The organism is Croceibacterium selenioxidans (genome assembly GCF_018599195.1).
GTDB classification, from domain to species: domain Bacteria; phylum Pseudomonadota; class Alphaproteobacteria; order Sphingomonadales; family Sphingomonadaceae; genus Croceibacterium_A; species Croceibacterium_A selenioxidans.
In genome coordinates this window covers 1,009,657-1,066,402 of record NZ_JAHFVK010000001.1, presented here as the reverse complement: position 1 = coordinate 1,066,402, position 56,746 = coordinate 1,009,657, and the positions used below count along the sequence as shown (strand labels likewise).

General features: G+C 63.5%; 53 protein-coding genes and 1 pseudogene (2 of these 54 running past the window's edge). 28 read left to right on the top strand and 26 right to left on the bottom strand.

The window, feature by feature from the left end; all coding sequences use genetic code 11:
* Together dnaJ and dnaK are read right to left on the bottom strand one after the other, a co-directional pair.
* On the bottom strand, positions 1-990 hold the 5' portion of the coding sequence (dnaJ, locus tag KK137_RS05185) for a molecular chaperone DnaJ (protein WP_214535066.1). The gene continues 120 nt to the left of window position 1, outside the view; only the first 990 of its 1,110 coding nucleotides appear in the window; its start codon is at positions 988-990; its stop codon lies off the left edge, out of view.
* An 82-nt stretch (positions 991-1,072) separates the two neighbouring features.
* The gene (gene dnaK / locus KK137_RS05180) at positions 1,073-2,998 is read right to left on the bottom strand and encodes a molecular chaperone DnaK (RefSeq protein WP_214535065.1); all 1,926 of its coding nucleotides are present in this window, start codon (positions 2,996-2,998) and stop codon (positions 1,073-1,075) included.
* 170 nt (positions 2,999-3,168) lie between these two features.
* Between dnaK and KK137_RS05175 the strand changes: the two genes are divergently transcribed.
* The 4 genes from KK137_RS05175 (at position 3,169) to KK137_RS05160 (ending at position 6,375) form a co-directional block, all read left to right on the top strand.
* On the top strand, positions 3,169-3,636 hold the full coding sequence (locus KK137_RS05175) for a copper chaperone PCu(A)C (RefSeq protein WP_214535063.1): 468 nt from the start codon (positions 3,169-3,171) through the stop codon (positions 3,634-3,636).
* 86 nt (positions 3,637-3,722) lie between these two features.
* Entirely contained in the window at positions 3,723-4,166 is a 444-nt protein-coding gene (locus tag KK137_RS05170; protein ID WP_250893589.1) for a vgr related protein, read from the top strand.
* 118 nt (positions 4,167-4,284) lie between these two features.
* Entirely contained in the window at positions 4,285-5,796 is a 1,512-nt protein-coding gene (gene nhaC, locus KK137_RS05165) for a Na+/H+ antiporter NhaC (protein WP_214535062.1), read from the top strand.
* Positions 5,797-5,862: 66 nt separating this feature from the next.
* Positions 5,863-6,375, top strand: coding sequence for a PH domain-containing protein (locus KK137_RS05160; RefSeq protein WP_250893588.1), 513 nt, complete (start codon positions 5,863-5,865; stop codon positions 6,373-6,375).
* A gap of 12 nt (positions 6,376-6,387) precedes the next feature.
* Here the strand turns inward: KK137_RS05160 and KK137_RS05155 are convergent, their stop codons facing one another.
* Both KK137_RS05155 and hrcA read right to left on the bottom strand, forming a co-directional pair.
* Complete coding sequence (locus KK137_RS05155) at positions 6,388-6,972, bottom strand: nucleotide exchange factor GrpE (protein WP_214535059.1); 585 nt, start codon at positions 6,970-6,972, stop codon at positions 6,388-6,390.
* A gap of 12 nt (positions 6,973-6,984) precedes the next feature.
* Positions 6,985-8,028 (bottom strand): heat-inducible transcriptional repressor HrcA, encoded by a 1,044-nt coding sequence (gene hrcA / locus KK137_RS05150; RefSeq protein ID WP_214535057.1) that lies wholly within the window; start codon positions 8,026-8,028, stop codon positions 6,985-6,987.
* Positions 8,029-8,094: 66 nt separating this feature from the next.
* Between hrcA and rph the strand changes: the two genes are divergently transcribed.
* Genes rph through KK137_RS05130 form a run of 4 tightly spaced genes read left to right on the top strand, consistent with a single transcriptional unit; the run spans position 8,095 to position 11,491 of the window.
* Positions 8,095-8,811, top strand: a complete 717-nt coding sequence (gene rph / locus KK137_RS05145) for a ribonuclease PH (protein ID WP_214535055.1) — start codon at positions 8,095-8,097, stop codon at positions 8,809-8,811.
* Positions 8,808-9,437, top strand: a complete 630-nt coding sequence (gene rdgB / locus KK137_RS05140; RefSeq protein WP_214535054.1) for an RdgB/HAM1 family non-canonical purine NTP pyrophosphatase — start codon at positions 8,808-8,810, stop codon at positions 9,435-9,437. The genes rph and rdgB overlap by 4 nt, the downstream gene beginning before the upstream one ends.
* Before the next feature lie 9 nt (positions 9,438-9,446).
* On the top strand, positions 9,447-10,598 hold the full coding sequence (gene hemW / locus KK137_RS05135; RefSeq protein WP_214535053.1) for a radical SAM family heme chaperone HemW: 1,152 nt from the start codon (positions 9,447-9,449) through the stop codon (positions 10,596-10,598).
* Positions 10,595-11,491, top strand: a complete 897-nt coding sequence (locus KK137_RS05130; RefSeq protein ID WP_214535052.1) for a tyrosine recombinase XerC — start codon at positions 10,595-10,597, stop codon at positions 11,489-11,491. The genes hemW and KK137_RS05130 overlap by 4 nt, the downstream gene beginning before the upstream one ends.
* Here KK137_RS05130 and KK137_RS05125 read toward each other — a convergent pair.
* From KK137_RS05125 to rsmI, 4 genes are read right to left on the bottom strand one after another with little or no spacing between them, the layout of a single operon-like run.
* Positions 11,488-12,093: a DedA family protein gene (locus tag KK137_RS05125; RefSeq protein WP_214535050.1), complete on the bottom strand. Its 606-nt coding sequence runs from the start codon at positions 12,091-12,093 to the stop codon at positions 11,488-11,490. The genes KK137_RS05130 and KK137_RS05125 overlap by 4 nt on opposite strands.
* Positions 12,094-12,152: 59 nt before the next feature.
* Positions 12,153-13,109, bottom strand: coding sequence for a glutathione synthase (gene gshB / locus KK137_RS05120; protein WP_214535049.1), 957 nt, complete (start codon positions 13,107-13,109; stop codon positions 12,153-12,155).
* 10 nt (positions 13,110-13,119) lie between these two features.
* Positions 13,120-13,470 (bottom strand): YraN family protein, encoded by a 351-nt coding sequence (locus tag KK137_RS05115; RefSeq protein WP_214535047.1) that lies wholly within the window; start codon positions 13,468-13,470, stop codon positions 13,120-13,122.
* On the bottom strand, positions 13,467-14,315 hold the full coding sequence (gene rsmI, locus KK137_RS05110) for a 16S rRNA (cytidine(1402)-2'-O)-methyltransferase (RefSeq protein ID WP_214535045.1): 849 nt from the start codon (positions 14,313-14,315) through the stop codon (positions 13,467-13,469). The genes KK137_RS05115 and rsmI overlap by 4 nt, the downstream gene beginning before the upstream one ends.
* Before the next feature lie 47 nt (positions 14,316-14,362).
* Here rsmI and KK137_RS05105 point away from each other — a divergent pair, with 47 nt between their 5' ends.
* Positions 14,363-15,502, top strand: coding sequence for a penicillin-binding protein activator (locus KK137_RS05105; RefSeq protein WP_214535044.1), 1,140 nt, complete (start codon positions 14,363-14,365; stop codon positions 15,500-15,502).
* Between the two features lie 78 nt (positions 15,503-15,580).
* On the top strand, positions 15,581-17,557 hold the full coding sequence (gene parE, locus KK137_RS05100) for a DNA topoisomerase IV subunit B (protein WP_214535043.1): 1,977 nt from the start codon (positions 15,581-15,583) through the stop codon (positions 17,555-17,557).
* Positions 17,558-17,565: 8 nt separating this feature from the next.
* On the opposite strand, the gene KK137_RS05095 is transcribed toward parE, so the two are convergent.
* The 4 genes from KK137_RS05095 to KK137_RS05080 all read right to left on the bottom strand — a co-directional run bounded on the left by KK137_RS05095 (position 17,566) and on the right by KK137_RS05080 (position 22,519).
* On the bottom strand, positions 17,566-18,972 hold the full coding sequence (locus KK137_RS05095; protein ID WP_214535042.1) for a methyl-accepting chemotaxis protein: 1,407 nt from the start codon (positions 18,970-18,972) through the stop codon (positions 17,566-17,568).
* Between the two features lie 83 nt (positions 18,973-19,055).
* A complete protein-coding gene (locus tag KK137_RS05090; protein WP_214535041.1) occupies positions 19,056-20,453 on the bottom strand; it encodes a methyl-accepting chemotaxis protein in 1,398 nt (465 codons plus the stop codon).
* Positions 20,454-20,520: 67 nt separating this feature from the next.
* Positions 20,521-21,720, bottom strand: a complete 1,200-nt coding sequence (locus KK137_RS05085) for a glycosyltransferase family 87 protein (RefSeq protein ID WP_214535040.1) — start codon at positions 21,718-21,720, stop codon at positions 20,521-20,523.
* Between the two features lie 52 nt (positions 21,721-21,772).
* Positions 21,773-22,519 (bottom strand): glutathione S-transferase family protein, encoded by a 747-nt coding sequence (locus tag KK137_RS05080; RefSeq protein WP_214535039.1) that lies wholly within the window; start codon positions 22,517-22,519, stop codon positions 21,773-21,775.
* A gap of 96 nt (positions 22,520-22,615) precedes the next feature.
* Between KK137_RS05080 and KK137_RS05075 the strand changes: the two genes are divergently transcribed.
* Positions 22,616-22,945 carry a hypothetical protein gene (locus tag KK137_RS05075; protein WP_214535038.1) on the top strand — a complete coding sequence of 110 codons (330 nt, stop codon included), beginning with the start codon at positions 22,616-22,618 and terminating at the stop codon, positions 22,943-22,945.
* A 12-nt stretch (positions 22,946-22,957) separates the two neighbouring features.
* Here KK137_RS05075 and KK137_RS05070 read toward each other — a convergent pair whose 3' ends face one another.
* Positions 22,958-24,157 (bottom strand): exo-beta-N-acetylmuramidase NamZ family protein, encoded by a 1,200-nt coding sequence (locus tag KK137_RS05070; protein WP_214535037.1) that lies wholly within the window; start codon positions 24,155-24,157, stop codon positions 22,958-22,960.
* Entirely contained in the window at positions 24,154-24,627 is a 474-nt protein-coding gene (locus KK137_RS05065; RefSeq protein WP_338027980.1) for a DOMON-like domain-containing protein, read from the bottom strand. The genes KK137_RS05070 and KK137_RS05065 overlap by 4 nt, the downstream gene beginning before the upstream one ends.
* 114 nt (positions 24,628-24,741) lie before the next feature.
* On the opposite strand from KK137_RS05065, the gene tyrS reads away from it, so the two are divergent.
* A complete protein-coding gene (tyrS, locus tag KK137_RS05060) occupies positions 24,742-25,974 on the top strand; it encodes a tyrosine--tRNA ligase (RefSeq protein ID WP_214535034.1) in 1,233 nt (410 codons plus the stop codon).
* A gap of 79 nt (positions 25,975-26,053) precedes the next feature.
* On the opposite strand, the gene KK137_RS16810 is transcribed toward tyrS, so the two are convergent.
* Positions 26,054-26,437, bottom strand: coding sequence for a hypothetical protein (locus tag KK137_RS16810; protein WP_214535032.1), 384 nt, complete (start codon positions 26,435-26,437; stop codon positions 26,054-26,056).
* 86 nt (positions 26,438-26,523) lie between these two features.
* On the opposite strand from KK137_RS16810, the gene KK137_RS05050 reads away from it, so the two are divergent.
* Both KK137_RS05050 and cysK read left to right on the top strand, forming a co-directional pair.
* A complete protein-coding gene (locus KK137_RS05050) occupies positions 26,524-27,816 on the top strand; it encodes an MFS transporter (protein WP_338027979.1) in 1,293 nt (430 codons plus the stop codon).
* Positions 27,813-28,733, top strand: a complete 921-nt coding sequence (gene cysK / locus KK137_RS05045; RefSeq protein ID WP_214535030.1) for a cysteine synthase A — start codon at positions 27,813-27,815, stop codon at positions 28,731-28,733. The genes KK137_RS05050 and cysK overlap by 4 nt, the downstream gene beginning before the upstream one ends.
* Positions 28,734-28,741: 8 nt before the next feature.
* Here cysK and KK137_RS05040 read toward each other — a convergent pair whose 3' ends face one another.
* A complete protein-coding gene (locus tag KK137_RS05040) occupies positions 28,742-28,909 on the bottom strand; it encodes a hypothetical protein (RefSeq protein WP_214535028.1) in 168 nt (55 codons plus the stop codon).
* Between the two features lie 312 nt (positions 28,910-29,221).
* Here KK137_RS05040 and KK137_RS05035 point away from each other — a divergent pair, with 312 nt between their 5' ends.
* Positions 29,222-29,920: a dienelactone hydrolase family protein gene (locus KK137_RS05035; RefSeq protein WP_338027978.1), complete on the top strand. Its 699-nt coding sequence runs from the start codon at positions 29,222-29,224 to the stop codon at positions 29,918-29,920.
* A gap of 14 nt (positions 29,921-29,934) precedes the next feature.
* Here the strand turns inward: KK137_RS05035 and KK137_RS05030 are convergent, their stop codons facing one another.
* The 3 genes from KK137_RS05030 to KK137_RS05020 form a co-directional block, all read right to left on the bottom strand.
* Entirely contained in the window at positions 29,935-31,689 is a 1,755-nt protein-coding gene (locus KK137_RS05030; protein WP_214535022.1) for an acyl-CoA dehydrogenase, read from the bottom strand.
* Positions 31,690-31,708: 19 nt separating this feature from the next.
* Positions 31,709-32,056, bottom strand: a complete 348-nt coding sequence (hisI, locus tag KK137_RS05025; RefSeq protein WP_250893585.1) for a phosphoribosyl-AMP cyclohydrolase — start codon at positions 32,054-32,056, stop codon at positions 31,709-31,711.
* A gap of 373 nt (positions 32,057-32,429) precedes the next feature.
* Positions 32,430-33,164, bottom strand: coding sequence for a ComF family protein (locus tag KK137_RS05020; protein ID WP_214535020.1), 735 nt, complete (start codon positions 33,162-33,164; stop codon positions 32,430-32,432).
* A gap of 32 nt (positions 33,165-33,196) precedes the next feature.
* On the opposite strand from KK137_RS05020, the gene KK137_RS05015 reads away from it, so the two are divergent.
* On the top strand, positions 33,197-33,985 hold the full coding sequence (locus tag KK137_RS05015) for a class I SAM-dependent methyltransferase (RefSeq protein WP_214535019.1): 789 nt from the start codon (positions 33,197-33,199) through the stop codon (positions 33,983-33,985).
* Here KK137_RS05015 and ppdK read toward each other — a convergent pair.
* From ppdK to KK137_RS05000, 3 genes are read right to left on the bottom strand one after another with little or no spacing between them, the layout of a single operon-like run.
* The gene (gene ppdK, locus KK137_RS05010; RefSeq protein ID WP_214535018.1) at positions 33,982-36,657 is read right to left on the bottom strand and encodes a pyruvate, phosphate dikinase; all 2,676 of its coding nucleotides are present in this window, start codon (positions 36,655-36,657) and stop codon (positions 33,982-33,984) included. The genes KK137_RS05015 and ppdK overlap by 4 nt on opposite strands.
* A gap of 59 nt (positions 36,658-36,716) precedes the next feature.
* Positions 36,717-38,900: a glycine--tRNA ligase subunit beta gene (glyS, locus tag KK137_RS05005; protein ID WP_214535989.1), complete on the bottom strand. Its 2,184-nt coding sequence runs from the start codon at positions 38,898-38,900 to the stop codon at positions 36,717-36,719.
* The gene (locus tag KK137_RS05000) at positions 38,897-39,796 is read right to left on the bottom strand and encodes a glycine--tRNA ligase subunit alpha (protein ID WP_214535015.1); all 900 of its coding nucleotides are present in this window, start codon (positions 39,794-39,796) and stop codon (positions 38,897-38,899) included. The genes glyS and KK137_RS05000 overlap by 4 nt, the downstream gene beginning before the upstream one ends.
* Before the next feature lie 47 nt (positions 39,797-39,843).
* Between KK137_RS05000 and KK137_RS04995 the strand changes: the two genes are divergently transcribed.
* The 6 genes from KK137_RS04995 (at position 39,844) to ychF (ending at position 45,460) form a co-directional block, all read left to right on the top strand.
* Entirely contained in the window at positions 39,844-40,812 is a 969-nt protein-coding gene (locus KK137_RS04995) for a TraB/GumN family protein (protein ID WP_214535013.1), read from the top strand.
* The gene (locus KK137_RS04990) at positions 40,812-41,681 is read left to right on the top strand and encodes a TraB/GumN family protein (protein WP_250893725.1); all 870 of its coding nucleotides are present in this window, start codon (positions 40,812-40,814) and stop codon (positions 41,679-41,681) included. The genes KK137_RS04995 and KK137_RS04990 overlap by 1 nt, the downstream gene beginning before the upstream one ends.
* A 120-nt stretch (positions 41,682-41,801) precedes the next feature.
* Positions 41,802-42,449, top strand: coding sequence for a 50S ribosomal protein L25/general stress protein Ctc (locus tag KK137_RS04985; protein WP_214535010.1), 648 nt, complete (start codon positions 41,802-41,804; stop codon positions 42,447-42,449).
* Positions 42,450-42,524: 75 nt separating this feature from the next.
* Complete coding sequence (pth, locus tag KK137_RS04980) at positions 42,525-43,094, top strand: aminoacyl-tRNA hydrolase (RefSeq protein WP_214535008.1); 570 nt, start codon at positions 42,525-42,527, stop codon at positions 43,092-43,094.
* Between the two features lie 117 nt (positions 43,095-43,211).
* Positions 43,212-44,279: a magnesium transporter gene (locus KK137_RS04975; protein ID WP_214535006.1), complete on the top strand. Its 1,068-nt coding sequence runs from the start codon at positions 43,212-43,214 to the stop codon at positions 44,277-44,279.
* Between the two features lie 80 nt (positions 44,280-44,359).
* Positions 44,360-45,460, top strand: coding sequence for a redox-regulated ATPase YchF (gene ychF / locus KK137_RS04970; RefSeq protein ID WP_214535004.1), 1,101 nt, complete (start codon positions 44,360-44,362; stop codon positions 45,458-45,460).
* Between the two features lie 62 nt (positions 45,461-45,522).
* On the opposite strand, the gene KK137_RS04965 is transcribed toward ychF, so the two are convergent.
* On the bottom strand, positions 45,523-46,782 hold the full coding sequence (locus tag KK137_RS04965) for a tetratricopeptide repeat protein (protein ID WP_214535003.1): 1,260 nt from the start codon (positions 46,780-46,782) through the stop codon (positions 45,523-45,525).
* A 312-nt stretch (positions 46,783-47,094) separates the two neighbouring features.
* Between KK137_RS04965 and gyrA the strand changes: the two genes are divergently transcribed.
* Together gyrA and KK137_RS04955 are read left to right on the top strand one after the other, a co-directional pair.
* Positions 47,095-49,881 carry a DNA gyrase subunit A gene (gene gyrA / locus KK137_RS04960; RefSeq protein ID WP_214535001.1) on the top strand — a complete coding sequence of 929 codons (2,787 nt, stop codon included), beginning with the start codon at positions 47,095-47,097 and terminating at the stop codon, positions 49,879-49,881.
* A gap of 124 nt (positions 49,882-50,005) precedes the next feature.
* Positions 50,006-50,218, top strand: a pseudogene (locus KK137_RS04955) (TipAS antibiotic-recognition domain-containing protein); the annotation flags it as partial.
* Here the strand turns inward: KK137_RS04955 and KK137_RS04950 are convergent.
* Complete coding sequence (locus tag KK137_RS04950) at positions 50,215-50,901, bottom strand: lysoplasmalogenase family protein (RefSeq protein ID WP_214534999.1); 687 nt, start codon at positions 50,899-50,901, stop codon at positions 50,215-50,217. The pseudogene KK137_RS04955 and the gene KK137_RS04950 sit on opposite strands and share 4 nt — an antisense overlap.
* 45 nt (positions 50,902-50,946) lie before the next feature.
* Here KK137_RS04950 and trmFO point away from each other — a divergent pair, with 45 nt between their 5' ends.
* Positions 50,947-52,278 carry a methylenetetrahydrofolate--tRNA-(uracil(54)-C(5))-methyltransferase (FADH(2)-oxidizing) TrmFO gene (gene trmFO, locus KK137_RS04945; protein ID WP_214534998.1) on the top strand — a complete coding sequence of 444 codons (1,332 nt, stop codon included), beginning with the start codon at positions 50,947-50,949 and terminating at the stop codon, positions 52,276-52,278.
* Between the two features lie 12 nt (positions 52,279-52,290).
* Here the strand turns inward: trmFO and KK137_RS04940 are convergent, their stop codons facing one another.
* On the bottom strand, positions 52,291-52,743 hold the full coding sequence (locus tag KK137_RS04940; RefSeq protein ID WP_214534997.1) for an EF-hand domain-containing protein: 453 nt from the start codon (positions 52,741-52,743) through the stop codon (positions 52,291-52,293).
* A gap of 28 nt (positions 52,744-52,771) precedes the next feature.
* Positions 52,772-53,422 (bottom strand): hypothetical protein, encoded by a 651-nt coding sequence (locus KK137_RS04935; RefSeq protein WP_214534996.1) that lies wholly within the window; start codon positions 53,420-53,422, stop codon positions 52,772-52,774.
* Between the two features lie 153 nt (positions 53,423-53,575).
* Between KK137_RS04935 and KK137_RS04930 the strand changes: the two genes are divergently transcribed.
* The 3 genes in view from KK137_RS04930 to KK137_RS04920 are tightly spaced (at most 11 nt apart) and all read left to right on the top strand, a layout consistent with a single transcriptional unit that may run on beyond the window.
* Complete coding sequence (locus tag KK137_RS04930; RefSeq protein WP_214534995.1) at positions 53,576-55,660, top strand: TadE/TadG family type IV pilus assembly protein; 2,085 nt, start codon at positions 53,576-53,578, stop codon at positions 55,658-55,660.
* 11 nt (positions 55,661-55,671) lie between these two features.
* On the top strand, positions 55,672-56,265 hold the full coding sequence (locus KK137_RS04925) for a TadE/TadG family type IV pilus assembly protein (RefSeq protein ID WP_250893584.1): 594 nt from the start codon (positions 55,672-55,674) through the stop codon (positions 56,263-56,265).
* Positions 56,266-56,276: 11 nt separating this feature from the next.
* A protein-coding gene (locus tag KK137_RS04920; protein WP_250893583.1) for a TadE/TadG family type IV pilus assembly protein crosses the window boundary here: on the top strand, positions 56,277-56,746 show its 5' portion. Its footprint extends 178 nt past the window's final position; only the first 470 of its 648 coding nucleotides appear in the window; its start codon is at positions 56,277-56,279; the stop codon falls past the right edge of the window.

The window sequence follows — 56,746 nt, the reverse complement described above, 5'->3', positions numbered from 1 at the left end:
CGGAGTCTCCACCTGGATTTCCACGACCAGATCACCCCTGCCGCGCCCCTGCAGAACCGGCATGCCCGCGCCGCGCTTGCGCAACTGGCGTGCTGATTGAATGCCGGCGGGAATTTCGATCGAGTGGATCTCTCCGTCGAGACCCGGAATGTCGATCGTGCCTCCCAAAGCCGCGGTCGAGAAACTGATCGGCGCCCGCGTGAACAGCGCGGTTCCTTCACGCTCGAACACGGGGTGCCCCTTGACGTGCACGAAGATGTAGAGATCGCCGGGAGGCGCGCCCATGGGGCCCGCCTCGCCTTTGCCGGAAAGGCGGATGCGGGTGCCGTTATCCACGCCCGGCGGAACGTCCACCGACAAGGCCTGGACCTTGTCCACCCGTCCTTCGCCACGGCATTCGCGGCAGGGGCTTTCGATAACTTCGCCACTGCCATGGCAGTTGGGGCATGGTCGCTCAATCACGAACAGGCCCTGATGCGCGCGAACCTTGCCGCGGCCGGCGCACAACTCGCAACCTCGCCGTGCCGTGCCCGGGGTGGCGCCTGAACCCTGGCAGGGCTCGCAAGTGACCGAGACTTCCATCTTGATCTCGGTGTTCTTGCCGTGAAACGCGTCCTCGAGCGTTACCTCGAGATCGTAGCGCAGATCCGCGCCGCGCCGAGGGCGACTGCGCCCCGCGGCGCCGCCAAAAGCGCTGCCAAAGATCGTTTCGAAAATGTCGCCGAGATCGCCGAAGTCCGCCTGCGGACCGCCGCCGCCCATTCCTTGCTGGAACGCGGCATGGCCGTACCTGTCATAGGCAGCCCGCTTCTGCGGGTCCTTGAGACAGTCGTAAGCGACGCTGATCGACTTGAATTTGGCTTCGTTGTCCTTGCACCCGTTGTTGCGATCCGGGTGAAATTCCATGGCCAGCCGCCGGTAGGCGGACTTGATCGTACGATCGTCCGCGTCACGGCTGACGCCAAGCACTTCGTAATAATCGGCTTCCATCGAAGGCACGTCCAAAACCCCCAGGCCCTAACCGCCACCGGCGCGGAGTGCACCGGTGGCGAATGAGGCGTCCATCAGGACATCAGCCCTTGTTGTCTTCGTCTACTTCCGAGAACTCGGCATCCACGACTTCTTCGCCGCCGGCATCGCCACCACTCGGAGCATCCGCCGAGGGAGAGGCCGCTGAAGCCTGTTCCTTCTCGTAGATCTGCTGTCCCATCTTCATCGCAAGATCCGTCAGCGCCTGCGCCTTGGCCTTGATCGCCTCGACGTCACCGCCGTCGATAGCTGTCTTGGTTTCGGCGAGCGCCGCCTCGATCTCCGACTTGAGGCCGCCGTCGATCTTGTCGCCGTGTTCCTCAAGCTGCTTCTCGGTCGCGTGAACAAGGCTGTCCGCATTGTTCCTGGCTTCCGCCGACTCGCGCCGCTTCTTGTCCTCTTCGGCGAACTTCTCGGCGTCCTGGACCATCTGGTCGATGTCGGCGTCGCTGAGACCGCCCGAGGCCTGAATGCGGATCTGCTGTTCCTTGCCAGTGCCCTTGTCCTTGGCGCTGACATTGACGATGCCGTTGGCGTCGATATCGAAGGTAACCTCAATCTGCGGCACGCCACGCGGAGCCGACGGAATGCCGACGAGGTCGAACTGGCCGAGCAGCTTGTTGTCGCCCGCCATCTCGCGTTCGCCCTGGAACACGCGGATCGTCACCGCCTGCTGGTTGTCCTCGGCGGTCGAATAGACCTGGCTCTTCTTGGTCGGGATCGTGGTGTTGCGGTCGATCATCTTGGTCATGATGCCGCCGAGCGTCTCGATGCCCAGCGAAAGCGGGGTCACGTCGAGCAGCAGCACGTCCTTGACGTCGCCCTGAAGCACACCGGCCTGAATCGCCGCGCCCATGGCCACGACTTCGTCCGGATTGACGCCGACATGCGGCTCCTTGCCGAAGAACTCCTTCACGGTCTCGCGAACCTTGGGCATGCGCGTCATGCCGCCGACGAGAACAACGTCGTCGATGTCGCTGGCCTTGAGGCCGGCGTCGGCGAGCGCCTTCTTCATCGGTTCCTTGGTCCGCTCGATAAGCGGCGCGACCATCTTTTCGAGGTCGGCACGCGTCACGGTCTCGACGAGGTGCAGCGGAGTGGTGCTGCCACCTTCCATGCGAGCGGTGATGAAGGGCAGGTTGATTTCAGTGGTAGCCGTGCTCGAAAGCTCGATCTTCGCCTTCTCGGCCGCTTCCTTCAGGCGCTGAAGAGCGAGCTTGTCGGTCTTCAGGTCCATGTTTTCCTTGGCTTTGAACCTGTCGGCCAGCCATTCGACCAGCTTGGAGTCGAAGTCCTCGCCACCCAGGAAGGTGTCGCCGTTGGTCGACTTCACCTCGAACACGCCGTCGCCGATCTCGAGGATCGAGACGTCGAAGGTGCCACCGCCAAGGTCGTAGACCGCGATGGTCTTGCCGTCGTTCTTCTCGAGGCCATAGGCCAGCGCCGCCGCAGTCGGCTCGTTGATGATGCGCAGCACTTCGAGGCCCGCGATCTGGCCGGCATCCTTGGTCGCCTGGCGCTGAGCGTCGTTGAAGTAAGCCGGGACCGTGATGACGGCCTGGGTGACGGTCTCCCCGAGATAACTCTCGGCGGTTTCCTTCATCTTCTGCAGGATGAACGCGCTGATCTGGCTGGGCGAATAGTCTTCGCCGCCGGCCCTGACCCAGGCGTCGCCGTTCTTACCCTTGACGATCGTGTATGGGACGAGCTCGGTGTCCTTCTTGGTCACCGGATCGTCGTAGCGGCGGCCGATCAGGCGCTTCACCGCGAAAATCGTGTTGTCGGGGTTGGTCACTGCCTGGCGCTTCGCCGGCTGACCGATCAGACGTTCCCCATCCTTGGTGAAGGCGACGATCGACGGAGTGGTCCGCGCGCCTTCCGAATTCTCAATAACCTTGGGCTTCCCCCCATCCATAACTGCAACGCAGCTGTTGGTCGTGCCAAGATCGATACCGATAACTTTTGCCATAGATGTTCCCCACATCCTCTTAAGACTTGGACGCCGCCCATCGGCCTCCCCTGTTCCGGGCGAGGTCACTCGGCAGCTCGATTACGCGGCGGATATAGGTGGGCTTTAGCTTGGCACAAGAGCGCCATCGGTATAGCGTTGCGAAAGGGGTTCATGAGGGGGAGAGTGAAATGAAAAGAACCGTTTGGGCCGCCCTGGCTCTGACCGTCGGAACGATAGGTCTGGCGGGGTGTGGCGAACAGCCTTCGGAAGCCGAAGCGAAACCGGTCGGACCGGCGGGAATCAGCGCCGCTAATGGCCGGATCATGCTATCCGCGGTGTCGGGCAATCCCGCAGCCGCGTACTTCGATGTGACCAACAGCGGAAATCACGACTGGATGATCCGCGCGGCCTCCGTGCAGGGGGCCCAGGGCGCCACGATGCATGTCACCCAGGACGGTGCGATGCAGGAAACGCTGCAGGTCATGGTCAAGGGTGGCGAGACCGTGAAGTTCGAGCCCGGCGGCCTCCACGTGATGGTGGACGGACTTCCTGACACGGCGAAAGCGGGCACCAAGGCCGACGTGACACTGACCTTCGTCGGTGGCGACAAGGTCACCTTTCCCGCCGAAATCCGCGCCGCCGGCGACGAGCGCTGACGGATACGCCGACAAACATAGGGGCGACCTGTCCGGCCGGCGGAGCAAGACGGCTCACCGACGGCGAGGTCGCCCTCGCCTCAAGCTTGTTCGGCAGCGCGATCGACTATGGCGCGGTTCGCGTTCACCGCCGCAAGTGGTGGCCCTTCCAGCCGAGACGGATCGTCATGGCGCCCGACGGACACATCTGGGTCCATCCCAAAAGCCCCAACTGGCGCGACGACTACTCGCAAGCCGACCTTGGCCTCCAGGGGCTGTTCATCCATGAAATGACCCACGTCTGGCAGGCCCAGCGCAAAGGCAAATGGTACTTGCCGCTGATGAGGCATCCCTTCTGTCGGTACAGCTACACTTTCGTCCAGGGCCGACCCTTCGACCGATATGGGATCGAACAACAGGCCGAGATCGTCCGTCACGCCTTTCTCCAACGGCGCAACGTGCAACCGCGAGGGGCGGTGGACCTCGCTCACCTGGAAAAAACTCTGCCCTTTGCACAGGGCGTTGCATCGGACCGCCCCACGCATGCTTGAGGGTTTATCCCAACTAGCGGGGTAACCGCCTTCGTCTAATCTCCGGTTGAAGGAGAGCGATGGCGCAAATGCCCTATAGACAGACCGAACGATCACCGCATTGCCGGACCTCAAGGGCATGAGTGTCGAGGACTTCGTCGCGACCGTCCCGCCGGACAAGCAACCAACCTATTTCGAAGCGCTGCTGCCGCTCCTTGTCCTGACCCTGCTGGTCGGGGGCTCGGTGGCGCTGTTCGGCCTCGATGCGATGAACGGGCCCCTGCAAGTCGGGATGCTGCTCTCGGCCATGACGGCCTCGATCATCGTCCTGCGTAAAGGCCATTCCTGGGAGGCCGTCTCCGAAGCGAGCCGCCGGGGCGTGGCCTCCGTCGTCAGTGCGATCTTCATCCTCCTGGCCGTGGGCGGGCTGATCGGCTCATGGAACATGTCGGGCACGATACCGACCCTGGTCTATTACGGATTGGCGGTCATCAATCCCAACTGGTTCTACGTCGCGAGCCTCATCGTGTGCGCCGCCATTTCGCTTGGCATCGGCAGTTCCTGGACGACCGTGGGTACAGTTGGCGTGGGCCTGATGGGTCTGGCCTGGCTGGCGGGCGTCTCACCCGCCATTACCGCGGGCGCGGTGGTGGCCGGGGCCTATACCGGCGACAAGCTTTCTCCGCTCTCGGAGACGACCATCCTCGCGGCGCAGTTGACCAATAACGATCTCTATACCCACCTCCGCTACCAGGCCCTGGTCAGTGCGCCCGCGTTTCTGATCGCGGCGATAGGCTTACTGGTGCTCGGGTTCGTCGGAGCGCCCCCCACGGCCGGGCAGGATCTGATCTACTCGGAGCTCGGGGCTCTCGACCAGTTGTTCTGGATCACCCCGATCAACCTGCTTCCGCTTCTCTTGCTGATAGTGCTGTCCGTTAGAAAGGTCCCCGCCTCGCTGGCACTCATGATCTCGTCGCTGTTTGCCGGCGTCCTGGCCTGCTTCACCCAACCTCATGCCGTGTTGGCGATGGCGAGCGAACCGGCGGGCAGCACCCTCGCCTCGTATATTGCGGGTGTGTGGCAGGTCATCGCAACCGGCTTCGAAGCCAACACCGGCATCGAGCCGGTGGACGACCTCGTTTCTCGTGGCGGCATGGCAAGCATGCTCCTCACCATCTGGCTTATCATCGCGGCGCTCGCCTTCGGTTCGATTCTCGACGAGTTCGGCTTCTTATCGAAGCTTGTCACCCCGCTGCTTACCCGCGCCAAACACACCGGTAGCCTCATCGCCACCTCGATCTGCACCGCGATCGGGCTCAACATCGTGACGGCGGATCAATATGTTGCCGTCGTCCTGCCTACCCGGCTCTTCAGGGTCGAGTTCCAAACGCGTGGGCTCTCAAGCCTCAATCTCTCGCGCGCCGTATCCAACGGAGGTATCGTCACGGCGCCACTGGTGCCGTGGAACTCGTGCGGCGCCTATATGGCCGCGGTGCTCGGCGTACCGACCCTTGCCTACTTGCCCTATGCGATCTTCAACTACGCGAGCCCGCTGCTCGACATGCTCTACGGGTTTACTGGGTTCCGGATCGCAAAGATCTCAGCCGAGGAGGCGGCGCAAGTCGCCGCTTCTTCCCCACCCGAAGCCTGAGTTGCAGCGAAACCCTGCTTCAAATCGCCTTTCGCCGTGCTAATTTGGCCCTCGGACTTTTGGGGGATGACCATGACCGAACCGTTGCTCGACAGCTACCGCTCTTCGCTGAGCGGGTGGTTAAGAGGCACGGCGTTCGGTCTCGGGACAATCCTGCTCGGCATTGCCGGCTTTGCCATCCTGATCGCCAAGGCTGGCAACTGGGGCGCCTGGCCTCTGCTGCTGACTCTCCTCGCCTTGGTGATCGTCTTCGCCAAATGGCTCCAGACGATGGCCGCGAAGTACGAGCTGACCAGCGAACGGCTGATCGTGCGCCGCGGAATCATCTTCAAGAGCATCGACGAGGTCGAGCTCTATCGCGTCAAGGACGTGCGGATCGACTTTACCTTGCTAAACCAGTGGGTCGGCATCGGTACCGTGACCATCACGTCGAGCGACGAAACCACGCGGATCAACGAGCTCAAGATGCGTCACATCGGCGAAGCTCAGGCGCGGCGCGAGAACCTGCGTCGCCTGGTCGATACGGCACGCCGTCAGCGCGGCGTGCGCGAAATCGACATGGTTCACGAAGACTTGTGAGGTGAGCCGGAGTTATTCCGGCTTCTTCGCCACCCCCACCATCGCGGGCCGCAACAGGCGGTCCTTGATCATGTAGCCGGCCTGCATTTCCTGCACGACGGTGCCCGGCTCGGCGTCGTTGGTCGGGATTTCGAGCATGGCCTGGTGCTGGTTCGGATCGAGCGGCAGACCCTTGGCCGCAATGCGGGTAATTCCGTGCAGCCCAAAGACCTTGTCCAGCTCCCGCTGGGTGGCCTCGATCCCGGCGAAGAAGTTCTTGAGCTTCTCATCCTCGCGCATTTCGGCCGGAAAGTGGTCGATGGCGCGGGACAGATTGTCGGCTACCGAAAGGATGTCCCGGGCGAAGCCCGTCGCCGCGTAAGTACGCGCGTCCTGGATATCCTTCTCCATCCGCCGCCGCACGTTCTGCACCTCTGCGCGGGCGTAGAGCATGTCCTGCTGGGCCTGTTCGAGGTCGCCTCTCAGAGACGCAAGCGCGTTCTCAAGCGAATGAGCGCCTTCGCCTCCTTCGGCACCTTTATCGAGCAGTTCGTCCGGAACCCCGGCCAATTCCTTCTCGACCGCCTCATCGCGCGGATTTTCGTTTTCGTTAGTCATCATTTCCGGTTTTCAGCCAATGCGTCTGCCCAGAGATCGAGCAGTGAAATCCACCATGGGCACGATACGCGCGTAATTCAACCGCGTGGGCCCGATCACTCCGAGCACACCGACGACGCGGCCCTCGCGATCCCGATAGGGTGCCGCGATTACCGACGAGCCCGATAGCGCAAACAGCCGATTCTCGCTGCCGATGAATATCCGAGTCGCTTCCGCCTCGCGCGCGCTGTCGAGCAGTTCGGCAACCGATTGCTTGTTCTCGAGATCGTCGATCAGCGAACGGACCCGATCGATATCGCCGAGTGCGGTGTCATCGAGAAGCTTCGCTTGCCCTCGCACGATCAACACCGGGCGCCGCGCCGCGTCTTCGCTCCAGATCGCCAGGCCGCGTTCGACGAGGTCGCGGCTCGCCGAGTCGAGCGCCGACCGGCCCGACGCGATCTCCGCCTTCATCCCAAGCGCTGCTTCAGCCAGGGTTCGCCCGGCGAGATGGGCAGAGATGTAGTTCGAGGCTTCCTGCAGCGAAGACGATCCCGTTCCGGCGGGCAAATGCAGGAGACGGTTTTCGACCGAACCATCCTGCCCCACCAGCACGGCAAGCGCGCGCCCCTGATCGAGGGCGACCAGGCTCATCTGCGCCAGCCTGGCATCGCGCCGGGGGACCATGACCATGCCGGCGGCGCCGGAAATCTCCGACAGGACCGCGCTGGTCGCCTCGATCGCCGCCTCGATCGGCCCCGGCTGCGCCAGGCGTCGTTCGATCGCCGCACGCTCTTCCGCGCTCGGCTGGGCAACCTGCATCATTCCGTCGACGAACAGCCGCAACCCCGACTCCGTCGGCATACGCCCGGCGCTCGTGTGGGGCGCGGCCAGGAGGCCCCTCGCTTCCAACTCACTCAGCACCGAACGGATCGACGCTGGAGAGAGATTGAGCACCCCTTCGCTTGCCAGAGTCCTCGACCCCACGGGAATCCCGCTCTCGAGGTAACCTTCCACCACAAGGCGGAAGATTTCCCGGGCGCGATCGCTCAATTCTGTAAGCGGGGGTGTGGGCATGACAGGCGGCTATCTAGTCGCTACGGCGGCTCCAGAAAAGCCGAACCCCCGGCAATGGAGTATCTCATGCGACCTTCCGGCCGCGCGCCCGACGAAATGCGCGTTATCGACATCCAGACTGGATTTACCAAGCACGCCGAAGGATCGGTGTTGGTGTCCTTCGGTGACACGCGCGTGCTCGTGACCGCGAGCGTCGAGGACAAGGTGCCACCGTTCCTGCGCAACAAGGGCCAGGGCTGGGTCACCGCCGAGTACTCGATGCTTCCGCGCGCCACGCACACTCGCGGCAGCCGAGAGGCGGCGAAGGGCAAGCAGAGCGGCCGAACCCAGGAAATCCAGCGCCTTATCGGGCGTTCCTTGCGAGCGGTGATAGATCTTAAGAAGCTTGGCGAGCGGCAGATTGTGCTCGACTGCGACGTGATCCAGGCCGATGGTGGCACACGCACCGCCGCGATTTCCGGCGCGTGGGTGGCTCTGCGCCTTGCGGTGGACAAGCTGCTGGCATCTGGGGCGATCTCTGAAGATCCGATCATCCACAAGGTAGCCGCAGTGAGCTGTGGCATCCACGAAGGCACTCCCGTCCTCGATCTCGACTATGTGGAAGACAGCTCGGCGGACGCTGATGCCAACTTCGTGCTGCTCGAAGGGGGCAAGATCGCCGAAGCCCAGGCTACCGCAGAGGGCGCCTGCTACGACGAGGAAAGCTTGTTGCGTCTCCTCCGCCTCGCCCGCATCGGCTGTGAGCAGATCTTCGCCGCGCAGGCGGCTGCGGTCGGCCGGTGAGCAGAAAGCTCGGCTCCGGCACGCTGGTCATTGCCACGCATAACGCGGGCAAGTTGAAGGAAATCGCTGCCTTGCTCGGGCCCTATGGGCTCGAATGCATCTCGGCGGGTTCGCTCGGCTTGCCGGAGCCGGACGAGACCGGACGGACATTCATCGAGAACGCGCTGATCAAGGCCCGCGGCGCGGCGGAAAGCTCGGGCCTTGTCGCATTGGCTGACGACAGCGGGCTCTCGGTCGCAGCGCTCGACGGGCGGCCCGGAGTCTACACCGCCGACTGGGCCGAACGGCAGTGGTTCGAGGGTGAGCCGGGCCGCGACTGGTACATGGCGATGGGAAAGGTCGAAGGCATGCTCCAGGCCAAGGGACCCGGCACGAGTCGCGAGGCCTGGTTCTCCTGCGTTCTCGCCCTCGCTTGGCCCGATGGCGACCATGCGGTCTACGAAGGCCGGGCCGATGGGACGCTTACCTGGCCGCCGCGCGGAACCCTGGGTTTCGGATATGACCCAGTCTTCGTGCCGAACCGTTACGACGTCACCTTCGCAGAGCTCGACCCGGCGGAGAAACACCGCATCAGCCACCGCGCCGACGCGTTTGCCAAGCTGGTCGCGGACCAGTTCGCCCAGTAGGATAGCGGCGTGGCTCGCGCGCTCTACATCCACTGGCCCTTCTGCCTGAAGAAGTGCCCGTATTGCGACTTCAACTCGCACGTCCGCGATCGCGTCGAAGACGACGCCTGGCGCGGGGCGTTGTTGGCCGACATGCGGCATGAGGCCGAACTAGCCGTCGGGAAGCCGCTCGAGTCGATCTTCTTCGGCGGCGGGACACCGTCGCTGATGCCGCCCGCCCTGGTGGAGGCGCTGCTAGAGGAGGCCGAACGGCTGTGGGGCTTCGAGTCGGAGATTGAGATCACGCTCGAGGCCAATCCCTCTTCGGTCGAAGCGGCGAACTTTGCGTCGCTGGCGGCAGCGGGCGTTAACCGGGTCTCGCTCGGCCTGCAGGCCCTCGATAACGAAACGCTGCAATTCCTCGGACGCCTGCATAACGTCGAGGAGAGCCTTGCCGCGCTCGAAGTGGCCCAGCGGCACTTCCGCCGGGTCAGCTTCGATTTGATCTACGCGCGCCCCGGCCAAACGCCCGAGCAATGGCATGCGGAACTGCAAAGAGCGCTCGGGTTCGGTACCGGGCATCTGTCGCTCTATCAGCTGACGATCGAAGCCAACACGCGCTTCGCCACCGACGTTCGGCGGGGCCTGTTCGAGCCGATGGAAGATGATCCAGCGGCGGACCTTTTCGCGCTCACCCGGGACCTCACCGAGACAGCGGGGCTTCCAGCCTACGAGGTCAGCAACCACGCCCGCCAAGGCGAGGAGAGCCGGCACAACCTCACCTACTGGCGTTACAACGACTATGTCGGGATCGGGCCCGGGGCTCATGGACGGCGATCGGGCATGGCGACGCGGCGGCACAAGAAGCCGGAGAACTTCCTCGACGCCGTGACCCGCAACGGTCACGGCCTGGTGGAGGAAAGGCAGCTCGGCGCCCATGAGCAGGCGGCGGAGGCGCTGCTGATGGGCCTGAGGCTGCGAGAAGGCGTGGGGATCGCGGATTTGGCGGAGCGCTTCGGTTTGACCGAGACGGAGTTGCTCGACCACCAAAAGCTGGCGTTTCTCGAGACGCTCGGCCTTGTGTGGAGCGCTGAGGGACGAGCCGGCGTGACCGGGCAAGGCATGCCTGTGCTCGACGCGCTGCTCGGTGAACTAGTGCCGGGCAGCCTGGCTGCGGCATGAGCGAGGGCGTGCTCCTCAACCAGTGGCGGGAGCACCTCGCGATGGGGCGCCGAAGGTCACCGCATACTGTCAGGGCTTACGTCGCGACGGCCGAGCGCTGGCTCGAACGGATCGACGCGGCAGACTGGGGCGCGCTCGCGCGGCTGGGTCCCGGGGACTTGCGCATGCAGCTTGCGCTACGGCGCGCCGACGGTTTGAGCAACGTCTCGGCCGCGCGTGAGCTGTCGGCGCTCAAGGCCTTCCTGGCCTATGCCCGAGAGCAGGCGGGTTTCGCGGATGCTGCCCCTCCCCGCGTTCGCGGACCCCGGATCAAGAAAGGCCTGCCGCGCCCGGTCACTCCTGACGAAGCAGCAAACCTTGTCGAGACGGTGAAGGAAACGTCGGCCCAGGACTGGATCGGTGCGCGCGATCGGGCGGTCCTGTTGCTGCTTTACGGCGCCGGCTTGCGTATTGCCGAAGCCCTGTCGCTCAAAGGTTCGGATGCGCCGCTGGGCGAAACGCTGGTGGTGACGGGCAAGGGCAACAAGCAACGCGTCGTGCCGGTCCTGCCGCTGGTTCGAGCCGCGGTGGCCGACTACGTGAGACGTTGCCCCTTTCCCCACGAGCCTGCGCAGCCCCTGTTCCGCGGAGCGAAAGGCGGCCCATTGAGCCAGGGCATGGTGCAAAAGGCGATGGCCCGGGCACGCATCGCCCTCGGCTTGCCCGCCACTGCAACCCCCCACGCTTTGCGCCATAGCTTTGCGACGCATCTGCTCGGGGCAGGGGCCGATTTGCGCAGCCTGCAGGAACTGCTCGGCCATGCGAGCCTGGGCTCGACGCAGATCTACACCCGAGTCGACGCGGCGACGATGCTGGAGGCCTACCGCTCGGCCCACCCGCGCGAAAAGGCCTAACGTTCGGCGCGCGGCTTCCAGGTAACAACGCGCCACAGGTACGCGACGATGGCAAGACCGAAGGCGCCAAGCACGATCCACGCCAACACATCCTGCGACTGCTCGAAATAGCGGCCCAGCCACTGGCCGCCGTAGATCAGCAGCACGTTCCAGATACCGGCACCGATGAAGGTGAACAGCAGGAACTTCCACGCCTTCATGTGCGAAAGCCCCGCCGGCAGCGAGATCATTGTGCGGAGGAACGGCGAGAATCGCAGCACCAACACCACCCACTGGCCATGTCGCTGAAAAAAGCGGGTGGCGTTCTCGATGTCCTCCCATTCGAGGGTTAGCCAACGCCCGTGCCGCTCGATCAGCGGCGCAAGGCGGCGATAACCCCACTTGTCGCCCATCCAGAACCAAACGTAGTTGCCGGCGGTGGACCCTACCGTTCCGGCGATGAGCAGCGGCCAGAACTCCATCTCCCCGCGCCCGACCAGCAAGCCGCCGATGCCCATGATCACTTCGGACGGAATGGGCGGAAATACGTTCTCGATCGCCATCAGAAAGGCGATCCCCCAGTATCCGCCCAGCGCGATGGCATCGATGATGAATTCGTGCATTTGGGGTCAAACGTGCCGGAGAGCCGAAGGGTTCTGAAAAATCCTCCGGATCTTCAGCGCTACATCGCCGCGTGTCGGCGCTCGATCGCATCCCAGATCAAGGCCGCCGTATCGGTACCGTTGAATTTGTCGATTGCGACGATTCCCGTCGGTGAGGTGACGTTGATTTCGGTCAGCCACCGGCCACCGATGACGTCGATCCCGACGAAGACCAACCCGCGACGTTTGAGCTCGGGACCCATGGCGGCGCAGATTTCCTCCTCGCGCGCGGTGAGTTCGGCAGCCTCGGCATAGCCACCTTGCGCAAGGTTTGAGCGAAATTCACCCTCGCCCGGCTTGCGGTTGATCGCTCCGGCGAACTCGCCGTCGACCAAGACGATGCGCTTGTCGCCCTCGGCCACTTCGGGAAGGAACGGCTGGACCATGAACGGCTCGGGCCAGACTTGCCCGAACAACTCGGTAATGGCCGAGAGGTTGGTACCGTCGGCCTCGACCTTGAAGATCGCCTTTCCGCCGTTGCCGTGGAGCGGCTTCATGACCACGGCGCCATGCTGCTGCTGAAACCCGCGCACGTCCTCAATCCGCCGCGCGACGAGGGTCGGGGGCATGAACCGCGCGTAGTCCAGCACGAACATCTTCTCGGGCGCGTTGATCACGCTCCGCGGGTCGTTGACCACCAACGTCTCACCCTTAAGCCTGTCGAGCAGCAGGGCCGCGCTGATGTAGCCGAGGTCGAACGGCGGATCCTGTCGCATCAGCACCACATCGATGTCGGAGACGAGGTCGATTCTGGCCTCGTCGCCCTCGAATCCGAAGTGCTGCCCTTCAACACGCTGCACCCGCACCGGACGCGCCCAGGCGGTGATCCGGCCGTTCTCCCAAGCGAGGGAGCGAACATCGTAATGCCACAGCCGATGCCCGCGCGCCTGCGCCGCGAGCATCAGCGCGAAGCTCGAATCTCCCGCGATATTGATGCTCTCAAGCGGATCCATCTGGACCGCGACACGCAAACTCATTCGATCCCCCTCAGGGCTGCCAGGCGTTGACGATGTGGCGCGGCCAGCGGCGCGGCGCAAGCAGGACCACGTCGATGCGAATATTCTCTCCCGGGGAAGAATATCTGTGCGCAACGGCTTCGGCGCCCGCCGCGACCCGTCTCAGGCGATAGCCGTCGATCGCCGTGGCGAGGGCAGCCTCTCCGGCGCGCCATTTGACCTCGACAAAGGCCACCGTGCCGAAACGGCGAGCGATGAGGTCTATCTCACCACGCGGCGTCTTCACGCGGCGGCCGACGATCCGCCAGCCCTTGAGGCGCAGCCACCACGCGGCAAACACTTCGCCGCGCCGGCCCTTTCGTTCGGCAATCTCGCGCTTCACTCGCCGCGCAACTCCATAGCCCGTGCGTAGAGCATCCTGCGGTCGAGTCCGGTGAGCCTGGCCACGTGAGCGGCCGCCTGTGAGGTTTTCAACGTCTCCAGGGCTTCGCGAAGGAGGGCATCGGCATCAGCCTCGTTCACCACATCAGTTGCCGGGGGGCCGACTAGCAGCACGATCTCCCCACGGGGCGGATGGGCCTCAAAATGGAGCGCGAGCTGCGTAGGGCTGCCCGTGCGGCATTCCTCGTAAAGCTTGGTGAGCTCACGCGCGACTGCCACTTCGCGGCCCGGCAGAACTTCTCCGATAGCTTCCAGGGCCTTCCCCAGGCGGGGTGCGGTCTCGAAGAACACCAGGGTCGACCGAACCGAGGCAAGCTCTTCGAGCACATCGCGCCGGGCCTTGTCCTTGTTCGGCAGGAAACCTGCGAACAGGAACCGGTCGCTCGGCAAGCCGGAAAGCGTCAGCGCCATGATCGGCGCGCTGGGCCCAGGCAGGCTCGTGACAGGAATGCCCGCCTCCCTCGCCTCGCTAACCAGGCGATAGCCGGGGTCGGAGATCAAAGGCGTCCCCGCGTCGCTCACCAGCGCGATGGCCTGCGTACGCATGGCGTCGAGCAGCCGTTGGCGATCCCGCTCTCCGGCATGATCGTCGTATCTCCACAAAGGTTTGGATATTCCGAGATGACGGAGGAGCTTGCCCGTAACGCGTGTATCCTCGCAGGCCACAGCATCGCAGCGCGCGAGAGTCTCCTTTGCCCTCAGTGTTATGTCACCGAGATTGCCAATAGGGGTGGCAACAATATAGAGGCCGTTGGAGAGAGGTTCGGGTCGGTCGGTGTCGTTCACGCGATGCTTGTGGCCCAGTTCAAGTTGGAGCCGCAAGCATGTTGGCAATGACCAGGCGAGTTCTCGCCGTTGGTTTGCTCACCGTTCTCCTCGCTGCCTGTAAGGTCGTGCCGGATAGCGGCCGCCCTGGACCGGCACCCGCGCCGACCACGGCACCGGGACCGAGCGAAGATGTTCTTCCCACCGATACCGCGCGCCATCGCGTCGCGTTGCTGGTCCCCCTGTCGGGAGAAAACGCGGCTGTCGGTCGGTCGATCGCCAACGCGACGACCATGGCCCTCCTCGACACCAGCGCCCAGAACTTGCGTATCACGACGTACGATACGGCCACCGGAGCCGGCTCGGCCGCCGCGAATGCCATTCGCGACGGCAACAAGCTCATCCTCGGGCCCTTGCTGCGCGAAGACGTTGAGCCGGTTCTGGCCCGCGCCCGCCCGGCCAACGTGCCGCTGGTCTCGTTTTCAAACGACACTTCCGTGGCACAACCCGACGTTTTCGTGATGGGCCATGTGCCCGAGCAGTCGATTACTCGAACGATCGCCTACGCTCGCTCGCAGGGCATCCGCAATTTTGCCGCCTTGCTGCCCAATGGTGACTACGGGCGCCGCTCGGGCGAAGCCTTGACCGCGGCCGTCCAGGCGGCAGGAGGCACCGTTGTCGCAACCGAGCGCTTCGACCGCGGAAATACCTCCATCGTCAGCGCTGCCGAACGCCTTAAGGCCCGCGGCGGATTTGACGCTGTGCTCATCGCCGAAGGCGCTCGGCTCTCGATAATGGCAGCCGATGCGCTGAAGGATGGGAATACGCTTCGCCTGCTGGGGACCGAATTGTGGAGCAGCGAAGCCAGCATCGCCAACGCCCCGGCCCTGCGCGGTGCGTGGTACTCCTCCGTGTCCGATACTCGATATCGCCAGTTCGCGACCAGCTATCAATCACGCTTCGGCGAACAGCCGTTTCGCGTGGCGACACTCGGTTATGACGCGGTGCTGCTGACTTTGCGGATCGCGCGCGACTGGCAACCGGGACGTCCCTTCCCGACCGGAAAAATGCTCGCCGACGACGGTTTCCTCGGCCTCGACGGGCCGTTTCGCTTCCGCAGCACCGGCGTCGGCGAACGGGCCATGGAAGTGCGACAGGTCGGAAACGGATCGGTTTCCGTCGTCGATCCCGCGCCGAGCCGGTTCTGATGGTTTGTGGCAGGCGGGAGCGGATAACTTCTCGCCTGTCGCTTGAACGCGTGCAGAGCCGCGCCCTATAGCCTGATCATGTCCGAAGACCTGTTCGACAAGTTGCCCGCCGGTGGCGGGGATTATGACTCCTCCGCGATCGAAGTCCTCGAAGGACTGGAACCCGTCCGTCGCCGCCCAGGCATGTACATTGGCGGCACCGACGAGCGCGCGCTGCACCATCTCGCCGCCGAAGTCCTCGACAACTCGATGGACGAGGCCGTCGCTGGCCATGCGAACCGGATCGAGGTCACGCTCGATGTGGGCAATCGGCTGACCATCAGCGATAACGGCCGGGGCATGCCGGTCGACGAGCATCCGAAGTTTCCCGGCAAGTCGACGCTCGAAGTCATTCTCACGACGCTGCACTCAGGCGGCAAATTCTCGGGTAAGGCCTACGCGACCAGCGGCGGTCTCCACGGCGTCGGCGTCAGCGTGGTCAACGCTCTCAGCGAAAACGTGCGGGTCGAAGTGGCGCGGAACAAAGAGGTCTACGCGCAGGAGTTTTCCCGTGGGCATCCCCTCGCGCCCCTTTCGAGAATCGGCGCGACGCCTAATCGCCGGGGCACGACAGTGTCGTTCACGCCCGATCCAGAGATATTCGGCGACCGGCAATTCAAGCCGATGCGGCTATTCAAGCTCGCCCGTTCGAAAGCCTATCTCTACGCCGGGGTCGAGATCCGGTGGAAATGTGCGCCGTCACTGGCGACGGACGGCGTGCCCGAGGAAGCGGTGTTCCAGTTCCCCGGCGGCCTCAGCGATCATTTGGCCGAGCAAGTCGGAACGCGCGAATGTGTCACCAGCGAGTTCTTCGCCGGCCGACAGGACTTCCCCGACGACCAGGGCCGCGTCGAATGGGCCGTCGCCTGGCCGCTGTGGTCCGACGGCTCGACGAGTTGGTACTGCAACACCGTCCCCACTCCCGACGGCGGCACCCACGAGCAAGGCCTGCGCTCTGCCCTGGCCAAGGGCATTCGCACGTTCGGCGAACTCGTCGGGCAGAAGAAGGCCAAGGACATCTCGGCGGACGATATCGTCACGGGCAGCGAAATCATGCTCTCGGTGTTCATCCGCGAGCCGCAGTTCCAGAGCCAGACCAAAGACCGCCTGACCAGCCCCGAGGCCGCGCGCCTGGTTGAAAACGCCGTGCGCGATCACTTCGACCATTTCCTCGCCGACAACATGGAGCGCGGGCGCGCCTTGCTCGGTTCGGTGATGGAGCGGATGGACGAACGGCTGCGCCGCAAGGCGGAGCGCGAGATCAAGCGCAAGACTGCGACCAACGCCCGCAAGCTGCGTCTGCCGGGCAAGCTCACCGATTGTTCGGGCGAAGGCGATGCGGAGACCGAGATCTTTATCGTCGAAGGCGATTCCGCCGGTGGCAGCGCCAAGCAGGCGCGCGATCGCAAGACTCAGGCGATCCTGCCGATCCGCGGCAAGATCCTCAACGTCGCCAGCGCCACGGCGGACAAGATTCGCGCCAATAGCGAGATCGCCGACCTGATCCTCGCCCTCGGCTGTGGGGTGCGCAAGGACTGCAATCCCGATCAGCTGCGCTATGACCGGGTCGTCATCATGACCGACGCCGACGTCGACGGCGCGCATATCGCCACCTTGCTGATGACGTTCTTCTTCCAGGAAATGGCCGAGATCGTGAAGAACGGTCACCTGTTCCTGGCCCAGCCCCCGCTCTACCGCCTCACGGCCGGCAAGGAGAGCCGCTATGCGCGCGACGACGCGCACCGCAAGGAGCTGGAAGAGACGGTATTCAAGGGCAAAAAGGTCGAAGTCAGCCGCTTCAAGGGTCTCGGCGAGATGAACCCGCAGCAGCTGCGCGAGACGACCATGAGCGTGGCATCACGCACGATGACACGCATCACCCTGCCGGCTGAGCACGAGCAGCGTTATGCGGTAAAGGAACTGGTCGACCAGCTGATGGGCCGCAATCCGGAGCATCGCTTCAACTTCATCCAGAACCGCGCCGGCGAACTCGACCGCGACCTGATCGACGCCTGAGTGGCGCGCTAGAGCAGGAACCCGACCTCGTAGAGGCCCCAGCGGCGGCCTGCGAAGGTGAGCGGGACGAACACGCTGCGTAGCGCGCGAAACCGTCCGTCGCCGAGGTCCTGGCGATAGGCGAAAAGGAAGAACTCCCCCTCCCCGTCGAGGGCCCGGCGGGTCTGATTGTCCATGAAAATCTGGCGGTTGCGGGCGAACTCCAGGTTACGCAGGCGCTGGCCGGGGATCTGGCCCTGGCTGCGCTCGGTAATGTGGGTCGGCAGGTAGCCGTTCATGTCGATCAGGCAGCATCCGACGACAGCGCGCTGGAGCCGGGTGTGATTGTCGAGCAGGGGCCGGACGTGCTTGTCGGCAAAGTCGGCGAAGGCGTTATCGTACTGCACCGGATCGGTGCCTGGCCGCGGGACGTAGTGTGTGTCGAACAGCGCGGCTTCACGCAGTTCGGCGGTCCCGAGGTGCCGCTCGATCAGTTCGGTGACTTCGCGCGCACCGGTGAGGGCAAAGTCGATCAGCGGCGTGTTGCGGGTCTCGATGCCGCCGTGGGCGACCTGGTTGAGCATGTCGTTGGCGCGGGTCTCTAGATCGTCGAGCTGTTCGCAGGCTTGCTTGGCCCTAAGCGCGCTTTCCGCGGCAACCTCTCCGAACTCGACGAGGCCCGCGTCGAGCGTCGCCACATCGATCTCGGCGCGCTTGTTGCTGGCGGCGATCGCCAGGGAGCGGTCGCGGAACTGGTGCACCAAAGCAGCCATTTCGGACAGGGATTCGCTGAGCGCCTCGATGTGACGGGTCGTCTCGCGGCCGCTGGCGATATTGGCCTTGAGCGAGCCGATCAGCGTTCCGGCCGATTGCTCCAGGCGGGTAATACTGCGCCCAACCTGGGTCGAGGAGTCCGAGGTAGTGTGCGCCAGCCGGCGTATCTCCGTCGCCAGCACCTCGAACGGCCGCGTCGCTTCGCCACCGCGCGCTGCCTCGATCCGCGCATTGAAACTGAGCAATTCGGTCTGTTCGGCCAGCTGGTTGAGCGTCCGGGTGACATTGCCGATCGTACCGAGTGTTTCGAGGAAACCCTGGAGCTGCCCGTCAATGCCCGTCACGTCGCTTACGAGTTTCGAAACCTCGTTGAGGGAGACTTGCGCGACCTTGTTACCGCGCTCGAGCACATCGAACGCCACCGTCGCGGTTTGTAGCAGCTCTTCGGTCGCCCCCCGGCTCTCCGCTTGGCTCCCATTGAGCGAAGCCATCGCTTCGACGAGATGGTCAAGCCGCACGGCTTCTGCCGAGATCTGGCGATTGAGCTTGCCCACGATACCGCCGGTATCGCTGCACTGGACCGAAATATCGCCGGCCTGCTCACCCAGTTGCGCGAGAAGGTCCTCGATCTCAGGTCGGATCGAAACTGCTAATTCCCCCATAGGATGTCGACGATGCCGCACTGCATCATGCAATGCAACACCAATGCTGCACCGCGGAAATCAAAGGTGCGGGTCAGTCCCCATCACAGAGCGTAGGAGATCTCGTAGTCGCCCCAGCGCCGACCGTTGATCACGATCGGAACGCTGGCGAGGCGAACGACGCGGTACTGCTTGCCGTCGCCTTCGTAACGGTAGACCGCCATCGAGAAGTTCGCCGCGCTCTTCTTGATGCGCCTGTCGATGGCGTTGAAGATGATGCGACCGTTGCGGCAATACTGCAGATCGTGCTGGTAATCGCCGGTCGGCTTGCGCGAACGATCCGAAAGGTGGGTCGGCAGGAAGCCATTGCGGTCATCGCAGACCGTCGCGACGATGCGCGTGTCCGAAGCCTTGATCCGGTCGAGCACTGGACGCCAGTTGGCGTCCGCCCAGTCGCAGAACTTGTTACGGAAGAGCTGCGGATTGGTCCCGGCCACTTCGACATAGTTGTCGTCGAACAGGGCGGCCTCGCTAAGCTTTCCGCTCGAAAGCGCTTCCTTTGCCAGCGTAACGACTTCATCGGCAGCCTCTTTTGCGCGCGCAACCATCTCGCTGTCCTGCGGAGCAAGGCCGGCATGGACGATCCGGTCGAACATCACGCTCGCCATTTCCTCTAGGTCGCCCATGCGATGTTGCGCGCTGCCGAGCTTCCCCTCGTTGTCCTTCGCCGCCTCGTTGAACGAGGCCAGCACTTGCTGAAGCAACTCGACATGGCCGCTGATCGCGCCTGTGGCGCGGGAAATCTGGTCGTTCTGCCGATCCACCTCGGTCACGACTTCGCTGACGCTGATGAGGGTGTCTTCGATCCTGGCCACCGAGTTGCGCGCATCGTCGCGGACTTTCACGCCCTTCTCTATCTCGACGATGACCTGTTCGGCCTCGACGCCGAGGGCGTCGATAGTGCGCATGATCTCGTCGGTAGCGACGCGGGTATCATTGGCCAGGCTTTTCACCTCGCCGGCCACAACGGCAAACGTGCGTCCCGCCGCGCCGGCCCGAGCCGCTTCGATCGTGGCGTTGAGCGCGAGGATGTTGGTGGTCTGGGCGAGCTTGTCGATGTCCTGCGAACACCGGCGCACCTGCTCCATCGCCGCCGCGAAACCGGTTACGTGATGCGTGAGCTTGTCGACCAGTTGGAGCAGATTGCCGATCTCGGCGAGCGAAGAGCGGATGTGGCCGGTGCCTTCGCCGAGCTGATCGATGGCCCGCTGGGACAACAGGCGGGATTCGTCACAGGCCTGCGCAACCTGATCCTGGTCGGAGTTGAGATTTTCGACAGTGCCGAGCAAGGCAGAATGCTCGGCCCGCAGCCGCTCTGACGAGGCGATGACCGACTGTATAAGGCCGGACACGTCGGAACAACCGACGGTGACTTCTCCGCACGCCTCGGAAATGCCTTCAATCGCACCGCTATCGGGCGCGCTGATGGACTCATGCAGCATTCTAACCCCCAACCCCATCTATCTTTGAGATAGCGGTACCATCGGTTTGGTTAGCGGAGCGTTAAGGCTATTCGCCCGGGGCAGATCCCGAGACTGCGATTGGAACAATGATCCGCCGCGCGAGGACCACGAAGAGCAGTCCGGCAATAAAGGGCATCACCGGTATCCCTCCGTAGACGCCCAGCGGCCTGGCCAGCGCTGCTCCAGCGAAGCCGAGCACCAACGCCAGCCTCTCCCAATTCCGGAAGCCCGTCGCCGCGAGGTAGATCAACGGGAAGGCCAACAGGACCATGTCATAATCGAGCACGAAAGGCGTAGCGAGGGGCGCCCCCGCCAGAACCAGCGCCGCAAGATCGATGCTCCAACGCCGTCCCCACGCGGCCCATGCCACGGCGGCGGCCACCGAGAGCGCGACTATGGCCTGCACCGCGAAAGCTGCACTGTCAGGCGCTCCCAACAACTTCAGCGCCGCCAAGGGGCTCATCATCTTGGCGTAGGCGACTTCGCCCGCAACCAGCGCTGATTGGGCCCGACCGCTCGCGAGGTACCAGTCCCCCCAGATGTCGACACCGAAGATCACAGCGCTCATCACGGCCAGACCTACTGCCGTCACCCCAGCGGCGATGATGACGCGCCATTCGCGCGTCAGGAGTAGCGCCAAAGGGAACAGGAGGCCGAACTGCGGCTTGATCGTCGCCAAGCCCAACAGCACTCCGGCCAGTACCGGCGCCCGAGGGACCAGGAGAGCGCCGAGTCCGAGCAGCGCCGCCACCAATAATGAGCTCTGTCCATGGGTTACGGTGAGCAAAACCGGAGGAAAGGCGGCGAGCAGCAGCCAGACGGGCCTATCGAGCGACAGCGCGCCAAGCCATTTGCGCACCGCAAAGGCGTAGAAGGCACCCGTTGCCAGCAGCCATATGGCGAGTGCCGGGAAGTAGCCGAGAAGACCCAGCGGCCAGCAGAATGGCAGGAACGACGGAGGATAGAAGAAGGCCATGTAGCCCTCTTCCGGGGCATAGAACGCCCGCTGCGCGGCGATGTGGGCCGCGGCGTCGTAGACCGGCGCCCCCTGGTGGAGCATCTGTCCCGTCGCCCAGAAGCTCAAGAAATCAGTCCCCAGCAGGGAGCCGTTGCGATCAACGCCGCCGTGCGACGTCAACACCAACGCCACAAGCGACGTGATATTGATGGCCGCCAGAATGCCCAGGTAGGCGGTCGCCCGCGACCTATCCAGCCACTCTGCCTTGCGTAAAAACTCCCACTTCATGGCCAGCCATTAACCAAGAAGCCCTTGCCAGTCCGTTACCGCAAAGAAGACCTCAGCCGTCTTTCGGCGGCCCCAGGCGCTCGCGCGGTATCGCTGCGAACATGGCCTGCACTTTCGGGCGGGCGTTGATCTGCTCGATCCAGCGGACGAGGTGCGGCGTGTCCTGCTTGTTCACCTGTTCGGCGAAGCCCAGTTCCATGCCGTTGGCGATCGCGAAATTGCAGATATCGGCGAGGGAAAACATGCCACCGGCGAGCCATTCGTTATGGGCCAGATGATCGTCGAGCTTGCGGACCGAGACGCCGATCTTGCGCATTTCCTCGTCGAGCAGGTCCTGCGGAAATCCCTCGCGGGCCCGGCGCCACTTCACCTGCTGTTCGGGGATCGGAATCTTCTTCAGGTGCTCTTCGAACTCAGCGTCGGACAATTGTTGAGCCATGAACTTGACGCCGCGATGCCAGCCGATAGTCGAGACGCACCAGCAGAAATATTCGTCGACCCATTTGGTCCAGACTCGCATTTGGGCGCGGTCGTAAGGGTCGTCGGGACGCAGCTTCACCGCTGTTGGGTGGGCGTCCTCCAGATATTCGCAGATCACCGTGCTCTCGGTGACGATGCGCCCGTCGTCGTCAAGCGCCGGCACTTGTCCGCGCGGGTTGAGGGCCTTGTACCAATCCGAATGATGCTCGAACTTCGCCGGGTTCAACAGGTGTTGCTCATACTCGAGGCCCTTCTCGAACAACGTGAGCATGGGCTTGAGCGAGTTTGCACCCGGTCCGAAGCTGTACAGTTTGAGCATCCGTCTCTCCTCATGTTTCGACAGGGCTTAGCAGCGGTTCCGGGATTTTGAAGACGGCGGAATCGTGATACAAGGACGTCAAAAGGAGAGGACCTGTTGCGTACTGCCATTGCCCTTCTCGCACTCGCACTCACCACCGGCGCCGTAGCGCCGAACGAAGTCCCGCTGGCGCCGGTGCCCGGCGCTAAGCACGCCCTGGCCAACACAAAGGCCGATAGTTGCATTGGCCGTATAGAACTGGTCCGTCAGGAACGGGGCCAACCAGCGCTCCAGCGGGACGCCGACAAAGCTGAGGAAGGAATGCTGATCGCGGCGGTCGACCACAAGATCGACGGCTGCTCGGTCCTGGTCATGCGCAACGACACCAGCGATGTCCGCCCGGTGCCGACGATCAACGAACCAGCGCAGGTGCGCCCGCTTCGGTAGAGCGCCCGCCGCTCAATAGAGCAGCAGCTCTTTCACGTCCTCGCGCCATTCGGCCTCGTCAGCGCTCGTCAAGGCGTCGAGGTCGCCGGGTCTTGCGGCGGCGTCATCAACCCATTCGCGCAGTGCGTGGCCGCCATTGATCACGTCGATCGCCAGGCGTTCGAACTCGTACTCATAGGGAAAGTCCCGCCAAAGCTCGTAATCGGGATAGAGGTTTCGGATGGCCTTGAAGGCTAGGGCCTGCAATCGCCAGGGGTGGAACGTCTCGTGCCGGTAAAACCCGCCTTCGGCATGGATCATCAAGGCGTTACACAGCTCTCCTGCGTATTTGTGGAAAGTCGGGGTAAACCAGCATTCACGGATCGCGCAGCCCCCCATCCACTCCGGCGCCACGCGATTCATTTCCGCCAGAACCGCCGAGGCGTCGACATCCGGCGCACCGAACAGCACTTCCAGCGGACGGGTCGTGCCGCGCCCCTCGCTCAGCGTCGTGCCCTCGAGCATGACCGTGCCTGCATAGGCCCGGGCCATGTTGAGACTGGCCGCGTTCGGGCTCGGGTTGATCCAGACGCGGCTTTCGGGCCAGCCGAAGCCGGGGCCGGCCTCGGGCAGCCAGTCGTGCATCTCGATCACGCGATATTCCACGTCGAGCCCGAAGCGATGAATGAACCAATGCCCCATCTCGCCCATGGTCAGCCCGTGCCGCATGGGCATGGGCCCGGCGCCCACGAAACTCTCCTGCCCCGGAATGAGCAGCGTGCCCTCGACCGGACGTCCCGCCGGGTTGGGACGATCCAATACCCAGACTTCCTTGCCGTACCGGGCCGCCTCTTCGAGCAGGTACAGCAGGGTCGTGCAGAAGGTGTAGATGCGGCAGCCGAGGTCCTGCAGGTCGAACAGAAATACGTCGGCAGAGCTCATCATCTGTCCGGTCGGCCGGCGGACTTCTCCGTAGAGGCTGAACAGCGGAATGCCGTAGCGCGCGTCCGTCTCGTCGACGGTCTCGACCATGTTGTCCTGCTTGTCGCCTTTGATCCCGTGCTGCGGGCCAAAGGCCGCGGTCACGTTTATCCCGGCAGCGACCAGGGCATCTAGTGAATGGGTCAAGTTGGCGGTCACAGAGGCGGGGTGCGCGACCAGCGCGACTCGCTTGCCTGCCAGAGGTGCCTTCAGCTCCTGCTCCGCGAGCAGGCGATCGATCCCGAACTTCATGCCGCTCCCGGTGCCGGAAGCGTCGCGGTGAAGCAAGCGGCTGAGTGGAAGTCGGGCGCGCCTTCAGGGTGGGCAAGCGCCCAGTAGCTCTTCACCCCGCCCTGCTCTTCGATGACCGCGCACATGCCCATGGAGCATTCGACCGTCGGCAGTCCGCCGATCGGGATCGCGGCGTCGAAGATGGCGAAACTGCTCCCTTGGCGCATGGTGCACTCGGGCTCGCGCGGGAACGGCCGCTCCTTCATGCCCCAGCGATAGGCGGCGAAATCATACGCATTCCAGCGCTCGGACGGCGAAAGGTTCAGTTCGACGTAGGAGCTCTGCCCCTCGGGCTTGAGGAACAGCTCGAAGCAGGTCGCGTTCCAGAGCCCGTCCGCCCTGCCCTTCCCCGCGAAAGACGGCACCACAAGCTCCTGCGCCCCCTCGATCCGCCAGCGGACCCGCAGCCAATTGGCATCGGATCCTATCACGCGAGCCTCTATGCGGTTCACGACTGAAGCAGGATGATAAGGATGCGGGGTCAGCAGATGCGTTTGCAAGCGTTCAACCCCGTGCTACGCGCCCGCCCCGATCAAGGAAGCGCTATGAGCCAGTACAAGTCCGACCTGCTCCGCCTGCTCGACGAGCGTGGCTACATCCACCAGATGACCGACGCGGAGGCACTCGATGCCCTCGCGTCGAAGCAAGTCGTCCCGGGGTATATCGGCTTCGACGCCACAGCGCCATCGCTCCATGTCGGCAGCCTGGTGCAGATCATGATGCTGCGCCGGTTGCAGCAGGCGGGGCACAAGCCCGTCGTCCTGATGGGCGGCGGCACCACTCGCATCGGCGACCCCACCGGCCGCGACGAAAGCCGCAAGATGCTCTCCGACGAGACGATCGAGGAGAACATCGCCTCGATCCGCACCGTCTTCGCCAAGTTGTTGAGATTTGGCGACGGTCCGACCGACGCAGTCATGGTCAACAATCACGATTGGCTAGGCCAGCTCGGCTACATCCAGCTGTTGCAGGAAGTCGGCACGCACTTCACCGTGAACCGGATGCTGAGCTTCGACTCGGTCCGCTTGCGGCTCGAACGCGAGCAGCCGATGACCTTTCTCGAATTCAACTACATGATACTGCAAGGTTACGACTTCCGCCACTTGTGCAAGGACCAGCGCGTCAGGCTGCAGATGGGCGGCTCGGATCAGTGGGGCAATATCGTAAACGGCGTGGAGCTCACCCGCCGGATGGACGGCGTCGAAGTCTTCGGTCTAACCACACCGTTGCTCACGACGGCAGACGGTGGGAAGATGGGCAAGACCGCAGCGGGCGCAGTCTGGCTTAACGAGGACCAGCTACCAAGCTACGACTTCTGGCAGTACTGGCGCAACGCTGACGACCGCGATGTCGGGAGGTTTCTGCGCCTGTTCACGGACCTGCCTCTAGATGAGATCGCCCGTCTCGAGGCCCTCGAAGGGGCAGAGATCAACCAGGCAAAGATCGTCCTAGCAAATGAAGTGACCAAGCTGGTCCGGGGCGAAGATGCCGCAGGCGCGGCCGAGGCTACCGCAGCCGCGACGTTCGCTGGTGGCGGTATGGGGCAGGACTTGCCGGTCCTCGAAGTCAGCGGAGAAGGGATTCGCCTCGGAGCAGCCTGCACCGCGCTGGGCTTCACCGCGTCCAATGGCGAGGCCAAGCGCAAGATCGCGGAGGGTGCTGTGCGAATAGACGATATCGCTCAATCGGATCCCGGATTGCTGATCGAGTTGCCCGTGGGAGAGGAGCGCAAACTCAGCCTAGGTCGCAAGCGCCACGCGATCTTGCGAGGCGCCTGAGCAACTTCCGCACCCCGCCTTTACCCTTTGTCCAGCATTTGCTGGCATTTGCTTCCCTGGGTCGCAACTGATTGAGGGGTTAGTGAGAGGTATGGCAGGCGGAGCCCAGCTTTCTGTGCCAGAAATGCGTCGCGCGGCGCGGCATTCGGTTGATTTCCCGACAATCGGGGAACATCGGACCGTCGGCGACATCAAGCTGCATATCAGCAACGTTTCGGCTCACGGATTCATGGTCGACGCTATCGAGGCGGACACGCCAACGCCTGCGCGGGGTGATCGGGTTATCGTCCGACTGCCCGTTATCGGTCGAATCGAAGCTTACTGCATCTGGCGGACCGGCGATCGAGCGGGCTTCCAGTTCGAACGCATTCTGCGGCTCGACGATTTTGTAGCTATGATCGAACAGATCCAACCCAATTCTCGCGTCCGCCGCCGCGGCTAAGCTCGCCCTCGCTTTTTTCATCCCAAGCTCATCGCGGCAACGACCGCTTGAGCGCTGATAAGCGCTAATATCTTGGCGCGCAGGCGCTCTCCTGCCATGGGGCGCGGGTGACTGCGTCTCCCGTCGAGCCCACTTCTCCGCTTCAGATCGCCGACTATCGGCGTTTCTGGATGGCCCGCTTCCTTGCCGTCTTCGCCACTTTGTCGATGGTGGTGCTGATCGGCTACCAGACTTACGACGTCGCTCGTGCTGATTATGGGATGAGTGTGCGCGACGCCGCGTTCATGCTGGGCCTGTTGGGTGCGGCCCAGTTCGTGCCCCTGTTTCTGCTGACCCCTGTGGCCGGCGTGGCCGCCGATCGATTTGACCGGCGGCGAGTGGTTCTTTTCGCCAACGTGATCGACTGCGGCATTGCCTTGACGCTAGCCTTCGCGACCGCTGCCGAGACCTTGAGTCTCCCGCTTCTATTCGGTCTTGCCGCTGCGCATGGTTCGGCCCGCGTATTCAACGGACCGGCGCTGAGCGCGATCGCTCCCAATATCGTACCACCGGCACTGCTGCCGAAGGCAATCGCCCTCAGCTCAATAGCTTGGCAAGTCGCGACCGTGGCCGGACCAGCGGTCGGTGGCTTCTTGTTCGCGCATACGCCAGCCTTGCCGTACTTCATCGCGGCCGGGCTGCTCCTGGTTTCGGGCCTGCTCATCTCGACCGTCCGCCCGGTTCGTGCGGTCCACCAGGGACCGCCGGCCCACCCGCTGCGGCAGATCCTCGACGGGTTTGCCTTCGTCCGTCGTGAGCGTTTTCTGCTCGGCTGCATCACGCTCGACCTTTTCGCGGTTCTTCTGGGCGGCGCGACCGCGATGCTGCCGGTATTCGCCCGCGACATTCTTCACGTCGGACCCGAAGGCCTTGGCCTGATGCGCGGGGCCCCCGCAGCAGGTGCTGCCCTCGTGGCCGCATGGCTATCGTGGCGTCCGTTGGCGAACAACGTCGGGGTCAAGATGCTCTGGGCCGTGGTCGTCTTCGGTGCCGCGACCACAGCCTTCGCCCTGTCGCGGAACTTCTTTCTCTCGATGGGCATCCTGGCCGTCCTTGGTGCGGCCGATATGATTTCCGTGTTCATTCGCAATTCGCTCGTCCAACTCAACACACCCGACACGATGCGCGGCCGCGTTTCCGCCATTTCCGGCCTGGCGGTATCGGCCAGCAACGAACTGGGTGAGTTGCAGTCGGGCCTGGCAGCTGCGATCCTTGGCGCCGCCGGAGCGGTTGCCTTTGGCGGCGTCGGTGCGATAGTAATCACCGCAATCTGGGCCTGGATCTTTCCTGAGCTGCGTAAAGCAAGGACGTTCGCCCCGACATTTCTGCACGAAGAGACCGGCAAGGAACCCGCCACATGAAAGCAGACAACGTCCTCGCAACCATCGGCAACACCCCGCACATCCGCTTGTCGCGGCTGTTCCCTGACCATGAAGTCTGGGTGAAGAGCGAACGGGCCAATCCCGGCGGTTCGATCAAGGACCGCATCGCCCTGTCCATGGTCGAAGCCGCCGAACAATCCGGTGCCTTGAAGCCGGACGGCACGATCGTCGAACCCACCAGCGGCAACACGGGCATCGGCTTGGCAATGGTGGCCGCGGTCAAGGGGTACAAGCTCATCCTGGTCATGCCGGAATCGATGTCGCTCGAGCGGCGCCGGTTGATGTTGGCCTATGGCGCGACCTTCGATCTCACACCCAAAGAAAAGGGCATGAAGGGCGCGCTCGAAAGGGCACAACAAATCGTCGACGAGACGCCCGGAGCCTGGATGCCGCAGCAGTTCGAGAACCCCGCCAACATCAAGGTCCATGCCGAAACGACTGCACAGGAGATTCTGCGTGACTTCGCCGATGCCCCTCCAGCCTTTATCATCACGGGTGTAGGCACGGGGGGCCACCTCACGGCTTGCGCCGAACAACTCAAGAAAGCGTGGCCCGAGCTTAAGGCCTATGCGGTCGAGCCGACGCTTTCTCCCGTGATATCGGGCGGCCAGCCCGGTCCCCACCCCATCCAGGGTATCGGCGCTGGATTCATCCCGGCCAACCTCCACACCCAGGCCATCGACGGTGCCATCCAGGTCGAGCCGGAAGACGCCAAGGAAATGGCTCGCCGATGTGCGCGGGAAGAAGGTCTGCTTGTAGGCATTAGTTCGGGCGCAACGCTTGCAGCGATCCAACAGAAGCTGGCCGACTTGCCCGCCGGCACGCGCGTGCTTGGTTTCAACTACGACACGGGCGAACGCTATCTCTCGGTTCCGGACTTCCTCCCCACCGAATAACTTGGCTCCTAGCCGACGCGCTGCATGATGATCAGTACCGACTCCGCATTGTCGAAAGATCGGGAATCGCCTTCGAGACCGCATTCTCCAGCGTCGTGAATGCGCTCGGGGGGGATTCCCGCCCTTGTCAGTACCTCGGTCACGTTGTCCCGACGGGCCTTGCCTAGTTCAGCCACGGACTTGGTCGAACATATAATCAGTGATGAGCCGGGAAAGGCGTCGAGACTGAGAGGGATCTTTGCGACGGATTGCGCCGTGTCCTCATTGAGTTCACTAAGTGGCGCCGAAAATCGAATCCACCATTGTCCGGTTCGATCCATCGTCGGTGAAGACGCGACAGAGCTGGCGGCGACAGCGGCCAGGGAGAGAAGTCCAATGGCTTGCATAGGGTCATTTTATCAAATTCGCCGCATCCCAACAATTGCTTCAGCAAAGCAGGGAAGACATCGGCTCTTTCTCCCGCATTACTCACTTGTTATTGGTTAATGATGAGCTTGGAACCCTTCACTTACTTCGATGGTGCCAGCCAGTTGAAAGGGTGGATCGCCCACCCTGCTGCCACACCTCGCGCGGCGATTCTCGTCTTTCCCACGATCATGAACGTGACGCCCGTGGTCGAAGCCAAGGCGCTGGCGCTGGCAGAGGCCGGATACCTCGCGCTGATCGCCGACTTCTACGGAAGCCAACCTCGCAATTTCGAGGAGGCGCGAGCTGCGGCCGCAGACATCCGTCCCGACCCTCAACTCTATCGTCGTCGGCTCAAGGCGGGCCTCAAGGCTCTTTGTTCTCAGCCCGAAGCTCGCGGACTTCCGATCGCCGCGATCGGCTTCTGCATGGGAGGGCAGGCAGCGCTCGAGTTGGCCCGCGATGGAGCTCCGTTAGAGGCGGTAGTTAGCTTTCACGGCTTGCTCGATACCGGTCTTCCGGCCGAGCCCGGCGGCATCAGCGCACGTATCCTGGTTTGCCACGGTGACGCCGATCCGATGGTTCCCCGCAGTCAGGTTATCGCTTTCTGGGAGGAGATGGACGAAGCCAGGGCCAATTGGCACTTCCACTCGTACAGTGGGGTGAAGCACGGGTTCACCAACCCCGCCCCCAACGACAACCCCGCCACAGACTACGACGCAAGCGCCGACCGGCAGAGCTGGGCGGCGATGCTCGAGCTATTCGACGAGGTTTTCGTTTAGCGAAACGGCGGGTTCTAGCCGCGCAGGAATTCTTCTGCCGGGATCGCCATGAGCACCGCGGCCCCGGCCTCTACCTTTCGTCGCAGCATCGGGACTTGAGGCAGGGTATGGAGCGCATAGTGTCGCGCGGTCGCTAACTTCGCCGCGAAGAAGGGTTCATCCCTATCGGGCAGCGCGGCCTTGGCCATTCGTAACCACATCCATCCGATGGCGGTCATGCCCATCATCTGCAGGAACGCGTAGGAGCCGGCACCGAGATTGTTGGGATCTGATTTTCCCATCGTCATCAGCGCGTGCGCCGCCGTGCGGACCTCCTGCACCGATTCCCGCAGGGGCTCGAAGAAGAAGGCGAGAGCGTCGTCCGCGCCGTCGCAGTCACTCTCAACCGCGCCCAAGAATCGATCGAGGGTTGCACCACCGTCTCGCGCAACCTTACGGCCCGCGAGATCGAGGGCTTGGACGCCATTCGCGCCCTCGTAAAGCATAGCGGCGCGGGCATCGCGCACGATCTGCTCAATGCCCCATTCAGCTATGTAGCCGTGGCCACCGAAAATCTGCTGCATCGCCACCGCTGTCTCGAACCCGCGGTCGGTGCCATAGGCTTTGATGACTGGCGTAAGCAGCCCGACGAGCGCATCGGCTTCGGCCCGCTCGGCCTCAGTGGCAGCGCCATGGGAAAGATCGATCTGCAGGGCCGTCCACAGTACCAGGGCACGAAACCCCTCAGTGAAGGCTCGCGCGTCCATAAGCATGCGGCGCACATCGGGGTGGACCATAAGCGGGTCGGCGACGGCGTGGCTCCCAGGCGCCCTGCCCTGCTTCCGCTCCAGGGCATAGCTCACCGCCTTCTGATAGGCGTGTTCTGCGTGGCCCAGGCCCTGGTTACCGCAGCTGAGCCGCGTGGCGTTCATCATGATGAACATGGCGGCCAGACCTTCGTTTTCCGCGCCGACAAGCCAGCCTTTGGCGCCGTCGAAGTTCATGACGCAAGTGGCGCTGGCGCGAATGCCCATCTTGTGCTCGATGGCTCCACAGCCAGCGGAATTACGCGAACCATTTGGTAGCACTTTCGGGACCAGGAACAGCGATATCCCGCGCGAACCCTCTGGAGCCCCGGGCAACTTGGCAAGGACAAGGTGAACGATATTGTCCGTCAGGTCGTGCTCTCCGCCGGAGCAGAAAATCTTTTCACCCGTGATGGCAAATGTGCCGTCGTCACGCGGCTCAGCCTTCGTGCGAAGCAGGCCGAGGTCGGTTCCTGCCTGAGCCTCGGTGAGGGCCATTGTCGCCAGCCACTCTCCACTGACAATCTTCGGGAGCCATTCCGCCTTGATCTCGTCGGAACCCTTTGCCGCAAGTGTCAGGACCGCTCCGATGATCGAGCCGGTGTACATATTGAAGGCATGGCAAGAGGAGTTGAGGAACTCTTCTACCGCGGTGCCAAGGACATGGGGCAGACCCTGACCACCGAACTCCTCTGGCATCGCAAGGGCGCCCCAGCCTGCGTCTCGGTATTGGGCATAGGCGTCGGGAAAACCTTGGGGCGTCGTCACCGTGCCATCGGGATGACGTGTACAACCCTCCCGATCCCCCACTTGGTTGATCGGCGCAATGACCTCGGCGCAGAAGCGGCCTGCTTCTTCGATGATCGAATCGATCAGGTCCCCATCAACCGCGGCGAAGGCCGGGAGTGATGAATAGCTTTCGATGCCGAGAAGGTTGGTGAGGACGAAACGAACGTCGCGAATGGGCGGAGTGTAGCTGGACATGAATGCCGCCTAGCGCCGGTCAGTCGGCGATGCGAGTCAGGCTTTCACCTTCGAGCGCTCGATAAAAGCAGCTCCGCGCATCCGTGTGGCAGGCCGGGCCGACAGGACGCACCTTTAGCACCAGGGCGTCCTGGTCGCAGTCGACTAGAATCGAATCGACATGAAGCACGTTCCCAGACGATTCGCCCTTCATCCAAAGCCGCCCGCGGCTGCGCGAATGAAAGTGGGCCTTGCCGGTCTCGCGGGTACGCTCGAGCGCTTCGCGATCCATGAAGGCAAACATCAGGATTTCACCGCTGGCGGAGTCCTGGACGATAGCGCTCAGCAGACCGTTCGCATCAAACTTCGGCTGAAAGACGTTACCCAATTCGATATCGGCGGAGTTATCGGGCTTCGAAATCGTAACTATCCTTTTGGCGCGTGGAAGAAAAACAGGTGGGCTCAGTGACGCTTGTTGCACGATAACCACAGACATGGTCCAAAATCCATGCTGCGCCGCGATGGCCCTTTGTATCAGAACCTTTCGATGGGATGAATGTCGCCGCGGCTTTGACGGGCCGCAACCGACCGGAGGCCGGTGAAACGGGCCAAGGAAGGGGGGTCTCGGCAACAGCTCGAAGAGCGGGCCGGGAACATGAGGGATTGGACCGACGCATCCGCTGGGGGGCGATGCGGCAACCGGTCCAGCGAACTTCGTCACGCGAACGCCCGGGGCCAACCCCCGGGCGTTTTGCGTATGGCTATAGTGCTTCGTCGAGCACCCTCGCAAAACAGGCGATCATCACCTTCTCGGCCCCGGCATGTTTGAGCGTGCGAACGCATGCATTGGTCGTAGCGCCGCTCGTGATGACATCGTCGACGAGGATGACGTTCGCACCTTGCAACCCGGCTCGGCGCCTCGGGTTGACAGCGATTGCCCCGGACAAGGCTCGAGTCCTGGCTCCACGACCGAGGCCGCCTAACGAAGGCGTGCGTTTTCGTCGCACCAGGCCGTCCACCACAAGCTCCTGACCCAGCTGCCGCGCGATCTCCTGCGCCAGCAGCGCGGATTGATTGAACCCCCGCCGCCACAATCGCCAACGATGCAGCGGAACAGGAATGACCTGCCACGGCCCCGCAAGCTCGGGCAGCCGCGCGGTCGCCATCCGCGCCAACATCTTTGCCAGGGCAAGTCTTCGCCCATGTTTGAACGCCAGCACGAGCGTGCGCGACGCGTCGTTGTACAAGGTGCCGGCGGCAATTCCATCGTGACGCGGCGGCTCCGCCAAGCAAGGCGCACAGATCAGGCCGTCCGTCGTGGCTTCGCTCTCGAACGGGCGCTGGCAGCTGCGGCAGGCGGGCTCTCCCGGTATCACGAGGTCGCCCCAGCAGGCCGGACAAAGGCCGTCTTGGCTGGTGATCCCATCGCCACATGAGGGGCACCTTGGCGGATAGATGAGATCCACCAGCGGACCGAACGCGGCAGCGAGTTTCATCCGAGCGCGGCCTTGCGCGAGGCGGCGGGGCGATGCAGGAGCCGAACGTGTCCAGCGCGCCCCCCACCATCTTCTCCACCACGCGACGTATCGCAGCGCGGCGGCGTATCCATTATCTCCAGCAGCGACCGAACCCCGCGCGGTTTGTCGTCGAGGACATGGTCGGGGACATCTTGGAGCGGCTTGCTTTCGTGCGGCACGACCCGAAGCGGGCACTCGTCGTGGGGGACTGGACTGGCGAGTTGGCCCGCACCTTGCGACAACAAGGCACGGAGGTTTGCCAGGTCGACGCCGCCGACGGGTTCGACGAAGAGCAGCCCTTTGCCCTCGGAGGTTTCGATTTTATCGCCAGTGTGTCGTCGCTCGACACGGTGAACGATCTTCCCGGCGCCTTGATCCATATCCGGAAAGCCCTGGCGCCAGGTGGGATGGCCATCGCCAGCTTTGTCGGCGCCGGGAGCCTGCCCGCACTTAGGCGGATCATGCTCGCGGCCGACGACGATCGGCCCTCGGCGCGGCTGCATCCCCAAGTGGACGTGCGCGCCGGGGCCCAGCTGCTCCAGCGGGCCGGATGGGCCGATCCGGTGGCCGACAGCCGCACACTGACGGTGTCCTACCGCTCGCTCGACCAAATGGCCGCTGACTTGCGAGCGCAGGGACTCGGCAATGTCCTCGCCTCGCTCGCCCCGGCATTGGGCAAAGCCGGTCTTGAGCGGGCTCGGTTGGCTTTCGCAGCCGAGGCGGGCGAGAGCGGCCGCGTGGTAGAGACCTTTGAAATTGTCACACTCAGCGGCCGGCATCCCTCGAAGAGCCTGGGCTAGCGGTCCTTCAAGGCCGCCTGCGCCGCTGCAAGGCGCGCGATCGGCACGCGGTACGGTGAAGCACTGACGTAATCGAGACCCACCGCTTCGCAGAAGGCAATACTGGCCGGATCGCCGCCGTGCTCACCGCAGATGCCGAGTTTGAGGTCCGCTCGCGTTGCCCTGCCGCGTTCGGCGGCCAGCCTCACCAGTTCGCCCACCCCGTCGATGTCGAGGCTTACGAACGGATCGCGCGGATATATGCCCTTGGCGACATAGACCTCGAGGAACCGTCCCGCGTCGTCACGACTGACACCCAGGGTCGTTTGGGTCAGGTCATTGGTACCAAACGAGAAGAACTTCGCTTCTTCGGCAATCTCGCCCGCCATGAGCGCGGCGCGTGGCAGCTCGATCATCGTACCGACCGTGTAGTCGAGCGTGCGACCCTTCTCGGCAAAAACCTCGGCCGCCGTCGCGTCGACCAGCGCCTTGAGGATTGCCAGTTCCTTCTTGGTGGCAACCAAGGGGATCATGACCTCAGGTACCACAGCTTCACCACTCGCCTCGGCGACCTCGCAGGCTGCCTCGAAGATCGCCCGTGCCTGCATCTCGTAAATCTCGGGGAAGGTGATGCCCAGGCGACAGCCGCGATGGCCGAGCATGGGGTTGAATTCGTGCAGTTCTTCGGCCCGACGCTTGAGGTGATCGATCCCGATGCCGCTGGCTTCGGCGAGCTCGGCAAAGTCGTGTTCTTCCTGTGGCAGGAACTCATGCAACGGCGGGTCGAGCAGACGGATCGTACAGGGAAGCCCCGCCATCGAGCGGAAGATCGCCGTGAAGTCGGCCCGCTGTTCAGGCAGAAGCTTGGCCAGCGCCCGACGGCGTCCGGCTTCGTCGTCCGCCAGGATCATCTGCCGCACCGCGCTGATACGGTCGGCGTCGAAGAACATATGCTCGGTGCGGCAAAGGCCGATGCCCTCGGCCCCGAACTGACGGGCCATGCGACAATCGGTTGGGGTTTCGGCGTTAGTACGGACTTTCATCCGCCGGTGACGATCAGCCCATTCCATCAGCGTGCCGAAGTCACCGGCAAGCTCGGGTTCGATCGTCGAAACTTCGCCGGCCATGACCTCGCCGGTCGCGCCATCGATGGTGAGCGTGTCGCCCTCCACCAGCTCACGGCTACCGATGCGCAGCTTGCGGTTTGCAAGGTCGATCGAAACTGCAGAGGCACCCGAGACGCAGGGCCGGCCCATGCCCCGCGCCACTACCGCCGCGTGGCTGGTCATGCCCCCGCGCGCCGTGAGGACGCCCTGCGCGGCGTGCATGCCGTGGATGTCCTCCGGACTGGTCTCCACGCGAACGAGGATTACCTTCTCGCCTCGGGCGCGCCATGCTTCCGCCGTGTCCGCATCGAGCACCGCTTTACCACTCGCAGCGCCTGGGCTCGCCGGAAGGCCCCGCGTCATCACGTCGCGCGGAGCGTTGGGATCCAAGGTTGGGTGAAGCAACTGGTCGAGCGCCATCGGATCGACGCGCAGGATCGCGGTCTTCTCGTCGATCAGGCCTTCATCGACCATATCGACAGCCATCTTCAGGGCCGCCTTGGCGGTACGCTTGCCGCTGCGGGTCTGGAGCATCCACAGCTTGCCCTGCTGCACGGTGAACTCGATGTCCTGCATGTCGCGGTAATGCCGCTCGAGCAGATCGAACACGCGGGCAAGCTCGGCGTAAGCCTCGGGCATCGCCTCTTCCATCGAAGGCGCCGAAGCCCCGGCGCGCTCACGGGCGGTCTTGGTCAGGTATTGCGGGGTGCGGATGCCCGCCACCACGTCCTCGCCCTGAGCATTAACGAGCCATTCCCCGTAGTAGGCTCGCTCTCCGGTCGAAGGGTCGCGGGTAAAGGCCACGCCGGTGGCGCTCGTCTCACCCATGTTGCCGAACACCATCGCCTGCACGTTGACCGCGGTGCCCCAGTCGCCCGGGATGTCGTTCAAGCGGCGGTAGACTTTGGCGCGGTCGGACTCCCAGCTGTCGAACACCGCGGCGATGGCTCCGTGCAACTGGTCCCATGGATCGTCGGGAAACTCGCGCCCGCTCTCCTCGCGGACGATCGCCTTGTAACGTTGGGTCAGCGCTTTGAGGTCCGTCACGCCAAGCTCGGTGTCGAGCAGGACGCCCTGGTCTTCCTTGGCGATCTCGAGCGCTTCTTCGAAGAGGCCGTGATCGATGCCCATCACGACGTCGGCGTACATCTGGATGAAGCGGCGATAGCTATCCCAGGCGAAGCGGTCGTCCCCGCTCGACTGGGCGAGGCTCTCCACGGCCCGCTCGTCGAGGCCGAGGTTGAGCACGGTGTCCATCATGCCCGGCATCGAGACCCGCGCCCCGGAGCGAACCGAGACGAGCAGCGGCACGCCCGATCTCGGAACACCGAAGCGGCATCCGGTGGCCTGTTCGATGTGAGCGATGCCGGAGCGGATTTCTTCCGCCAACCCAGGCTGCAAGGTCTGCCCGCCGGCGTTGTAGGCGAGGCATTCCTCGGTGGTGATGGTAAAGCCCGGCGGGACCGGCAGGCCGATCCCGGCCATTTCGGCAAGGTTGGCGCCCTTGCCGCCGGTGACGGTCTTGTCCTTGGCCCGCGGATCCTGGTGAACCGCGCCGCCGCCAAAGGTATAGACCGTCTTGTTCATCTTAACTCCCGAATATCTGTCAGGGGTGACGGGGTGACACAGTTCCGAAAAGTGTCAACTTACCCTTCGATGCGCGAGAAATCCGCCACGCTGTGCACTGCAGCACGGAACCGTGCAAGCAGGTCGAGGCGGGCTGCGCGCTTATCCGAATTCTCGTCGTTCACCGTTACCTCGTCAAAGAACCGGTCGATCGGCGCCCGCAGTGAAGCAAGCGCGGCCATCGCGCCTTCGAAGGCCTCGGCTTCGATGTTGGAACTGGCCTCCGGCTCGGCTGAGTCGAGCGCATCGATGAGGGCCTTTTCCGCAGGTTCAGGCGTGTAGGAAAGTTCTTTTCCATGCCGCTCCGCCATTTTTGCGGCGATCACCGGCGCGAGGTCGGGATCGTCGACCAGCGCCAGCGGGTCTTCCTCGCCAGTGCGGGCGATCTCGCCCTCGATCCCGCGCCAGTCTTCCTTCTTGAGGATGTTGGCGGCGCGTTTGTAGCCGGCGAGGAGGTTGGTGCCGTCTTCGGTGCCGACGAAGGATTGGAGCGCACGAACGCGAGCGAGCAGGCGGACGAGATCATCTTCGTTGCCGAGCGCGAACACCGCATCGATCAGGTCGTGGCGCACGCCGGCCTCGCGTTGCTGCACCTTGAGGCGGTCGGCGAAGAATTCGAGAAGCTCACCCTTGGCCACAGGCATGCGTAGCCCGTTTGCCTCGATCAACCGGATCACTCCGAGAGCTGCACGACGCAAGGCAAACGGGTCCTTCGACCCTGTAGGCTTCTCATTGATCGCGAAGAAGCTGCTTAGGGTATCGAGCTTGTCCGCCAAACTCACCGCCACCGTCACCGGCGCGGTCGGCACGTCGTCACCCTGGCCGGCCGGCTTGTAATGATCGCGGATCGCATCGGCGACGGCGTTAGGCAGACCCTCGGCGCGGGCGTAGTAGCCGCCCATGAGGCCCTGCAGTTCGGGGAATTCGCCAACCATGTCGGTGACGAGATCGGCCTTGCATAGCTCGGCCGCCTGACGCGCGAGCTTGGGATCGCAGGTCGGTACGATACCCTCCGTCGCCAACCATTCGGCCAGCTCTGCCACCCGCTCGACCTTGTCGGCTACCGTGCCCAGCTTCTCGTGGAAGGTGATGCGCGAGAGCTTCTTCGCCTGCTCGGCCAACAAAGTCTTGCGATCCTGCTGCCAGAAGAACCGCGCATCGCTGAGACGCGCTGCCAGGACCTTGCGGTTGCCGTCGACGATCGCCGCGCCGCCGTCCTTCGCCTCGATATTGGCGGTGCAGACAAAGGCATTGGCGAGCTTGTCCCCCTCCCACTTGCGGGAGGGGTTAGAGGTGGGTGTGTCGCGTTCGTCCGAAACGGGCCCAACCCCGGCTCCTTCCGCAAGCTGGAGGGGAGAATTACAGACGAAATACTTCTGGTTGATCCGGGCGGTCAGCTGGATGACCTCGGGCGGAACCTCGAGAAACGACTCCTCGAACCGGCCGAGCAAGGGCACCGGCCATTCGGTGAGACCGGCATTCTCGATCACCAGCCCTTCGTCCTCGATCAACGCCAGTCCGGCGTCTGACGCGGCTTTGGCCGCACCCGAGCGGATCAGGTTCTGCCGCTCCTCATGATCGACGATCACGTGGCAGGCGCGCAGCTTCTCCTGATAATCCGCCACGCTGCCGATGGTGATCGGGCCAGCGTGATGGAACCGGTGGCCGAGCGTCATGTAACCGCTGGCAACATCGCCTACCGTGCATTCGACCAGTTCCTCGCCGAAGATCGCCACGATGCCCGACAGCGGGCGCACCCAGCGGATACTGTCGGTTGTCAGTGAAGCCGCACCCCAGCGCATCGACTTGGGCCAGGGGAAGGCGCGTGCGATCGCGGGAATAGCCTCGGCCAGCAGGGCCTTGACCGCCCTGCCCGGCTTTTCGACCACGGCGAACAGCACGCCGTCGCGCTCTTCGAGCTGGTCTTGCGTCAGGCCGCTCTTGCGCAAGAATCCTTCGAGAGCCTGCGGGGGAGCGCCGACGCGGGGTCCCTTGGTCTCCTCTCGCACCGCTTCGGTCGCTTCGGGCAAGCCGCGTGCGATCAGCGACAGGCGACGGGGGGTCGACCAGACGGTGATAGCGCCAGCGGTGACACCTGCCGCTTCAAGCTCTTTGCGGAACAGCTTTTCGAGATCGGCGCGCGCGCCGGCCTGCATCCTGGCGGGGATTTCCTCGCAGCGCAGTTCGAGCAGGAAGTCGGTCATGCCGTCCACCCCGCGTAGTCCTTGGCCCAGCGATCGGCTTCTTTGGCCATGTAGGCTTCGCACGAGCCCCGTGCGAGATCGCGCACCCGGCCCATGTAGCTAGCCCGCTCCTGCACGCTGATCACGCCGCGGGCCTGGAGCAGGTTGAACACGTGACTCGCCTCGACCGCCTGCTCATAGGCGGCGATCGGCACGTCGTTAGCCAGGGCATTGCGGCATTCGGCCTCCGCCTTGGCGAACAAGTCGAACAGCGCTTCGGTATCGGCGACCTCGAAGTTCCACTTCGACATCTGCTTCTCGTTCTCCAGGAAAACGTCGCCGTACGTCACCCCGCGGCCGTTGAAGTCGAGGTCGAACACGTTGTCCTTGTTCTGGATGTACATCGCCAGGCGTTCGAGCCCGTAGGTGAGCTCGCCCGAGACAGGCTTGCAGTCGAAGCCGCCCATCTGCTGGAAGTAGGTGAACTGCGTCACCTCCATCCCGTCGCACCAGACTTCCCAGCCCAGGCCCCAGGCGCCGAGCGTCGGGCTTTCCCAGTCGTCTTCCACAAAGCGGATGTCGTGTTTGAGCGGATCGATGCCGATGACTTCCAGGCTCTTGAGGTAAAGCTCCTGCAGGTCTGGCGGGCTCGGCTTCAAGATCACCTGGTACTGGTAATAGTGCTGCAACCGGTTGGGGTTCTCGCCGTAGCGGCCGTCGGTCGGACGGCGGCACGGCTGCACGAATGCGGCGTTCCACGGCTCGGGCCCGAGAGCGCGCAGCGTGGTCGCGGTGTGGAACGTACCTGCGCCCATTCGCATGTCGTAGGGTTGCAGGATCAGGCAGCCCTGGGCGCTCCAGTAATCGTGGAGCGCGAGGATCATGTCCTGAAAGCTCTTGGACGGGTCGCGGTTCATCGCCGGGGGCCATGGCGGACCACTAGAGTAGCGTCAATATCACACCCGTGAGTAAGAATGCTCGAACCAGTGGCGAACGCGCGGGCAAGCCTCTAAATGAGGCGGAATTTCCAGGGGTCTACTTCCCGATGCCGTTCAAGCGCCTTCTTGCCAGCGTTACCGCCCTCGCGCTCGGACTATCCGGCTGTGCGACTGTCGAGACTCCACCGACCGGCGCGGTGCCGGGTCCGGCGCTATGGGCCGTGTCCGATGCCGATACCACGATCTACCTGTTCGGCACCGTGCATGCCTTGCCAAAGGACAAGAACTGGTTCGATGGCCGTATCGAGAAAGCGTTCAACGCATCGGACGAACTGGTAACCGAAGTCGACATTGCCGACGTTTCGGGCTCCACCCGCGCGCTTCAGGCAGCGGGAATGCTGCCCGAGGGCCAGTCTCTGCGCGAGATGATGACGCCCGAGAATCGCCAGGAGTACGAGGCGGCGTTAGTGACGCTCGGCCTGCCGGTAGAAGCGCTCGACAGACTCGAGCCCTGGTTCGCTGCGATGACGCTTTCGCTGTTGCCCGTCCTGCGCTCCGGCTATGATACCGAAGCCGGGGTCGAGCGGGCGCTGGGCACCTTTGCCGGAGAGAACAAGAAGCGCGGCGCCCTAGAGACGATCGACGAGCAGATCGCCTTGTTCGATGGCATGCCCGTCGAAGCTCAGCTGGCCTTCCTCGACCAGACCGTCGAAGCCGTGCCGAGTTCGACCAACTCGCTCGACGCAATGGTCGCCGAATGGCTCGAAGGCGATGCCAAACAACTCGCCGCGCTGATGAATTCCGAGATGAAGGATCCTGCGCTCTACGATCGGCTGCTGACCTCGCGCAACGCCAATTGGGCGGGCTGGATCGTGCAACGGATGGAGCAGCCGGGAACGGTATTCATCGCCGTCGGGGCGGGTCACCTCGCCGGCAAGGGCAGCGTGCAGGACCAGTTGCGCAAGCGCGGGCTCAAGGTACGGCGTATCTGGTGATGTTGCGCTTCCTGTTGGCAGTGCTCGGTGTCCTCGCGCTGGCGGGATGCCAGAGCGAGCCCCCGAAACCGGCTCGTGATTGGCCCTCGCCCTCGCCCGCCCTGTGGCAAGTGACCGGAATGAACGGCGAGCGGGGGTGGCTGTTCGGCACGATCCATGCGTTGCCGGACGGCGCCAAGTGGCAGACACCGGCTTTCGAAAAGGCCTTCGCCGAGTCCGACGTTCTGATGGTCGAGATCGGCAATCTCGGCGATGCGCAAGTGGCTGCCGATGCGTTCCAGGCCTTCGCCAAGACGACCCCGCAGCCCGCGCTCAGCACGCGGGTCGCTCCGGCTGATCGCCCCGCCCTTGCCGCGCTCATGTCCGAAGCTCGAATGTCTGACGATGACTTCTGGAACATAAAGACCTGGGCCGCCGCGCTGATGCTGGCGAACGCCGTGCGCGATAGCGAGGCGGGCAATGGAGTTGACCGAGTCCTGCTGGAGAAAGGGAAGCCAGTCGAAGCATTCGAGACCTTTGCCGGTCAGTTCGCCCGCTTCGACGGGCTCGCGCCGCTGCAACAACGCGATCTCCTGGCGGGGATCGCTCACGAGGCCGCACTCGACCGGACGGACGAGCGGATCGAGGCCTGGCTTACCGGCGACCTCGCCACGCTCGAGAACCAGATGAACCAGGGATACCTGATGAGCCCGGCCCTGCGCGAAGCGCTGCTGACCGATCGCAATCACTTGTTCGCCGCCAAGGTCGTCGCCGCGCTCGAGCAAGACCGAACACCCTTTGTCGCCGTTGGCGCCGCGCATATGCTCCGGTCGGACGGGCTCCCGGCCTTGCTCGCCAAGCGCGGATATGAGGTGAAGCGGATCCAGTAGCGGGCCGCTTCTGCTTGCATCCTGGGGCCATTGCCCGTAAGGGCGCGCCCTTCCCAGCCATGGTCATCCCTGGAGGCGTGGCGGGAAGATAGTACCTAACGCATTCGAAAGGCATACGACATGAGCGACGCTCTGACTCTGCCGGCCGAGCTGCGCGAACGGGCTGGCAAGGGAGCCTCCCGTGCATTGCGTCGCGACGGTCGTGTCCCCGCTGTTATTTACGGCGGCAAGGACGAAGCCACTGCTATTCACGTTGAGGAACGGCTGCTTGTCCGCCAGCTCAACACCGGTCACTTCATGAACTCGATCGTCATGCTCGAGGTTGATGGCAAGACCGTGCGCACCCTCCCTAAGGATGTGGCGCTGCACCCGGTCACTGACCGCCCGCTGCACGTCGACTTCTTCCGCCTGGCGAAGAACGCCAAGGTCGAAGTCGCGGTGCCGGTCGTGTTCGTGAACGAAGACAACAGCCCCGGCCTCAAGAAGGGTGGCGTGCTCAACGTCGTCCGTCACGAGCTCGAACTGGTCTGCGAAGCCGACAAGATCCCGAGCGAAGTCCAGTTGGACGTCGCAGGTCTCGACGTTGGCGATTCGATCCACATCAGCAACGTCACGTTGCCGGCTGGTTCGGAAAGCGCGATCACCGATCGTGACTTCACGATCGCCACGATCGTCGCTCCGTCGGCTCTGAAGCAGAGCGAAGCGGCTGCTGCCGCCGAAGGCGGGGAAGAAGCGGGCGAAGCCGCCGAGGAAGCTTCCGAAGGCTGATCCAGCCCCAGGAAATGATCTACGAAGCGCCGGCCTTGCCTAGCAGGGCCGGCGTTTTGCTTTTAGGGAACCGCGATGCAGCTCTGGGTCGGCCTTGGAAATCCCGGTCCGCAATATGCCATGCACCGGCACAACGTCGGCTTCATGGCGCTCGACGTGCTGGCCGACATGCATGCGTTCGGTCCGGTACAGAAGAAGTTCCAGGGGTGGCTCCAGGAAGGCCGGATCGCCGGTATCCGCATCCTCCTGCTCAAGCCCGCGACCTTCATGAACGAGAGCGGCCGCGCGGTTGGCGAGGCACTACGCTTCTACAAGCTCGGCGTCGACGCGTTGACGGTGTTTCATGACGAGCTCGATCTCGCGCCCTTCAAGGTCAAGGTGAAGCACGGCGGCGGAACGGCGGGCCACAACGGCCTGCGCTCGATCGATCAGCACCTTGGCCCCGACTTCCGGCGGGTACGCATCGGCATCGGTCATCCCGGCCACAAGGACCGCGTCACGGGCTATGTCCTGGGCAACTACGCGAAATCGGAGATAGACGACCTGACCGGCATGCTCGGAGCGATCGGTTCCGAAGCCGAGTGGCTTGCCCAAGAAGACGACGCGCGGTTCATGAACGACGTGGCCCTCCGCCAGCAGGGCTAGGGACGATCGTCTCGGGGAATCCTCGCACTCTTTTGGAGGATTAGTCACCTCCGATATTGTCCTTTGCCGATCGGTGCTTCGGACTTATCCTCCCGCGACGCAAATCTGGGGGGCCCCATGGACCAGGTTCTTACGGAAGGCACCGTTTCCCGCGACGCACCCGCGCCAAGCCCGGTTCCTCCGGCAGCCGTCATTTCCGCCAAGGCGCAGGAACGCAACGCTCGCGTGCGCGACATCATGGCGCCGCCGGTCGGTGTCTATCGCGGAAGTGCCACAGTGGCGGACACGACCGAGGCCTTGCGGGAAGCGACGCGTACCGCCTTCATCACTTATTGCTACATCACCGACGAGGACAACAAGCTCGAAGGCCTGGTGGTCATGCGCGACATGCTGCTGGCCAAGCCAGAGGACAAGCTGTCCGATATCATGCTGCGCGATCCCTTCACGCTGCAGGAGGACATGCCGCTCGACGAAGCGCTCAAGGCCGCGCTAGTGCGGCACTATCCGGTCTACCCCGTGATCGACGCCAACGGCACGCTTGCCGGACTGGTGCGCGGTGAGACCCTGTTCGCCAACCGAGCCATCGCCATCAGTGGTCAGGCGGGAAGCATGGTCGGTGTCGAGAAGGAGGAGCGTCTCGAAACGCCGCTGCGGCGAAGCCTGATGCTGCGCCACCCTTGGCTGCAGATAAACCTGCTCACAGCCTTCGTGGCGGCCGCGGTGGTGGGCATTTTTGAAGGCACGCTCAGCAAGCTGGTGATCCTGGCCGTGTTCCTGCCAGTCATGGCGGGGCAAACCGGGAATACCGGTTGCCAGGCCCTGGCGGTCACCCTGCGGGGCATGACGCTGGGCGACCTCAAGCCCGGGTCCGAGCGGAGCCTGGTGATCAAGGAAGGCACGCTAGGCCTCTGTAATGGTCTGCTCGTCGGGGCGACCGCGGGTATCGGCATGATCATCTACGCCACGATGCAAGGCGAGGCGGAGCCGTGGGTCCTCGGAACGGTCGTTGCCGTGTCGATGATCGTGGCCTGCACGGTTGCAAGCATCGCCGGTGCGTTGATCCCGCTCACCCTGAAGAAACTGGGCGCTGATCCGGCTACGGCCTCGAGCATTTTCCTCACCACTGCGAGCGACGTGGCGAGCATGGGCATCTTCCTTTCATTGGCCACAGTCCTGCTGCTTTGATGTCTTGAACAGCGCTTGGCTGGCCTTTCGGGTGCAGCCCCGCTAAGGGGCGCCCCACACCAGACCAGAGGACATTTTTCATGGGATTCCGCTGCGGGATCGTCGGCCTGCCCAACGTGGGCAAATCGACCTTGTTCAACGCGCTTACAGAAACGCAGGCGGCCCAGGCGGCCAACTATCCGTTCTGCACGATCGAGCCCAACGTCGGCCAGGTTTCCGTGCCTGACGAACGGCTGGACAAGCTCGCCGCGATCGGCGGGTCGGCCAAGATCATTCCGACGCAGCTGGCATTCGTCGACATCGCCGGTCTCGTGAAAGGCGCGAGCAAGGGCGAAGGGCTGGGCAACCAGTTCCTCGGCAACATCCGCGAGGTGGACGCGATCGTTCACGTGCTGCGCTGCTTCGAGGATGACGACATTCAACACGTCGCCAACAAGGTCGATCCGCTGGCTGACGCCGAAGTCGTCGAGACGGAGCTGATGCTGTCCGACCTCGAAAGCCTCGAAAAGCGGGTCCCGGCCGCCCAGAAGCGTGCGACCACCGGCGACAAGGAAAGCAAGCTCGCCGCGAGCGTATTGGGCCAGGCGCTGGAACTGCTGCGCGAAGGCAAGCCCGCCCGCCTGACTGAACCGAAGGACGATGAGGAGGCTCGCGTCTTCGCTCAGGCTCAGCTCCTTACCGCCAAGCCGGTGCTCTACGTCTGCAACGTCGCTGAAGAAGATGCCTCGAAGGGCAACGCGCTGTCCGAGCTGATCTTTGCCAAGGCCAAGGCCGAAGGCGCCCAAGCCGTCGTCGTTTCGGCCGCGATCGAGGCCGAACTGGTCGCGATGGATCCGGAAGAGCGCGGCGAATATCTCAAGGAACTCGGGCTCGAGGAAACCGGTCTGGCCCGGGTGATCCGCGCCGGTTACGATCTGCTCGGCCTCAAGACCTTCTTCACGGTCGGCCCCAAGGAAGCGCGGGCTTGGACCTTCCATGACGGAGCCAAGGCTCCGCAGGCCGCGGGCGAAATCCACACCGACTTCGAGAAGGGCTTCATCCGCGCCGAGACCATCGCCTACGATGACTACGTCACGCTAGGCGGCGAAAGCGGCGCCCGCGAGGCGGGAAAGCTGCGCCAGGAAGGTAAGGAATACCGGGTGCAGGACGGCGACGTCATGCTGTTCAAGTTCAACGTCTGATACGAAAACGGCGCGGAAGGCCTGATCTTCCGCGCCGCAATCTTTGTCAGTTCTGAGCGCGATCAGGCGCGGGAGCTGGCGTAGGCCCCCCACATCCGCGCCACGGTCGCTCGGCTTCCCGAGACCTGCGCGAACGTCGCCTTGGCGTCAGCGTACTTGTTCTGGTGCACCTGCGCGATGCCGAGCCGGGTCAGGGTCAGATCGCGATCGATGTCACCCTTCTCCAGAGCCAGTTTGAACATCTCTTCGGCTTCGGCGTAAGAACCAAGCGAGAGGAAGACATCTCCTGCATATTGGGCGTCCCGACCAGTAGCTGACTTGCGGGCGGCCGCGGCCAGCTGCGGCGCATCCTTGCGGTCCGCGGGCGCGCGTTCGTCAACCACGCGCTTCACGTCGCCATAGTATTGATCGCCCGTGGTCATCACCCCGGCCTGGACCGCTGCGTCAAGAACGCGTGCCACTTCGTTCGACATGACGCGCGGATCGGCCGTCTCGATATAGCTGACGTACTCGCGCCGATCGCTCAGCGCATTGGTGAGTGCCATCAGGCGGAGTAGATCGAGCTGCGCCTGTCGGTCGCCGGCGTTGAGCGAATTGACGACCTGAAGGGCCTGCAGCCACTTCTTGTCAGAAGAACCGTGAGTGACGAGCAGCGTCGACCACTCCAGGGTCTGGTCGTCCAACTTGGCCTTGTAGGCGACTTGCAGGCCGCGCACGAGCCACGCGTCCGGCACCGGTTGACCAGCGGCGACGCGCTGGTCGATCAATCCGTGCAGATAATCGAGCCCCTGGGCGTTCTGCCCTTCACCGAAATAGGACTCAGCGATCAGGCCTTCCGGATTGTCCGCCGTGCGGCCCGCCGCCACGGCCGCCTGAAGAGCTGTGCGCGCGGCAGCGTAATCCTTGGCGTTGTAGGCCAGGTTACCGACGAGGAACTGGAGCTCGCCGACCTGGGCCGGATCGACCTTGCCACTCGCAAGCATCAATTCAAGGCCCTGCCGTTGCAAGGCGGGATCGTTGAGCTTGTTGCCCAGGATCAGCACGAGGTTGCCGCCCACGTGCTTGTCCTCCGGAGTCTGCATTGCGGCGATTACACTGGGGATCTGCGCTTTGGCAGCGGCCAGATCGCCGCCCGGCGCGTTCACGATGTCCGCCACCGGCTTGTAAGCCGAGGCAAAGCCCTTCGAGTTTTGTGCGAACGCAGGGGACGCGGTCATTGCCGTGCCGGCGACGGCACCACCCATCAGAGCGAGCGCCAGTGCGACGGCGGAACTCAGTCCACCGCGAGACTTGCGGCCTGCATTACCTGTCTTGGGGAACATGTTTCGTAACTCTCCTTTGGGGGGCTTGGACCGGTTCGTCGCGGGGCCTTACCAATAGTGCGCGCGCTAGTGCCGGGAAACTCCGAAGTTTGCAATTCATCCTAGGAATCGCGGCATGAATGCCCATTTAACCGCTTGCCGAACCTTCCCTCCGAACTGTCCGTTCGGAGGTTCACTCCAGTAGCGGCGGCAAGTGTGGATAAAGGGCCAGACTGCCGTTCCCCTTATACCCTTCGACTGGCCTGTCAGAGGCCTTTGGCCTAGGGCCTTTGAGACAAAACGAAACGACAGCAAGACGGGCTAACCGCGCAGGTGAACGACATTACCGATACCCCCGAGCCCCCGGCCTCCCAACCGGGCGACTTCGAACGCATCGACATCGTCGATGAGATGAAGACTTCCTATCTCGATTACGCGATGAGCGTGATCGTGAGCCGGGCACTGCCCGACGTTCGCGACGGCTTGAAGCCGGTCCACCGCCGTATTCTTTATGCCGCGCAGGAAGGCGGGTACGTCGCCGGCCGCCCCTATCGCAAGTCGGCCAACATCGTCGGCGACGTGATGGGTAAGTATCACCCGCACGGTGACAGCGCGATTTACGACGCCCTCGCGCGCATGGTGCAGCCCTGGTCATTGCGAGTGCCGCTGATCGACGGCCAAGGCAACTTCGGCTCGATGGACCCCGATCCGCCGGCCGCGATGCGTTACACGGAATCGCGCCTCGCGCGGGTCGCGAACGCGCTGCTCGACGATCTCGACAAGGACACCGTCGATTTCGTTCCGAACTACGACTCCTCGCGCAACGAGCCGGCTGTGCTGCCGGCGCGTTTCCCGAATCTCCTGGTCAACGGCACGGGCGGCATCGCGGTCGGCATGGCGACCAATATCCCGCCGCACAATCTCGGCGAGGTAATCGACGGCTGCCTGGCGATGATCGAGAACCCCGGCATCACCTCCGAGGAACTGATCGAATACATCCCCGGCCCCGACTTCCCGACGGCTCCGCTCATTCTGGGTACCGCGGGCAGCCGATCCGCCTACACCACCGGCCGGGGTTCGATACTCCAGCGCTGCCGCCACTCGATCGAGGAAGGGCGCGGCGATCGGCAGTCGATCGTGTTGACAAGCATGCCCTACCAGGTGGGCAAGGCCGGCCTGGTGGAGAAGATCGCCGAAGCGGCCAAGGACAAGCGGATCGAGGGCATCTCCGACATTCGCGACGAATCCAACCGTCAGGGCGTTCGTGTTGTCATCGACCTCAAGCGGGACGCCACTGCAGAGGTCGTGCTCAACCAGCTGTGGCGGCACACTCCCGCGCAATCGAGCTTTCCGGCTAACATGCTGGCGATCCGCGGCGGCCGCCCGGAAACCTTGGCTCTACGCGAGATCATCCAGGCGTTCATCCAGTTCCGCGAACAGGTCATCACTCGGCGTACCAAGTTCGAGCTGAACAAGGCGCGCGATCGGGCGCACGTGTTGCTGGGCCTGGTAGTGGCGGTTTCGCACCTCGATGAAGTCGTGGCCCTGATCCGAGGTTCGTCGAACCCCGCCGAAGCTCGGACCAAGTTGCTGGCCAAGGAATGGCCGACCGCCGAAATCACCCAATACCTTTCTTTGGTAGAGGCGGTGGAACCAGATCTTGGCGGAGCCGAGGGAACCTATCGCCTCTCGGAGACGCAGGTGAAGGCCATCCTCGACTTGCGCCTGCACCGCCTGACAGCGCTTGGCCGGGACGAGATCGGCGACGAGCTCAAGGAACTGGCCATAGCGATCGAGGAATACCTCGCGATCCTGGGCGACCGCCGCCGGCTCTACGAAGTCATGCGCCAAGAGCTGACCGAGATCCGCGAGCAATACGCAACGCCTCGCGTCAGTGAAATCGCGCCTGCCTGGGATGGCATCGAGGACGAAGACCTGATCGAACGCGGCGAGATGGTCGTGACCGTCACGCTCGACGGCTACATCAAGCGCACCCCCCTCTCGACCTTCCGCGCACAGAACCGCGGGGGCAAGGGCCGCGCGGGCATGGCGACGAAGGACGAGGATGCGGTGTCGGAGATGTTCGTCACCAGCACCCACAATCCGGTGCTGTTCTTCTCTACCGCAGGCAAAGTCTATCGCATCAAGGTGTGGAAGCTGCCCGAAGGCGGTCCGGCTACGCGCGGCCGACCGATCGTCAACCTGCTGCCTGCGCTCGACCAAGGCGAAACCATCGCCGCCGTACTGCCTTTGCCCGAAGACGAAGACAGCTGGGGCGCTCTCAGCGTCGTATTCGCCACGGCCAAGGGCAACGTCCGGCGCAACTCGATGGACGCGTTCGCGAATATTCCCTCGAACGGCAAGTTCGCGATGCGCTTCGAGGATGGCAGTGACGACCGCCTGATCGGCGTGGCCTTGCTCGATTCCGGCGACGACGTGCTGCTCGCTAGCCGCGACGGCAAGGCGATCCGCTTCGCTGCGGACGACATTCGCGAGTTCCAGTCGCGCACCTCGACCGGTGTTCGCGGCATGAGCCTGAAGGCCAACGACGAGGTGGTCTCTCTTTCGATCCTGCACCGCGTAGGCGTGAAGGACCAGGACGAGCGCGACGACTACCTGCGCTTCGCGCCGTGGAAGGCCGAAAAGGAAGGCGAGCCCAACATCTCGGTCGAACGCTTTGCCGAGCTGGCGGAGAAGGAGCAGTTTATCCTCACCGTTTGTGCCAACGGTTATGGCAAGCTGTCTTCGGCCTACGAGTACCGGCGAACGGGCCGCGGTGGCCAGGGTATCACCAATATCGACAACATCGCCCGCAACGGCCCGGTCGTGGCGAGCTTCACCGCCACCAAGGCCGACCAGCTCATGCTGGTGACCGACCAGGCCAAGCTGATCCGCATCGGCCTAGAATCCCTCCGCGTGATTGGCCGCGGGTCTGCCGGCGTGCGGCTGTTCAATGTTGCGGACAACGAACACGTGGTCAGCGCGGTCCGTCTCGACGAACAGGAAGAGCCGGAGAACGAAGCCGAAGAGATGGTGATTGAAGAGATCATCGCCCGCGACAGCACGGAAATCCCGCCCGAGCCGACCGTGGATCGGGACGAGAGCGGGGCCGAGGAGTAACTGTACTCTTCGGCCAGGCTCTCCGGAGTCTCGGTGAGTTCGTTGCGGCGTGGCGGACAGACTGGCCGAAGGTGAAGCGGCTGGCCTGACGCTGGCACGAGCGTCCTAGTCAGGCGCGGAGGCAGACGACCGGGCGAACGATGCCCTGCTGGCGCGGCATCACGCCTGGATCGCGGCTATGTGGGAACGTGCCTGCCCCCCGGAAGCCTATGCGGGTTTGGCGAAACTGTACCTGGGACATCCTGACTTCAGGGCCAACTTCGAAAAGAGCGGAACCGGTCTTACCGACCGGCTAACTCCGGCCATGAAGGCCTACGCCGCGCGGCTCGCCGCTTAGCCGTTCTTGACCAGACGCAACTCCGGATCGCGCTTGCGCAAGGTGCTCACGAGGCCGGTGGCAATCAGGAGCTGCCCAAGGTAGTAGACCGGCCAGACGAGGACTTGCGGTACCACGCTGTCCTGCAGCGGCCCCATCTCGGCAAACAGCAACAAGTCGGACAGCAGGAACAGCGCCGCCCCCGCCCCGACGCGGTACCGGGGAAAATCGCTGGCCCAGGCGCTGGCGCACATGGCGCCGAGCGCCAGCCCGTAAAGACCCATGTTCAAAGCCTGGGCTCTATCTGCCGGCATCGTCCAGGCAATCAGCGGCGTTAGAATCAGCATCGCCACGACCGTGGCCTTCTGGCTCGGCGAAAGCTCCTCTCGCCGGTTTCGCAGATAAACGCCCATCGCCATGACGTGGTAAGCGAAGAACAACAGCCCGCCGACTGTCCTGTCCGTTGTAATCTCCAGCGCCATGTCGCCCAGCGCCGCTGCCCCGAAAGCCCAGGCCATCAGCCTCGCATCGGGACTCGAATGGCGCAGCCACAGGTATGCAGCGAGCAGGCCAACGGCCGCTCCCTTGATCGGGATCAGGTAGATTTCCGGCCAAGGCCCCCAACGCAAGTAGTAGAAGGCCAGGGCCGCCACGATGCTGGCCAGGATAAGCGGACGTTTCTCGGCTAGCGCGCGGCGGGACATGCCTTTCCTTGACGCGGCGGACGCCCGGGAGCAAGCGCCCGTTGCATGACGTACCAGGTCCATATCATCGGCGGCGGCCTCGCCGGCAGCGAAGCCGCGTGGCAACTCGCCCGTCGCGGCGTGAAAGTTAGGCTCTCGGAAATGCGCGGAGGCGGCGGGTCGACGCCGGCTCACCAGACCGAGGGGCTGGCCGAGCTGGTCTGCTCGAACAGCTTTCGCTCCGACGACGACGAGCGCAACGCAGTCGGCCTGCTTCATCACGAGATGCGCCGGCTGGACTCTCTCGTCATGCGCGCCGGCGAAGTGGCTCGCGTGCCCGCGGGGTCGGCAATGGCGGTCGACCGCGACGTGTTCTCGGCCGAAGTGCAGAAGGCTCTCGAAAACCAGCCCAACATCGAGATCGTGCGCGAAAAGGTCGACACCCTTCCTGAAAGCGGCCTCACCATTGTCTCCACCGGCCCCCTCACGGCCGCTTCGCTCGCCGAGAGCATCGGCCGGGCCACTGGCAGCGACAGTCTCGCCTTCTTCGATGCCATCGCGCCAATCGTGCATCACGAGAGCATCGACATGTCGGTGTGCTGGATGCAGTCGCGATGGAACAAGGGCGACGGCAAGGACTACATCAACTGCCCGATGGACAAGGACCAGTACCTCGCCTTCCACCAGGGTCTGCTCGACGGCGAGAAGACCACCTTCAAGGAGTGGGAGGAAAACACGCCTTACTTCGAAGGCTGCATGCCGATCGAGGTCATGGCCGAGCGCGGCGTCGACACGTTGCGCTATGGACCGATGAAACCGGTCGGTCTCGACGACCCGCGCACGGGACGCTGGCCCTATGCCGTGGTGCAGCTGAGGCAGGACAACAAGCTTGGCACGCTGTGGAACATGGTCGGTTTCCAGACCAAGCTCCGCCACGCCGAGCAGGTGCGACTGTTCCGCACGATCCCGGGCCTCGAGAATGCCGAGTTCGCCCGCCTGGGGGGTCTGCACCGCAACACCTTCCTCAACTCCCCGACCTTGCTCGACCGCCAGTTGCGCCTGAAGAGCGCTCCGCACATTCGTTTCGCTGGCCAAATCACCGGCTGCGAGGGCTACGTCGAAAGTTCGGCGGTCGGTCTGCTCACCGGCCTGATGACGGCGGCCGAAGTGTCCGGTCGCGAGTGGGCCTCCCCTCCCCGTACCAGCGCGATGGGCGCCCTGCTCGCGCACATCACCGGAGATGCGGAGGCAGAAAGCTACCAGCCCATGAACGTGAACTTCGGCCTCTTCCCGCCGCTGCATGACGTGAAGAAGAAGCAGCGCAAGGAAGCCTACACCGAACGCGCCAAGGCTGACTTCGGCGACTGGCTGGCGACGAACGAAATGGTCCCGGCCTGACGGTTCGAGGCGTCAACAATTGCAGCGTGGCGTGCTCGCCGGTTTGGGTGCCGTCGCCGCGAACTCCTGCTGGGTAAGCGATCGATCGCCGTCCGCATCCGCGCTTTCGAAGCGGGTCACGGTGGCCACCGCCCATTCCTCGAAGGTCAGCAGGTTGTTTCCATCGACATCGAGGTCGCGAAAAGCCTTGGTGCGGGTCGAGAGCATTTCCTCGCGGGATATCCTGAGGTCCCGATTGCGGTCGTAGCGGAAGAAACGCCGCTGCTCCTGGTTGAGTTCGCTCGCTTCGGGAGGTGCCGGGCCCTGCAATCCGGCGATGTCGGCGCTGGGCAGGCCCGTCGGGACCGCCTCGGTTACTGACGGTGGCGGCGCGGCCTCTTCCACTTCCGCCCGGCCCTGTAGCCAGAACAGTCCGATGCCGACAAACACAAGCGCGCCGAACGCACCGAGCACGAAACGATTCACAAGGTCCCCTTTGAATTCAGGGACTTAACTAGCGCCCGATTAGTCCGATCCGCAAGACCAGAAGCGCACTCGCCCTCCCGCTCAGCAGCGGCGCCCCGCCCTTCCGCAGCGCTGCCGCACCCAGGCCGGCCAGAATGGCGAGCGGTCGAAGCGAACGCGGCAGGCGGGGGACGCTCAGGTCTGTGCGATAGCCCACCACCCGGTCGCGCTCCGCGCTGTCCGAGACATGGGCTGCAAGGTCCCCCAGCGCCCAGATTTCGGCAGCCGCGCGTGCGTGCTCGGTCACGTCCACCCCCAACTCCCGAGCAAGGCAGGTGAACGCTGCCCCGCGCCCCGAGATAAACTCGGCGATGACTCCGGAAGACAGCTCGTCCGAGAGCAGCGCCTCCCATCCCGAGGCCAGCTCGGCAAGCCCCGAGGGATCGCGCCATTCGCGCAAGGCCTCCAGCAGCGGCTCACCCTGCGGCCAATGCAACGGGTCGCGCGCCAGTGTCTCCCGCCACCAGGCCAGGCGAACCTGCGCCATTATCGGCTCGCGACGTGAACGCAGGATCGTGGCCATGCGCCGATCGAGCGCCAATATGGTTAACCACTGCTTGCGACTACGGCCATCTACGTAGTGAAACGCGAGCCGTTCTGGTTCTAGTAGATCGTCAAGCAAAGCCATTTCCTCGGCCATCACGCCGCCTTCCCGCAACCGAAAACCGGGCGCTGGCGGGGGCAAAGCCTGACCATCGATAGACTAATGACCACTGCAAGCTCCCCCTTCGAAACTTCGTTAACCGCACCGGTGCGGGGGCCGATAACCAGCCTTCGATCCAGGGACCATTCCATGCCCGATACCGATCCGCGTCAACTGCAGAAGCCCGACGTGAATGGCAACCGCGGCCTGCTGCGTCGCCTCCGCTTGAGCGAGAGCGGCAACGTCATGGCGATCGCGGCCGTTTCGCTCATCCCGCTGATTGGCATGATCGGCGGTGCGGTGGACATAAGCCGCATATACCTGACCAAGGCGCGCCTGCAGCAGGCCTGCGACGCGGGGGTGCTGGCGGGGCGGAAGTCGATGACGGGTCTGACCTGGACGAACGATAGCAGGCTGCAGGCGGAACAGTTCTTCAGCAGCAACTTTCCCGAAGGTAAGTACGGCTCTGGCGATTTGAGCGTGGGTTTTGAGGCGTCGAGCACCGGCGCCGTCACTGGCTCGGCTGAAGTCTCGGTGCCGATGACGGTCATGAAGTTCTTCAATCAACCGAATTGGGACGTGTCCGCGACGTGCACTGCCGACCTCCATCTGCCCAACACGGATATCATGCTGGTGCTCGACACGACGCGGTCGATGGCCGGCCAGAATTCCGGCGATTCTCAAACTCGCATCGATGCCATGCGAAACGCAGTGACGACATTCCATGCCACGCTTGAAAGCGCGAAGGCGTCCGGAAGCACGATCCGCTACGGTTTCGTGCCCTATTCGAACACGGTCAACGTCGGTACCCTCCTAAAGGCTGACTGGATCGCCGACCAGGCGACCTACAATTCTCGGGAAGCAGATACGCCGCATGTGCAACCGGGCATCCTCGTCAACACCGATAAAACCGAGACAACCGGCAGCTTTGAAATCTTTCCTGCGACCAAAGGCGAGCCAGAACGGTGCGTGGCGCCCCCAGGCACGCTGCAAGACAACACGGTGTGGTCCCCGTGGGTACCCGCGGCCCCCGCGACGCCCCGCGTTCAGACGTCTACCCGCACCCGGCATGGCGACAGATATACCACGGAGACGGGTAAGAACGGCGAATGTCTGATCACGCTGACCAGGTTCGATAATTACGTTGAGGTCTACACCCACACGAAAACGGGACTGCCCGGGATCCATAACCCTGATTACGATGAAAAGACGCTTCACTGGATCTACGGGCCACGCACTTTTTCAATGGCTCCCCTCAAACGCACGGATGAAGACGGCAATGTGATTGGAGGACGCTTCATCGAACCGAATATCGACCTCCGGAAGGGGAAGGACCCGAGCGGCTTCCTAAACCATCACTTCGACGAGCACGTTGACCGCGAGATCATCTGGGAAGAGCATAATGCCTGCATCGAGGAGCGTGCCACCCGCCGCACGAACGAAGGCTCCAATGTGCCGCGTTATGACATGGATGTCGACCTCGTCCCCGATCGCAACAATCCCGCGACACAATGGAAACCTTATCTGCCCGGCCTGGTCTATTCCCGTCAGGCTATTGGACCGACTGATACCGACACATGGCTCCTGGGCAGTTCGGAAGCCACCCGGACCAAGGAGATCTGGTATGAAGGGAAAGAATATCCGCGGAGGGCTTTCAACTTCTACACCCCCTTGGACTGGCCATGGGATTACGGAGCCTGTCCGGCGCCGGCTCGCAAATTTGCCGAGATGGATGCCGGCCAACTGCAAGACTATCTAAGGAAGCTGCAACCCAGGGGGTTCACCTATCACGATATCGGCTTCCTGTGGGGCCTGCGCCTTATGTCGCCGACGGGACTGTTCGCGGCAGAACACAGGAGAGCCGAAGAAAACGGCAGCATTTCCCGGCATCTCATTTTCATGACCGACGGGGAAACCGACACGCGGATCGGCGCCTACGATGCGTGGGGCCTGTCGGCCATGGACCGACGGCGTACAGCGGTCACTGAAATTCCGGAGAAGGCTGAGCGGGACAAGCTTACCGAAGACCGCCTTGCAGAACTCTGCACGCTGGCGAAAAGCAAAATGAACATCACCGTATGGGTGATCGCCTTCGGCGACGAAGTCACCCTCTCGCCAATGCTCGCCAACTGCGCTTCGGAACATCGAGCCTATAAGGCTAGTGACGCGGAACAACTGAATAGTGCTTTCTCCGACATCGCTTCGCAGATTGCCCAGCTGAGGATCACGGGCTGATGGTGGACGGCATGATCCGGTTCGCCCGCCGGCTGTCATCCGACATCCAGGGGGCGACGGTCGTCGAATTTGCGTTCATCCTCCCCGTGTTCGCGGGCCTGCTGATGTTTCTGTTCGACACAGGATATTATCTCTACGCGCGCTCGGTCCTGGCGGGCGAAGTCAGCGCTGCGGGCCGATCTTCGACCCTCGAGACCGCGACCAATGAGAGTGTCGCGGCGCTGGATGCCGACGTTACCGAGCAGGTCCAACGACTGGTCCCTCACGGCAACCTGACTTTCACTCGGATGGCCTACAAGTCCTACGGCCGCGCCCAAGCCGTGGCCGAGGCTTTCACGGACGCAAACGAAAACGGGGTGTGTGACGACAACGAAGCGTTCGATGACGCGAACGGCAACGGCCGGCGGGATACGGATTCGGGCGAGACTGGCATCGGCGGCGCCCATGATGCCGTGATTTACTCCGCATCCCTCTCTTACAACCGGCTATTCCCACTCGCCGGCCTGCTGGGCTGGGAACCGGAGGCGACGGTCACTGCGAAGACGATCTTGCGCAACCAGCCTTTCGCCAGTCAGGTCCAGCCAGTTCTCGGCCACTGCCCATGAGGACCGGAGCGATGACGTTGCGTACCAAACTCGTCCCTGCGGAACTCGTCCGCGGGCTCCGGCTTGACCAGCGAGGCCTCGCTTTTGTCGAGTTCGCCGTAACCCTGCCCATTCTCCTGGTCTTGATGAGCTCGGGTCTCGAACTCGCGAACTATGTGATCGCAACCAAGCGGATTGGCGAGATTGCTGCCTTGGTGGCCGACAATGCCTCGCGCATCGGCACCCAAAGCATACTCAGCAACAGGCCGATCAGCGAAGCCGAGATCAACGACGTGTTTATCGGCGCGGATCTAGAGGCCGGGCAACTCGACCTCGAGGGCAATGGCCGGATCATCCTCTCCAGTTTGCAGCGCAATGAGGACGACCAGCAGATGATTTCTTGGCAGCGCTGCTTTGGAAGTTTGGCCCACCCATCGTCCTACGGGGACGAAGGCAATGTGGGTATCTCCGGCATGGGGCCGGCGGGAGATCAGGTCACGGC

Bases quoted from the DNA above. Each gene is read 5' to 3' on its own strand.
- dnaK (WP_214535065.1), bottom strand. From the start codon at position 2,998: ATGGCAAAAGTTATCGGTATCGATCTTGGCACGACCAACAGCTGCGTT.
- KK137_RS05175 (WP_214535063.1), top strand. From the start codon at position 3,169: ATGAAAAGAACCGTTTGGGCCGCCCTGGCTCTGACCGTCGGAACGATA.
- nhaC (WP_214535062.1), top strand. From the start codon at position 4,285: ATGAGTGTCGAGGACTTCGTCGCGACCGTCCCGCCGGACAAGCAACCA.
- KK137_RS05160 (WP_250893588.1), top strand. From the start codon at position 5,863: ATGACCATGACCGAACCGTTGCTCGACAGCTACCGCTCTTCGCTGAGC.
- KK137_RS05155 (WP_214535059.1), bottom strand. From the start codon at position 6,972: ATGACTAACGAAAACGAAAATCCGCGCGATGAGGCGGTCGAGAAGGAA.
- hrcA (WP_214535057.1), bottom strand. From the start codon at position 8,028: ATGCCCACACCCCCGCTTACAGAATTGAGCGATCGCGCCCGGGAAATC.
- rph (WP_214535055.1), top strand. From the start codon at position 8,095: ATGCGACCTTCCGGCCGCGCGCCCGACGAAATGCGCGTTATCGACATC.
- KK137_RS05130 (WP_214535052.1), top strand. From the start codon at position 10,595: ATGAGCGAGGGCGTGCTCCTCAACCAGTGGCGGGAGCACCTCGCGATG.
- KK137_RS05125 (WP_214535050.1), bottom strand. From the start codon at position 12,093: ATGCACGAATTCATCATCGATGCCATCGCGCTGGGCGGATACTGGGGG.
- gshB (WP_214535049.1), bottom strand. From the start codon at position 13,109: ATGAGTTTGCGTGTCGCGGTCCAGATGGATCCGCTTGAGAGCATCAAT.
- KK137_RS05105 (WP_214535044.1), top strand. From the start codon at position 14,363: ATGACCAGGCGAGTTCTCGCCGTTGGTTTGCTCACCGTTCTCCTCGCT.
- parE (WP_214535043.1), top strand. From the start codon at position 15,581: ATGTCCGAAGACCTGTTCGACAAGTTGCCCGCCGGTGGCGGGGATTAT.
- KK137_RS05095 (WP_214535042.1), bottom strand. From the start codon at position 18,972: ATGGGGGAATTAGCAGTTTCGATCCGACCTGAGATCGAGGACCTTCTC.
- KK137_RS05090 (WP_214535041.1), bottom strand. From the start codon at position 20,453: ATGCTGCATGAGTCCATCAGCGCGCCCGATAGCGGTGCGATTGAAGGC.
- KK137_RS05085 (WP_214535040.1), bottom strand. From the start codon at position 21,720: ATGAAGTGGGAGTTTTTACGCAAGGCAGAGTGGCTGGATAGGTCGCGG.
- KK137_RS05080 (WP_214535039.1), bottom strand. From the start codon at position 22,519: ATGCTCAAACTGTACAGCTTCGGACCGGGTGCAAACTCGCTCAAGCCC.
- KK137_RS05070 (WP_214535037.1), bottom strand. From the start codon at position 24,157: ATGAAGTTCGGGATCGATCGCCTGCTCGCGGAGCAGGAGCTGAAGGCA.
- tyrS (WP_214535034.1), top strand. From the start codon at position 24,742: ATGAGCCAGTACAAGTCCGACCTGCTCCGCCTGCTCGACGAGCGTGGC.
- KK137_RS16810 (WP_214535032.1), bottom strand. From the start codon at position 26,437: ATGAAAAAAGCGAGGGCGAGCTTAGCCGCGGCGGCGGACGCGAGAATT.
- cysK (WP_214535030.1), top strand. From the start codon at position 27,813: ATGAAAGCAGACAACGTCCTCGCAACCATCGGCAACACCCCGCACATC.
- KK137_RS05035 (WP_338027978.1), top strand. From the start codon at position 29,222: ATGAGCTTGGAACCCTTCACTTACTTCGATGGTGCCAGCCAGTTGAAA.
- KK137_RS05030 (WP_214535022.1), bottom strand. From the start codon at position 31,689: ATGTCCAGCTACACTCCGCCCATTCGCGACGTTCGTTTCGTCCTCACC.
- KK137_RS05020 (WP_214535020.1), bottom strand. From the start codon at position 33,164: ATGAAACTCGCTGCCGCGTTCGGTCCGCTGGTGGATCTCATCTATCCG.
- KK137_RS05015 (WP_214535019.1), top strand. From the start codon at position 33,197: ATGCAGGAGCCGAACGTGTCCAGCGCGCCCCCCACCATCTTCTCCACC.
- ppdK (WP_214535018.1), bottom strand. From the start codon at position 36,657: ATGAACAAGACGGTCTATACCTTTGGCGGCGGCGCGGTTCACCAGGAT.
- glyS (WP_214535989.1), bottom strand. From the start codon at position 38,900: ATGACCGACTTCCTGCTCGAACTGCGCTGCGAGGAAATCCCCGCCAGG.
- KK137_RS05000 (WP_214535015.1), bottom strand. From the start codon at position 39,796: ATGAACCGCGACCCGTCCAAGAGCTTTCAGGACATGATCCTCGCGCTC.
- KK137_RS04990 (WP_250893725.1), top strand. From the start codon at position 40,812: ATGTTGCGCTTCCTGTTGGCAGTGCTCGGTGTCCTCGCGCTGGCGGGA.
- KK137_RS04985 (WP_214535010.1), top strand. From the start codon at position 41,802: ATGAGCGACGCTCTGACTCTGCCGGCCGAGCTGCGCGAACGGGCTGGC.
- pth (WP_214535008.1), top strand. From the start codon at position 42,525: ATGCAGCTCTGGGTCGGCCTTGGAAATCCCGGTCCGCAATATGCCATG.
- KK137_RS04975 (WP_214535006.1), top strand. From the start codon at position 43,212: ATGGACCAGGTTCTTACGGAAGGCACCGTTTCCCGCGACGCACCCGCG.
- ychF (WP_214535004.1), top strand. From the start codon at position 44,360: ATGGGATTCCGCTGCGGGATCGTCGGCCTGCCCAACGTGGGCAAATCG.
- KK137_RS04965 (WP_214535003.1), bottom strand. From the start codon at position 46,782: ATGTTCCCCAAGACAGGTAATGCAGGCCGCAAGTCTCGCGGTGGACTG.
- KK137_RS04950 (WP_214534999.1), bottom strand. From the start codon at position 50,901: ATGTCCCGCCGCGCGCTAGCCGAGAAACGTCCGCTTATCCTGGCCAGC.
- trmFO (WP_214534998.1), top strand. From the start codon at position 50,947: ATGACGTACCAGGTCCATATCATCGGCGGCGGCCTCGCCGGCAGCGAA.
- KK137_RS04935 (WP_214534996.1), bottom strand. From the start codon at position 53,422: ATGGCCGAGGAAATGGCTTTGCTTGACGATCTACTAGAACCAGAACGG.
- KK137_RS04930 (WP_214534995.1), top strand. From the start codon at position 53,576: ATGCCCGATACCGATCCGCGTCAACTGCAGAAGCCCGACGTGAATGGC.
- KK137_RS04925 (WP_250893584.1), top strand. From the start codon at position 55,672: ATGATCCGGTTCGCCCGCCGGCTGTCATCCGACATCCAGGGGGCGACG.